Origin of the sequence: Virgibacillus siamensis (assembly GCF_039522605.1) — a bacterium.
GTDB lineage: Bacteria > Bacillota > Bacilli > Bacillales > Amphibacillaceae > Lentibacillus > Lentibacillus siamensis.
The window spans coordinates 449,404-507,074 of sequence record NZ_BAAADS010000001.1 but is presented as its reverse complement, the minus strand read 5'-3'; the positions used below and the strand labels follow the sequence as shown (position 1 = coordinate 507,074).

Genomic DNA, 57,671 nt, shown 5'->3' with positions numbered 1-57,671 from the left:
TGTCATGAGTAAAGATGGGTTTGGTTTTCGAATTCCATCCCTTCTCAGAGCAGTAACCCCCGATAAAAAAGACAAAGATGTGCTGCTTTCTTTTTCACATATCGGAAATGACAGTGCTGATTGGGGTAATCTTGATATAGCTATGAGACGCAGCTTGGACAATGGTGAAACATGGGGCAACGTCAACACAATTATGGGCATGCCGTCAAACAATGCACCACAAAGCTTTAATGACTGGGGTTCTGCATTTTTTATTGATATGGCAACAGTACAAGCTGAAAACGGTGATGTCGTAATGATGTTGGATATGTATCCGGAAAGTAAAGGATTGCACGCAAGTTCGTGGTTAGAGAATGGGGATGGCTATAAGACCGTTAGCGGAAAAGATTACATGGTATTGTACAGCGGCGACTCCAAGGTTGGCGACGGCGAAATTACCAATCAGGGTGAAACATATACAGTTCGTGAAAATGGTTGGATCTTTGACAGTAATGGTCGTAAAACAAATTATTATATTCCCCAGCATCATTCCGCTGAATACAATTATGAAACGATGGGAGATATGTATTATGCCACAGGGGAAGCTGACTATATTAATGAAACACCTCCTCAGATACCTGAAGAATCGAGCGGACAGCCTGAAGGTTCCAATGATATTTATGTGGGCAATATCTATTTAAGTTACCAGAAACCCGAATTTAACCCGGAAAATCCTGTGTTTGTACAGAAGAAAAAAGCTGGTCCAAACAAGGAAGGAAAACTGTATTCGAAATATCCGGATGTCATGACGGATCCGGCACCATTAAGGGCTGTCGTTACTTCTTACTTATGGGTAACAAGAAGCAGTGACTATGGAAAGACATGGTCACAGCCGGTCAATATTAACTCACAAGTAAAGCTCTCCTCTGATGGCTCATTTTTGGGTGTGGGTCCAGGTACCGGAATTGTTTTGAAGCATCAAGACGATCCAAGCAAAAATGGCAGAATTGTTATGCCTGTGTATACGTTGGGTAAAGGTTCAGCTGTATACAGTGATGATGGAGGTATTACCTGGAAAAGGGCAACTTCGAGCAGTGATGGCTATATAAACAATATTGATGAAATGCAGTTTATTGAACTTGCCGATGGAACGCTTATGTCATTTGGCAGGCAGCGAGGTAAAGGCCCAACCCCGGACATGGAGTGAACGATCGTATACGGATTTGACATCCGTTCGGTCCCAGAAGTCCATCATAACCTATCCGATTGATTCCAATACGGAAAAAGATGCAACAGCTGATGAAAGATTCGATTACGTTGAAGGGATGCAAAAAGGGAAACAATATGTCATTGCTTCTCATCCAACGGGGAATCCGGATGATGCTTCCCGAACTCATGGTGTGGTTGAGCTGGGTGTTGTACAGGAGGATAACTCTATTTTATGGATAGCAGAACGCTCCTTGGAATTAACCCCAAATCCGTATGCGAATACACAAGGGAGAGAGCACTTTTTTGCATATTCCAGTTTAACTGTATTGGAGAATGGAAATATCGGGATTTTGTTCGAACCGCAGCCTAACAACTATATTGCTTATGCGGAATTTAATTTGGAATGGATTTTGAATGGTAAACAAGATGGCAGCCTTTATCAGCCGAAAATCACAATGGAAGCAAAGGGTGATTTTAAAGCTGGTGTTACTACAAAAGTGACAGCGGAGTTTCGTAACAGTTTCGGCAAGTTGAAAGATGTTGACTTCGAGTTAAATACTCCAAATGGCTGGAGTGTGGAACCCGTTGATCAGACGGCTTTTGAAAAAGTAAAACCATTTAGCAGAGTTAAGGCATCGTGGGAAGTGACACCGCCGGATGGGGTTTCCGGTCAAAAGTATTTAAATGTATCTCTGACGGCTGATGGTACAACGGTAACTTCATCAAAAAAGCAAGTTATTGTTGGTGGAACATATCTCAGTGACATGGATTGGGAAAAAGCCGACAACGCCTGGGGCCCCGTTGAAAAGGATATGTCAAATGGGGAAAAAGGCGCTAATGATGGAAGTGCGTTAACAATAAATGGCCAAACCTTCGACAAGGGTCTTGGCGTCCATGCCCCATCAGAGATTGTGTATCAACTGGACGGCAAATACTCAAAGTTTTCATCATACGTAGGGGTTGATGATGAGGTAGCTGGCGGTGCTAGTATTGTTTTCCAGGTTTGGGGTGATGGTGAAAAGCTTTATGACAGTGGCTTGATGACGGATTCAGATGATGCCAAAAAGTTGGATATCTCGGTTGATGGCATCGAGGAGCTTAAGCTCGTTGTGACAACAAGTGGAAACGGAAATGGGCAGGACCATGGAGATTGGGGAAACGCTGTGTTATTTAAATCTGATAAGACCGAAACCAGTGCAGCTGCTATGAAACAGCTTGTGCAGCATTTTAAGGAAAATGGAGCTTTCGCTAATTCTGGGGCTGTCCGAGCTTTGCGTATTCATCTATCTTCCGTTCAGCATTATGCAGAAAAAGAAAAGGCTAATAAAGTTATCAAGCATATGAAAGGATTTAAAACACTGCTCAATCACCAAATGAATAATGAGTTGATTTCTGAAGATGCTTATCAGTCACTCAAAGCGGATGCGGATTCTGTACTGCAGAAATGGCGGAAGTAAGGTTATATGAGTGGCCTTAATCCTTTTGAAGGAGTTGCTTGGAAGGGGGTGAATTAAATTTGTGTTTAGGTAATGAAAGCTTGAAGAATTTTTTCACTGAGGGTCATTCTTAAACAAATGTCCAGGTTTCTAAAAATTAATCGAAGGAGATGAGTGTGGTGAGGATTGGAAAAGTCATAGGATTGTTTCTCTGTTTCACTTTGGTATTTTCAGGTTTTATTAATCTGAGCCATTTTAGTCCTGTACAAGCTGCTGATCATTTATTGCTGGACTATTCTGTGGATCGTTCATTTAACGGATCCGGTGATTATGTGGATAAAACAGCTGATTTAGATAAGGTTAAAGATTTAACACACGGATCTATTATGGTCAGATTCAAATCAAATAGTAATCGAGTTGCTAAAACTTTTTTCAGTGCATCGGATAAAAATGACCCATCAAGCAATCTATCGTTTACCATGAATAATGGCGCCGTATACTTTGAAAATCGTGAAAATGGCTCCTATGCGACAAGACTAGGCGCCCATGGTTCATTTAATGATGGGAAATGGCATACTGCTGTGCTTACAGTAGGGGATAATGGTACAAAGATTTATGTAGACGGTAACCAAAAGGCTTCCAGCGATTCAATGGCATTTTTCAGTAATGTGTCAGGACTGGATGGCATGTGGGTTGGAAAAAACGTTGATAACAATGGCGGGCAGTGGTATTACAAAGGTGATATTGACACTGTGCAGATTTATGATGCCGCACTTACGGCTGAACAAGTGAAAGCGTTAAGTGATGATTCAGAAGATCAAGTGACAAATGGTTTCTATAAAGAAAAGATTTTATTTAATGTAAACGATGACAAAGGATATGCTCAATATCGAATACCGAGCATCTCAGTAACTTCCAACGGTACGATTCTTGCTGTGGCAGAAGCACGGACAGGTGGTGATCAAACACCCACGGATCTTGTCCTGCGGCGAAGTACAGATGGTGGGGAAACTTTTAATGAACAAGAAATTTTAGCCCCTGGTGTAGCAAACGGGAATGCTGAAATGAATCCGATGCTGCTTGCGGAAGATACCGGAAGTACTGTTCATTTAATATGGAGCCGCTGGGAATGGGGGAATGGTCAATATTTCATTCGAACCAGTACGGACCATGGAAAAACATGGGGACCGAAGAGGAACATCACGTACGCTCTGGATGCTTATAAAAACCCGGAAAGTCCCAAATATTTTCCGAATTTAGCGGGCGCTGGTATGGGACCCGGACATGGCTTTCAAATGTCCAATGGAGCTCTTGTTGTTCCGATATATTTAACAACTAGTGGCTGGGGTAACAGTACAGTTGCTTATATTTATAGTAAGGATGGAGGTGAAACATGGAAGGCGGGGCCTAAAGTTCCAAATCCAGGTAAATTTTCAAAAATACATGAGAATATGATGGTCGAAACCAATGACGGTGGATTAATGACAAATATGCGGACACCGGGTACTGACTATAGGTCGGTATCGACGACTCCTGGTTTAAATCAGCCATGGACGAGACCTGTTTCCGATACAAATTTGATCGATCCAATCAATCAGGCGAGTTTAGCAAGATATGATAAAGATACGATTTTGTTTACGAATACTGCAAGCACATCTTCACGAACAAACCTGACCATTCGCATGAGTAATAACGACGGTAACTCCTGGTTTAAATCTAAAGAGATTTATGGAGGACTGGCAGGATATTCGGATCTTTTCGTTGGACCGGACAAAACGATTTATATGCTTTACGAAAAACCTCAAGGAAGCAGAATAGCACTGGCTCGCTTCAACAAAGATTGGGTTTTGGGATCATCCAATCTAAGATTGCAGGCTGAAAATAAAATAAAGTCCGGTCAGACGACGGAAGTCAGTGCAACATTTACGAATTACAGTCAAAAGGTTGAGAAGGATGTCAATATAAAGCTGAACGCTCCTTCGGGATGGACGATTGAACCGACCTCCGAAACAAATTTTTCACAAGTGAGTCCGAATGAAAAGGTGACGGTGACTTGGAATGTTACGCCGAAGAAAGGTGCTGATCCGGTAAAATACCAACTTAAAGCGAACGCATCTTACATGTTAAATGGTGGGGAAATGAATAAAACTGCCTCCACAAAGATCAAAATTCTTCCGGAGGTTCCTACTCTAACATCCTATTTGAGTGATCTTGGCTGGGTCAATGCAACGAATGGCTGGGGCCCTGTAGAACGGGATATGAGTGTTGGTGGGAGCGGTTCTGGAGACGGAAACACGCTGACCATCAACGGAAAAACATTTGAAAAAGGACTTGGTGCACACGCATATTCAAAGATTAACTATATATTGGATGGGAACTTTTCAAAATTCACGGCCCAGGTAGGAGTGGATGATGAAATGGCACCGAACAGTGCTGCAAGTGTCGTATTCCAAGTTTGGGGAGATGGTGAAAAACTTTATGACAGCGGTGAAATGACGGGGGCGGATGATGCAAAATCCGTTGAAGTGAACATTGCAGGTGTAAATAAACTTGAATTAGTGGTCACAGACGGAGGAAATGGGAATGGAAGTGACCATGCAGACTGGGGCGCTGCCAAAATCATCGCTGATGACGATGCAACAGATAATACTGCTCCTAAACTGATCACAAAGATGAATGGTCAGGCACTTGAAAATGAAGTAACTGTAGCTGATTCAGAAACGGTGGATTTCACGTGGGAGACAATTGATGAAGGAAGCGGCCTGGAAAGCGTATTCGCCAAATTTGATGGTGAAACATACAAAGAAGGTTCATCTATTAATCTGGCAGGTAAGCCTGGTACGCATGAACTGGTTGTGACTGCAGAGGACAACGCAGGAAACACACAGGAAAAAAACTATACCATTCACGTGACAACGAGTGCAGCTGATATGAAAACGCTTGTTAAACGCTTCAAGGAAGACGGGGCGTTTGCAAATGATCAAGCTGCCCGTGCTTTGCGTACCCATTTAATTTCCGTCAATCAATATGTGGAAGAAAAATCAACCGACAAAGTTATCAAGCATATGAAAGGTTTTAAAACACTGCTTCGCTATCAAAAGGAAAATGAATTACTCACTGAAGAGGCGTATCAGGTTTTTAAGGCGGATGCGGATTATGTGCTTAAGAAGTGGAAACAGTAGTTTTTTAGCAGTATAAATAATTCCCTTGTGGCAAGGGTAAGTAACTTGCCACAGGAGGAGAATTAGCTTAGTTACAGAGGGGGGGTTGAAAACAGGAACTACTGTCAAATAGGATGTGCTGCGATGCTTGACAGGCAAAATTTAAAGGGATTTATTTTTATCAGATTGGAGGATTGAATAATGAAAAAGGTTTCTGCGGTAATGTTAGCTTTCATTTTGTTGATCGCAACCGAAAGTAATTTTAACCCAAACAAAGTTTCTGCCGAAGAAGCTAGTTATGTACACATCACGAATGACAAAGTGAAAATTGGCAATGGCTCGATTCAGCGCGTAATCGATGTTTCCGATTCAAAATTGAATACAAAGTCTGTTTTAAATAAAAGAATTGATATGAAGCTTGTTCCCCAGGAAGGCTCAGAGGATTTTTCCATTCATTTAGTTCCCGAGCAGTCATCCAAAAAAAGGGGGAATACCATTAATGCAAGTGATTTAACGGTGAAAAAGGTTAAAGAGCTGGATTATGAATCAGGCTCAAAAGTCCAGTTTATCTTTGAGGATTTTGAAAAAAATAACTCGGTCTGGTCCATTAAATATAACGTTTTTGTGGAAGATAAAGACCCATATTTGCGCAGTAACTTAAACATTTCATCTTCCAATAAGAACGTGAAGGTTGACTATATTGATGCAGAAAGATTTGTTTTACCTGATGATGTGAAAGGCTTATTTCATCATCCGCCTTTAAGTGAAATATCTTCTATGTGGATTGGCAAACATGAATTGGTTCTGGGGCAGCCCATATATGCCAATGGAATGTTTTTTGGGTCTGAATTTCCCGCTTCAGCCACAAATGTAGTCGATGATACGATGAAAATCAGGTATTATTCGGGTAAAGACTTTGCGAAATTGGAGGAAGACAATCAGCTGAATAACGATGGCAGTTTTACAACATGGAACAGTGTCATTGGGGCTGCGAATGGAACAAAAGAAGACGTTGTGCAAACGGCATTGTTCGACTATATTGAAAATATTGCAACGAAAACGGAATTCAGAGTCCAGTATAATTCCTGGTATGACAATATGCTGAACATTACCGATGAAAGTATTAAAAAATCATTCTATGGCACCGAAAAGCACTTGAGCAAAAATGGTGTGGAGCCGTTGGATGCCTATGTGGTGGATGATGGATGGAATGCTTATGAGACGGCAGATGCTAATGGCAATGAATCAAATTCGCCGTATAACAACAAAACCGGTTTCTGGGAGTTTAACAGCAAGTTCCCGAATGAAATGTATCCGGCAAGCGCGATGGCTGAAAAGTTTGGTTCAACATTTGGTCTGTGGCTTGGTCCACAAGGCGGGTATAACTATTTTGCCGGATTTGCGGAGTTTCTTGAAAAACGCGGGACAGCACATGCAACAAATGATTATTGGAAAGCAATTGATGTTGGCTCCCGGACATATTTGAATAACCTGGAAAAGCTGTTCCTGGATTATCAGGAAAGATTTGATATCAGCTATTGGAAACTGGATGGGTTCGCTCTCCGCCCGTCAACTGATAAAAATAACAATCATATGGTCGGCGGAAATCACAATATGTACTATACCTCAGATTTATGGGAAGGCTGGATTGATGCATTTGAAGCTATGAGGCAGGAGCGGAAAGCAGAAGGAAAAGAGCTGTTTTTAAATTTGACAAGCTATGTGAATCCGAGCCCATGGCTGCTGCAGTGGGGAAACACTGTATGGCTGCAGGATTCCGGAGACATCGGCTTTCTTGATAAGTATGGTGGATCACAGGCAGATCAACTAATCTCTTACAGGGACAATGTTTATTTTAACATCTTTAAGAAAAACAACCTGCAGTTTCCGTTAAAAAATGTGTATAATCATGATCCTGTTTACGGCGTTTCGGCAAATGTGGATTTTACCGATAAAGATTTCAGAAACTATTTGATGATGAATGCAACAAGAGGCACTGCCTTTTGGGAACTGTACTTTTCACCAAGTATCATGAATGAAGAGAAATGGAAGATAACTTCTGATGTTCTGGATTGGGCTGAAAGCAACCATGATATATTGGAGAACGCAAAATTATTCGGAACACGACCTGATCAAGGAGGCGTATACGGCTATTCCAGCTGGAATAATGGTGAAGGGATTGTCTCCTTCAGAAATGCAGGAAATAAAAAGCAGACTTATCAATTAACATTAAATAATGTCGCAGGGGTTTCAGAAGACTTGAAAAACGCCAAAATGGTGCAGATCATGCCAAGAGTGAAAGAAACAGATCCTCAAATAGTCAGTTATGGTGATACAATCGAAGTAACCTTGGATCCGCACCAGGCGAAAATCTTTCAATTTACCACCAAGGATACGGAATCTCCAAAAGTAGATTCAGTAAAAAACATTGATAAGAAAACGATCAGGGTCAAGTTTTCTGAACGGATTTAAAATCCGGATTTCAAGGTGAATGGACAGGCTGCAGAAGGAGATATTCAGGCTGACTACCGGACAGTTTTAGTTACTTCTCCTGAGCCGTTACAAGAAGAAAACATGCTGGATATCCTTGTGGAAAACATTTGGGGTGATGCTGCTCAGATAACCAAGGATTTTCTGTATCATGAAGACCGCTATGCAGCCAAATTATTTAAGAAAAAGGATCTCGTGAATGGCGATGATCTGAACAGTGTGCATTTTGACGTGCCAGATCTGGACCTGTTCAACATTGAAAACAAAACGTACAAATTTGCTGATCAAGCGCCATTGACCGGTAAAACTGATTTTTCAATTTCTCTTAAACTGAGAACTGCTAAGGAAAATCAGACTATTTTAGAACAGGAATGCGCATATTCGCTGGCAATCGATGAAAATGGTTATCTGAATTTCACGGTTGGCGACGTTACGGTGAATTCTAAGTCAAGAGTAACGACTGTTGATGAGAAGGCTTCAGGAACTTTTGGCACGGAAGAGTATCAGCCGACAACCACCAATCAAACCGAAAAAGTAAAAGTTAATGACGGTAATTTGCACGATGTGAAAGCGGTAAGAGAAGCTAATGGCCTGCTGAAGATTTATGTTGATGGAAAACTGCTAGCATCTAAATATGTAAAGAATGAGTTTTCACTGCCAAAAGGAGAGATAACGCTTGGCGGGGAAGAAACGACTATGCAGGCAGCGGAAGTGGAAATAAAAAACAAATCTATTCCTTACGACGAAGCACAAAAATCTTTTGAAGAATTGAAGTTGATAGAGGGATATAGAAGTTTGGACAGGACTGGATATAAAGCATATGCAGATTCCGAAGAGCTGAATACCGGGAATTATGAAGGACCTGTCGAAAATGTGCTGGACGGAGATAAATCTACATGGTGGCACACGCAGTACATTGGAAGCCGGCCAACTGTACCCCATTGGATAACTATTGAAATGCCGGAAGTAAAGCCTGTTGATGCTTATAAATATGTGAGCAGAAACGGCAATGGCGATGTCAAATCGTATAAACTGCAGATATCTGATACAAACAAAGACGGTAGCTGGACAACGATTAAATCCGGCATCATGAAAGATAGTGGCAGCACACTGATAGAATTTGATGAGCCGGTGGAAGCGAAATATTATCGACTGTACATCACAGAGACATATGGAAACCCCCTGGATACATTTGCAGCGGCTGCTGAAATTAAACTTTATGAAAAAATCGAAGGGACATCTGATTTTTCGGAGCTGGCGCAGCCATATGAGGAAATAACAAGTATAAATGAGGCTATTTATACGGATGAAAGTCTGGAGAATTCCGGGTTCAATGCCTTAAAGGAACAAATCAAAAAGGTGTTTCGCAATCCGAATTCGACCCAGCAAAAGATCGATGAAGCTGTTTTATACTTCAATAAAAACTATGAAGCTATTTTGGATAAACTGGTGAAAAAGTCAGATGAAGACGACGATACACCACCTGCAATAAACGCAGTAATGAACGGTAAAAAGCTGGATGAAAAAATAAGTGTCCCTGATTCGGAAACGGTACAATTCTCCTGGAAGGCAAAAGATAAAGGAAGCGGTTTGGCGAATGTATCTGCAGAATTTGATGGTGAGACCTATAAGGAAGGTTCGTCTATTAATCTGGCAGGCAAACCCGGTGAACATAAACTGGTTGTGACCGCGGAAGACAAAGCGGGAAACACCCGGAAAGAAACCTATAAAATCCAGGTAACGACCAGTGCTTCGGACATGAAAAAACTGGTTGAGCAGTACGAAAAAAATGAGGAGATAAAAGGTGATGCTGCCCATAAACTGAGCCTTCAGCTGATTACAGTAAGGATTTTCGAGAAAGAAGATGCAGCCGACAAAGTCATTAAACACTTAAATGGCCTTAACGTGTTAATGGGAAGGTTGAAAAAGGATGATTCAATCACAGAGGAAGTATATAAAACGCTGCAGGCAGATGTTGATTATTTAATAAATAAATATCAATAATTGGGTTTTTGGCGATGGATTAGAAGACCAGGCATTACCGCAATGTACGTAAGGATATAACCAACTATTAAATGATAGAATATGGTACTAGAGGGGATAAGTTATACGATCAGATAAAGGAAGTTGCGAAGGCGCATAAAATGTTTACTGAGTATGAGTGACATGCGTTTGATATTGGATAAATCTGCACTTTGTTGTGCAGATTTATTTTGTTTGAAGACATTTTATTCGGTCATACAAATGTTTTGTCAATACAGATGAAAACCTTAAAGAATAATTAGATCCTGAAAAAATGCGCCACGCTTGCCCTGAATGTATGTAGTTGGGTCTCCCTATTATATATAGTTACATTGTTCTATTCGTAAATAAAATTTCAGGACTTTCGTATTAAAACTATTATCCTAATTTATTGAAAAATCAAATAATGAGCAATTTCTCTAAAAGAATTAGCAACATTTATATTGTGAAAACGCTTGAATTAACGATAATCTTGACGTGTAATAGCGTCAGGGAAGGGCAAAATCAGATGGAAATCTACGAGTTTTTCGAATGAAAGGAGGTGAATTTGTCGTACTGTGTTCTTTCCTTTCCATTAAACTATCAATCAAAAGGGAGGTAAAGGAAGCGTGAATAAAAAGCTTGTACAAAAAACATGCATTGTGTTTCTGGCATGTATGTTATTGATACCCTATTCATTCACTAATGTTATTCCTTCAGCTAATGCAACTGGCGCATCGGAAACGAATACAGCTGATGGAAACAAAAATCAGGGTGAAGTTGACACCATGGGCAGCTATCAAACTAAAGTTACGGATGAAAACCTTGAAGAAGGCGATTTTACAATTATTCAAGGTGATGGAACGCTCACATATAATGATGATGGTTCTGTAACGTTTGGTGTCACGTCAAACGGGAAAAATAAAATTGTCTACAATAACATGGAAAAAATGAAGAATGGCACCTTTGAGGCGGATATTACACCAGATACAGACTTGAATCGATTTGGTGTTATTTATCGTGTACAGGACTCATCCGCATATTCCTATGTTGGAACAGGCGATCAAAACAATCAGTATTTCCATGAAATTTTTGGGCCGAACAATAAATGGACGTCGATGACAAAGGGAATCCCATTGAAGGCTGGGCAGACATACCATTTGCGTATCCGGTTTATCGATAATTCGGCAACGTTGTATATTAATGATGAAAAAATGGGATCCTGGTCGCAATCAGGCGGTGTGGATAAAGCTGGTTTAATCGGGCTGGAGAAGAGCCGCGGCGCCGCGAATATTACCATCTCAAATGTAAGCATCACAGAATACACCCCTCCGGAGCCACCAAATACGGAGCCGGTAAAAACTACATTAAGCTCAGACTATATGGATGTCACGATTGATGAAGTATTTCCTCGTGTCATTAAATATAAAGTCGACGACCGGGTCATGAACGGACAAACGTCTCCTGTTTATGGTTTGAAGGTCAATAATATGCTTTACTACCCTGAAGTAAGTTTTGAAAAAGTCAGTGATAGCGAAGCGAAATATACGTTAAAAGTAAAAGATGAATTCGCCGGTCTTGACGCTGAATTTACCCTTTCATTAAAAGTTAAAGATAACAAAGTTGTTTACAGCTTTGATGACATCACGAACAATGGCGATGCAGCTATTGAAAAGATTAAGTTTGCTGATATGAATTTTATCTCGGTCAATGCATCCCAGTCTGGTGCAAAGGCTAAACTTGCGAATCTCAGTAGTGACGTGACCAAACCGGGAGATGTCAGTGTGAAGGTCGATTCCTCGATGGAGAAAATCGGGTCTTCCAAAGGGTACTATACAGCCTTTTTGTCAACGGACGAATTAAGTGCAGGTGTATGGTCAAGCTCGGAAGTGAATGGTTATTATAAGTTACTTGCCAACCGATATGAAAATGAAAATGGTGACAAAGCGATGGGAATCGGATCAAATTCTCTTTTCTATCACAGGGGGTTTATGCCAGAACCATCGTCCAATAAACCTGTTGTAAAGATTGCTCTTGCTAAAGATATTAACAATGACAATACAGTTGACTGGCAGGATGGTGCGATTGAATACCGAGATATTATGCAGGACATAAAAGGCTGGAAAAATGTGAACAATCTTGTTGGCTACCGGATTGCAATGAACTTTGGATCACAGGCACAGCAGCCATTTTTAAAAACACTGGATAATATTAAAAAGGTAGCCCTTTCGACCGATGGGTTAGGACAGGCTGTTCTTTTAAAAGGATATGCAAGTGAAGGACATGACAGTGCGCATCCGGATTATGGCGATGTCGGCGAGCGTATGGGTGGCAAAGAAGATTTAAATACCCTTATTCAAAAGGCGCACAACTTTAATAGTGAAATTGGCGTCCATATTAACGCTCAGGAAGCATATCCGGAAGCAGATGCTTTCAGTGAAAAATTAATAAACGGACCACAAGCAAAAGGCTGGGGCTGGCTGGATCAGGCATATACCATTGATAAAATATGGGATTTGGCTTCCGGTTCACGAGCCAAACGACTGGATAAATTAGATGCTGTTGCACCAGGTCTTGATTTTATTTACCTTGATGTTTGGTATCAAGATCAGTGGGAGTCCAATCGAGTAGCTGAACAGCTTATGGAAAGAGGCTGGAGAGTGTCAACAGAGTTCGGAACAGCAATACCGAACTATTCGACATGGCAGCATTGGGCTGTTGATAAGAATTATGGCGGTCCGGAAAGTAAAGGAATTAATTCAACGGTATTGCGGTTTATCAGTAATCACCAAAAAGATTCATGGGTATTGAACTGGCCAGAAGCGGGCGGTACCGCAGATCACCCACTGCTGGGCGGATTCCAACTGGCAGGTTTTGAAGGCTGGCAGTCGGACAAAAACTATGATCACTTTATCCGCAAGACTTTTAATGTCAATTTGCCAACCAAATTTTTGCAAAAATATTATATCACCGATTGGGAAAAGACAGAAGGAGATCCAACCAAAACGAATCTTTCGAAGCGGATTTCGTTAAAAGATCCAAGTAATGGAGACAAGGTAGTTGTTACAAGAAAAGATAATTCAAGGGAACGGATCATCACCTTGAATGGCAATGTTGTTCTGGATGGCCACAAGTATCTGATACCTTGGGTCGAACAGGATTTTGACACACCTACACCTGACTCCAATAAGCTTTACCATTGGAATGCAGAGGGCGGTGAATCAACTTGGACACTTCCAGATGAATATCAGGGAGTCTCCAGTTTGAAAGTGTATAAGCTTACCGATCAAGGCAGAGAAGACATGCAGGAAGTGGAAGTGGTTAACAACAAAATCACCTTAGATGCAGAAGCTGAAACGCCGTACGTTATTGTTAGAGAAGGCATTGAAGGTCCGGAAGTTGATGAATGGAGCACAGGCAACCATACTCACGATTCCGGGTTTAATACAGGAACAGTGGACGACAAATTCACAAAAATTGAAGGAGATAAAGAATCTGTCAGTGTGAAGCGCACCAGTAAAAATGGTGATGCCCGCAATTTGAGCAGTGGTGACTATTATTTGAATATTGATAGTCCTTCCAAGAAAACGAAGGTAAGCAGAACACTGACCGATTTGGAGCCAGGTAAAGATTACGTCGCTGAAGTATATGTTGAAAATAAAAGTGATGCAAAAGCTTCGATTTCTGTCACAGGCGGGGAAGAAGATGTGAGTAATTTTACCTTGCGCAGTCTGCAAAAGAATTATGTTAAAGCAGATTCACATGCGACAAACGACGGTTACAACAGTAAAATGCAACGGATGCAAGTAAGTTTTACAGCGAAAAATGATACGGCGAAGTTAACACTCAGCCGAGAAGCTGGCGAAGGGAATACTGAATTTGACGACATCCGGATTGTTCAAAAATCGTTGAATAATTATGTTTCAGACAACGTCTTTAAGCAGGATTTCGAAACGGTTGTTCAGGGAATTTATCCGTTTGTGATTGGAAATACAGAAGGTGTACAGGATAACCGGATCCATTTATCTGAACTCCATGCACCATACACCCAAAAAGGATGGGCAGGTAAGATAGTAGATGATGTGATTGATGGAAACTGGTCATTGAAGGTGAATACCGGAGCAAACGGGTTGGTGTACCGGACTATACCACAGCATTTTCACTTTGAACCGGGTGCAACTTACAAAGTGAGCTTTGATTACCAGACCACAGCTGATTCGTACCGGTTTATTTCCGGCAACCAGGCAATTGATGTCCATCAAATTAAGAATGCAAAAGGTTTAACAACGAATAAATTGTTGTCTTCGTCTACTGAAACAAAAACAGCGGAGTTTATGATTACTGGTTCTGAAAATGGACAAACCTATATTGGCATTTTTAATGATGGAACTACAGTTAATATGCACACGGGAGAAGGTACATTTATTCTGGATAATTTGCGGATTAAAAAATTTGCAGTGTCGAATGTATCTGATTTGAAAACGCTGGTTGACCAGTATGATGAGTCTGGAGCATTTGAAAGTGATGATGCAGTCCATGCGTTGAAACTTCACCTAACCGCAGTTGAACGGTATGAAAAGGTTGAAGATACAGGCAAAGTTGTTAAGCATTTAAAAGGATTTAAGAAGTTGCTTAATTATCAAAAAGAAGAAGGGCTTATAACGGATAAAGCCCACAGTTCGCTTATATCAGGTACAAACAAGTTAATTAAAGAATGGCAATAGGTGACGCTTTATGCGTCCCTGTGCCGGACAGAATTCTATTAATCTAAAGGAGGATATCAATGGGGATTAAAAAGAAATTAGGATTAGGTGTTATGTCAGCAGCTTTAGGTGTGTCATTGCTTACAGGAGGTACTTATGCATATTTCAGTGATAGCGAGCAAACAAACAATACGTTTGCTGCTGGTACATTGGATCTTGCCGTTGAACCTACCCAAATTATCGATGTGGGTAATTTGAAACCGGGTGATTACGTTGTTCGTGACTTTGAATTGAAAAATAGCGGCACATTGGATATTGAAAAAGTGCTTCTGAATACGGATTACCAGGTGATCGATGCAGAAGGTAACAACACGGGTGATTTCGGAAAGCATATTCAGGTAGAGTTTTTGTACAATGCCGATAAGCTGGATGAGGTTATTTATAAGACAACATTGGCAGATTTGAAAGGGATGTCTCCAGAGGCAGTCAGTAAGGAAGTTTTCAGTCCGGCTCTTGGTGAGGGAGGACTGCCTTCCGGTGAGCTCGATGATTTGGTGGTTAAATTCAAGTTTGTCGATAATGGCGAAGAACAAAATCAATTTCAGGGTGACTCACTGGAACTGCAGTGGACATTTAATGCCAAGCAGGAAGCTGGCGGCGAAAAGTAATTGAAGGTACAGGGAGAGAGAAATAATTTTCTCTCTCCTGATTTATAAACTGATTTATTAACATGATTCCCGAATCTATGAAGGGAGGCAAGACCTATAAATGAAAAATGGTAGTCAATATTTTCTGCTAAAAGTTATGTTCTTTTTATTTTTGTGTTTGGCTTTACTACAAGGTACTGCATTTGCTACAGGAGAAAAATCAACCGAAGCCACTATTAAACATACAATCAATCAGCTGAATTATTATCATAATTCATCAGACTTACAATCCCCCCTTTATACGCAGTTGAAAACTGATTTATATGAAGCCACTCAACATAAGAAAAATGGCGAATTAATGTTGTTGGATACATTACAATCGTCATTTGATACAGAAAGTGCAAAGAATGCATTGGAACGTCTCGTTGGCAAGGAGTGTGCAAAACAAATTGCACTTAAAGCTGTAGATAAAAACAATGGAAAAGATCACTTTATTATTAAAAAAGGACCAAATGAAAATGGCATGAAAAATAGAGTTTTGATAAAAGGATCAAGCTCATCTGCATTGTTAACAGGTTTTAACTGGTATTTAAAATATGTGGCACATGCCAATATTTCATCGAACGGTGAACAGCTGAATTTACCTGAAAAGCTCCCTGTTCCAACATCCGCTATTAAAAAAGAAGCAAATGTTTCTAATCGCTTTGCCCTTAATGATACAGATCAAGGTTATACACAACCATATGCGGACTGGGATTATTGGGAACGCAAGATTGATGTTTTAGCACTTCACGGAATTAATAAAGTGCTCGTCTATCCAGGCCAGGAAGCAGTTTATAAGAAAACCTTTACTGAGTTTGGTTATACGGATAAAGAAATGCTTGAATGGATACCACAACCCGCACATCAATCATGGTGGCTTTTGCAGAATATGAGCAGTTTTCCTGATCCTATTTCCCAGGATGTAATCGATAAGCGTGTCAGATTAGGAAAAAAGATTGTTAAACGATTGAAGGAACTTGGAATGACACCTGTTTTTCCAGGGTATTTTGGGACGGTTCCTGCAAATTTTGAAGAGAAAAAACCTAATGCCAACGTGATTTCTCAAGGAACCTGGAGTGGTTTTCAACGACCGGGATGGCTGGATCCAACAAATGAACTATTCTCAAAGGTTGCAGCATCTTTCTATAAAAACCAGGAAGAACTGTTTGGAGAAACTACGATGTACAAAATGGATTTGCTGCATGAAGGTGGAACGGCTGGAGATGTTAATGTTCAAAAAGCTTCAAAGGCAGTACAAGATGCTTTGGAAAGGGCGCACTCTGATGCAATATGGGTGATTCTTGGTTGGCAGTCCAATCCACTAAAAGAAACGCTTAAAGCGATAGATCGCAATAAAATGCTGATTGTAGACGGTCTATCCGATCGCTACACTGGACTCAATCGGGAACAAGAATGGCTTGGAACGCCATATGCATTTGGCTCCATCTGGAATTTTGGCGGACATACTACAATGGGAGCAAATATGTCGGTATGGAATTCGACCTATTGGGATTGGCTAAATAAAACGAACAGCAAGCTATCGGGAATTGCTATAATGCCTGAGGCCAGTGACAACAATCCGGTAGCATTTGAATTTCTTGCTGAACTGGCATGGCGGGATGAACCAGTAAATCTTGATACTTGGTTTAGAAAATGGGCAGTACGCAGATATGGCGAAATAGATCAACATGCCATTAACGCTTGGCAATCACTTGCAAATAGTGCATATAGCATGCCAGCGAATGGCTGGAGCGAAGCACATGAAGGGTTATTTGGCGCTGAACCCAGTCTTTCAGCAAAAAATGCAGCTTCCTGGTCACCTACATCTTTGCGCTATGATCCGGCACGTTTGGCGAAAGCCCTTCCAGAACTTCTGAAGGTGAATCCATCTTTACGTACTAGCAGTGCATATCAGTATGATTTGATGGACGTTACTCGCCAGGTTATATCTAATCAAAGTCGCTTGTTGCTGCCAAAGATTAAAACTGCTTATAACGCACAAGACAAAGAAACCTTTAAACAGCTCAGTGATAAATGGCTGCATTGGATTAAACTATTAGATAAAGTTGTTGGAACTAATAAACAAACAATGCTTGGTCCGTGGCTTAATCAAATCAATTCATATGCTTCCAATGGAGCGGAAGCAGCTAAGCTTGAATATGACGCACGTACTCTTCTAACTATATGGGGGACCAGGGAAAGTTATAATGCAGGATTGAAAGATTATGCTAATCGGGAATGGCAAGGGCTTGTTGGCGACTACTACTATTCTCGTTGGAAGACCTATTTTGATTCACTGGAGAAGTCACTGCGAACCGATGAGAAACCAGAACCAATTGATTGGTATGCATTCGGTAAGAACTGGGCGAATAAAACCAATAATTATCCGCTTGAACCTAGTGGAGATATTTATGACATTGCCAACGAGGTCTATGATGAACTTTCCAGCAAATCGATTGCATATATGCAGGTTGATAGTGATAGTCCGGTAGTTTCCCCCAAGAAATCAACGACGGTATCAATAACGTTTACAAATCACAATATGTTCCAAGCTGCCAAGAACGTTGCCTTAGCATTAGAAACGCCAAATGGTATTAATGCTAAGCCATTAAGCGACGTTTCATCAGATTCGGTAAGTCCTGGTGAAACATTTACAGCTAAATGGGAGATTACTGCTTCTAATGAAAACAGCAGTAAACTTTTAGTAGATTTGAACGCTATTGGTACGTACACGATTAACAAAACTAATCAAGAAACAACAAGTGAAATTAGTTTGCTCGTTAAGAACCATGTGCAACCCCCATTAATGACAACATCATTTAATGATGCAATCTTCAGCCAAACGAACGAGCAATTTGCCATTTATGGTGGAGGAAATGATATGTGGGGGTACGTCAATGAATACGGTGCAATTTATAAAGACGATGCACTAAGTAGCGGAAAGACATTTACTACTAAAGTAACTTCGCAGGATTACACCGGTCCATGGGCACGTGCAGGAATTGTTGCACGCAATGACTTAACGAAACAAAAAGGTTCAGCAGGGTATTTAAATCTTGCAACAACTCCGGAGAATGGGTGTGTTCTAAGCTGGGATCACAATGGTGATGGAGTCCTTGATTCCTATAAAAATGTTCAAGTATTCTCTGCACCTGTATACCTACGACTAACGCGCGAAGGAACTACCTTTACAGGAGAGTGCAGTACGGATGGTGAAAATTGGACAATTGTCGGTGTGGTTGAAGTTCCGAGTGTTGCCGAAAAAGTTGATGCCGGGTTGTTTATGACAGCTGCAAATGGATCAAATGATACCAAAGGGATCGTTCAGTTTGAAGGTTTCTCAATTGAACCAATGATAACAAACGTCACCAATATGCAGAAACGGGTAACCTACTTCCGGGATGAAGGACAAATTGCAAGTGATAAAGCTGCACGTGCGTTAACAATGCATTTAACTTCTGTAGAACAGTTTGTAAATAAAAAAGAGAACGTCAAGATTATCAAACATTTAAAAGGGTTTAAAGTGTTGCTTGATTATCAAAAAGAAAGAAAGCTTATAACCGATAAAGCTTACAGTTCTCTAATGACGGGCACTGACGATTTAATTGAAAAATGGCAAAGGTGATGTATAACACGTTTATGCCCGAACAATTTAAAAAAGAAGGGCGGATAGTATGAAAAAAAGTTATATCGTTCTGTTTGTGCTGCTGCTGATTCTCACCCCTTTATCGTTAGTCGGAGCAAGTGGTGACGAATCAGGAGCAAAAAAGGCAGATAGTAATGACCGTTACTATGAAATTTACCCACTGCCACAACATGAAAAAGATCTCGGCACAGATTTTACCATAACGGAGGAAGTTAATGTTGTTGTGGGTGATTCGATTGATAAGCCGACAACAGATTTTCTTAAAGAAATTCTTGAATCAAAATCACTGGAGATTAATATCTCGGATCAAGTTGTCTCAGGTAAGACAAATATCCTGGTCGGTACGGAACACTCAGGAGGTTACGTGACTAGCTATATTAAGGAAAACGTGACGTATGATGAAACCGTGTTCGAGAAGATTGATCCTTACGTATTAACCATGGACAAAAAACTGGAAGATAAAGGCACCATTGCTATTCTGGGAAAAGATTCAGACGCTGCCTATTACGGCCTGGCCAGTCTGAAAATGATTTTGGACAGGATTCCGAATAGAAATATTCATTCTATGCTGTATGAGGATTTCTCTGATACCAAACGGCGTGGGTTTATTGAAGGTTTCTATGGTTTCCCATGGTCTCACGAATCCAGAATCAGTTTAATGCAATATGGCGGACAATTGAAAATGAACACCTATATATTTGGGCCAAAGGATGACCCGTATCATAACCGGAAATGGCGTGAACTGTATCCGGAAGATAAACTGGCCAAAATTGCGGAACTTGCTCAAGTCGGCAGCGAATCAAAAGTAGACTTTGTTTGGGCAATACACCCGGGTTTTAACATGATTAACTGGGATAAGTATGACCAGGAATTAGATACGCTGCTGGCTAAATTGGACCAGCTCTATAGTGCCGGGGTCAGACAGTTTGGTTTGTTTATGGATGATATTAACACGACGAAGGCACTGCAAAATAGGGAAAAGCACGTTAAGTTGATTACCGATGTGTCCAATTGGGTTCAATCAAAAGGTGATGTGAAACCGCTTATATATACACCGCCTTTTTATAATCAGGCCTGGACCGGCAATACAGGAAAGCCATACTTAAAAGCTTTAAGCAATACCCCGGAAAATGTAGAAATTATGTGGACGGGAAGTGGTGTTTTTGGAACCGTAAATCCGGAAGACATGGCATGGCCAAAGCAATTTACCGAGCGTGAGCCATTTGTCTGGCTGAATTGGCCGGTTAATGATTACGTCAATTCAGGTCTTTTTCTAGGCAAAGGAGAAGTTTTAAAAGAGGGAACGCACAACATTGCCGGGCTTGTTACCAACCCGATGGAACATGCCGAGTTATCGAAAATTGCGTTGTTTGCGGTAGCTGATTATGCATGGAATGTGGATGATTTTCATGCGGAACAAAGCTGGAAGGATTCGTTTAAATATGTTGCGCCGAATGCGGATTCTGAATTGCAGATTATTGCAAGTCATTTGAGCAGTCCTTCAACGAATAGGGGATATGATCTGGAAGAATCTGAATACATCAAGGAAGAACTGAAACAGTTTAAGCAAAAATTTAAGGCTGATGAACCTGTTGATGAAATTGGAACAAGTTTAATTGATGAATTCAATCGTGTGCTGGATGCGATTGAAGGGTTTAAGGAAAAAAGTACGAACGAGCAGATGCTTAAGGAGATTAAACCATGGTTGAATAGCTTGCGGGAAATAGTGCAAGCGGACAAACATGCAGTTAAATCTGTATTGGCGCTGCAGAATGAAGACGTGAATCTGGCATGGAAAGAGCTCGGAAAGGCAACAGGTGCAATGAAAAAATCCCAGACTTACACTGTTCCAAGGTTAAATGCATCGGATATAACAGTCGAAGCTGGAGCGAAGCGGTTGATTCCATTTGCTGATAAGCTGATTAGTCAATTACAGGCACAGATTGTAACAGCAATTGATCCTGATGCAACTGCCAATATTCCGATAACCTCTTACGAACGGCAGGACATGGGAAAAATGGTCGACGGGGATGAAGAGACATATGCATATGTCAAAATCATCCAGGAAAATGGTGACTGGTACGGTATTGATTTAGGCAAGAAAGTCAACGTAGACAACATCCGTATTTTACAAGGAAGAAATAACGGGGACCATGATATTTTTCAACGAGGGGTGCTGGAATACTCTGTTGACGGCGAAAACTGGAAAGCAATTGGCGATGAACGATCTGGTTATTTGATTGAAGAAAAGGATTTGAATGTCGAAGCAAGGTACGTCCGGTATCGTTTAACACATGCGGGAGTTCCCGGCGGTAAACCTGATTTGTGGACAGCAGTCAGGGAATTTACAGTTAATACAAACAAATCTGCTGAAAGTGTTTATACAAATGTGGAAGCATTAAAGGATACAGAAATTGAAGCAACGGAAAGGTCTGCCAAAATCTCTGACCTTAGTGACATTACGTTAAAACCCGGACAATATATCGGGATTTCGCTGCAAACAATCAGGAATATTAAAGATATTGCGCTGAAAAGCACCAATTCCAAGTTATCATTGGAAGTTTCCAACAATGGCGTCGAATGGGAAGAAATTACAACGGATTCTTTCCCGAACTTTGCTTATGTACGGCTGATTAACAATACAGAAAATGGTATAACCTTTGATTTGAGCAAGTTGTTGGTGAAGAAGAATGCATTTGCTGAACCAGTTGTAACCCATAATTATCCGAATATATATGCAGGCGAAATCGGGAATGTTTATGATGGTGATTTGAACAGTAAGGTATGGTTTGGCGGCATGCAGAATAAAGGCCGGTATGTTCAAGTTGACATGGGCGGTACTGTTGATGTGCATAATGTTGCCGTGGTTATCGATGAAGAAGAAGGGGATTATTTCAGAAAAGGTGAATTACAGGTTTCGACGGATGGTGAAACATGGAAGACGATTCATACTTTTGATCATCCTGAAAGCAGAAGCGGGAATTTCCCTGATCATGAATCACCGTTTCGGTATAAACGGGTCAAGCTAAATGATGCGGTACAGGCTAGATACATCAGACTGATTTCCACGGAGGATGCCAACAAATGGCTTGCTTTAAATGAAATCATCGTAAATGAAGGGAGCCTGAAACCTGGCACAGATGATTTAACCATTGAGGCGGACCCACAAGGTGTGGACGGTCATGAAGCATGGCGTGTTAAGGATCAAAAACTATCAACCTACTATATGCCTGCAGGAAATCAGGGCACTGGTTCTCTGAATTATAAACTGACGAAGGGAAACACACTTGAAGATGTGATTCTTTTGCAAAATCCGGATCACGTGTCCAATGCGGATGTTCTCATTCGTGATAAAGAAGGCTGGCATCAGGCTGGACAATTATCGAAAGCAATGCAAACCATTGATGTGTCATCTTTTGAACATGTACTGGAGATCAAATTGGAATGGAAAGGTGCAACAATACCACAGATCCATGAGATTATCCCAGTTGAAAAACAAGTTCCGGATGTTGACAGCGTTCAGGATATTAAAGCATTGGTGAAGCAATTTGCAAACGATGGCGCATTTGAAGATGAGCAGGCGGTGCATGCATTAACGGTTCATTTGACAGCCGTTTATCGATACGAAAAGCAAGAAAACGCAACAAAAGTAGTGAAACATATGAAAGGGTTTAAAACACTGCTTGATTATCAAAAAGAAAATCAGCTAATTGGGGAAAAGGCGTATGAAACGCTTTCCATCGTATCGGATTCGTTTATTGAACAATGGCAGTAGGATGACTCGCCAGAAGCAGGGTTTCTATCTGCATCCGGTATCATCCGGAATCTGTCGTTCAAATATTAAGCTCAATAGAGCGGAAAGGGGAAAGCATATATGAAAAGATGGCTTTTATTGCCAGCGGTGTTGGTTGTTTTTGCCCTCGGCTACTTTGCCTCGCAGTCGCTGGCTGCTGCGCAAGGAAAGGAGGGGTACCCGGAATGGAATAATAATCCGGAAACTTTTCAAGTAAACCGTGAACCAGCACACGCGGCCATTATGCCGTACAAAGATGTCGAATCCGCATTGAAGGACAACCAGATTGAGTCGGAATTCTATCAATCACTAAACGGGAAGTGGAAGTTTCATTTTTCAGAAAACCCGGCACAACGGCCGAAGAACTTTTATAAGGAAGATTACGATGTTTCCGATTGGGATAAAATTAAAGTGCCTTCAAGCTGGCAGCTGGAAGGTTATGATTATCCAATCTACACGAATGTAACGTATCCATGGACGGGCTACGAAATGCCGGAACCTCCAAAAGCACCAACAATTTACAATCCTGTTGGCTCCTATAAAAAGGAATTTACCGTTCCTGATAATTGGGATAAACAACCTGTGTATGTGTCATTTCAAGGGGTTGAGTCAGCATTTTATGTATGGGTGAATGGTGAAAAAGTCGGTTATAGTGAAGACAGTTTTACTCCTGCCGAGTTTGATATATCGGAATATATCAAGCGTGGTGAAACAAATACGATCTCTGTTGAAGTTTATCGCTGGTCAGATGGCAGCTGGCTGGAGGATCAGGATATGGTTCGCTTGAGCGGCATATTCCGGGATGTTTATTTGTATTCCACTCCGAATGTTCATATGCGTGATCTGTTTGTAAAAACAAATTTAGATGAAGCTTATGAAGACTCGACATTGGCTGTAAGTGTTGACTTGACAAAGCATGATAAAAATAAAGCAGGCAGTAAAAAAGTTGAGATGCAGCTTTATAATGTCGATGATGAAAAAATGCTTGATCAGCCAATTGAAGCCGAAGTTGATTTTAATGATGAAACAAAATTAACAATCAATAAAGAACGGCTCATTGAGAATCCGAAAAAATGGTCTGCTGAACATCCTAACTTGTACACACTTGTGTTAGCACTGAAAGACCAAAATGGAAAAATCATTGAGACTACCAGCACAAATGTTGGCTTTCGGGAAATTAAGATGGTGGACAATCAAATGACAATAAACGGGAAGCCGATTACATTTAAAGGTGTTAATCGGCATGAAATGGATCCGGTTGATGGACGTACCGTTTCCCGCGAACGCATGATTCAGGATATTAAATTAATGAAAAAACACAATATTAATGCGGTTCGTACCTCACATTATCCAAATCAGACGGAATGGTATGATTTGGCGGATAAGTACGGGCTTTATATTATTGATGAAGCAAATTTGGAGTCACATGGGAGAAGGGGAGAATTGCCTAAGAGTGATCCACAGTGGCTGCCTGCATCACTTGACCGGATGAGAAGCATGGTGGAACGGGATAAAAATCATCCATCAATTGTTATCTGGTCGCTTGGAAACGAGGCTGGCACTGGCTCAACCTTTAAACATATGGCCGAACTAACGCGGAATTTGGACCCTACCAGAATCGTACACTATGCTGGGGATGATCGGTGGGGTGATGTGAGAGGCGTTATGTATCCGGATGTGTCATTTGTTGAATCCTACGGCAAATCAGGTAACCCACAGCCACTCCTGCTGATTGAGTATGCACACGCTATGGGCAATAGTGTCGGTAACCTTTATCAGTATTGGGATGTTATTGACAAGTATAAAAATCTGCAAGGCGGCTTTATTTGGGACTGGGTCAACCAGACTCTGCGCTGGCCAATTCCTGGTGAAGAAGAAGGTTTCTATCAGGCATATGGCGGTGATTGGGGTGATGTGCCAAATGACGACAACTTTATGGCGAATGGATTGGTTTCATCCGATCGAACACCACAGCCTGAAATAAAAGAAGTTAAAAAAGTGTATCAAAACGTGGAAATGCAAGCGGTTGATCTTAAGAATGGTGTAGTCGAATTAAAAAATGAGTTTCTTTTTACAAACCTGAACGCGTATGATGCTAAATGGGAATTAAAGAAGGATGATAAGGTTATTCAGGAAGGTAAAATAGAGGGGCTTAATGTTAAGCCGTTATCAACGAAAGAAATTACGCTGCCAATCGAAAAACCGGTTCTCGAAGCAGGGTCAGAATACTTTCTGGATGTAAGCTTTACATTGAAGGAAGATACGCGCTGGGCGTCTGAGGGACATGAAATCGCTTATGAACAATTCAATATGGAATATGACGTTCCTGCACAAGCACCGAAGAAAATAAGTGATATGCCTGAGATAGCTGTAGAAAACAACGATTCATCCATCGCTGTCGATGGAAAAGATTTTAAGTTGACTTTCAATAAAGCAAAAGGGACCATAGCCACTTTCGAATATAAGAATACAGATTTAATAAAAACAGGTCCTGAGCCGGATTATTGGCGGGCACCAAATGATAGTGACAAAGGAAACGGAATGCCCGCGCGAACGGAAACATGGAAAAATGCCGGTAAAAACAGAAATGTTGATGATGTTGAGGTTGTAAAATACGGCAGCAATGCGATCCGGATAAATGTAACCGGTACATTGCCAACCACGAACAAATCCGATTATAAGACTTCCTATATTGTTTATGGAACAGGCGAGGTAGTGGTTAACAGCACATTAGATCCTGGCAACGGACTGTCGGAAATTCCGGCGGTTGGAATGGAAATGACATTGCCGGGCGAGTTTGAACAAATGGACTGGTTTGGACGCGGACCTGAAAGCAATTATTGGGATCGTAAAACCGGTTATCCTGTAGGTGTCTACAGTAGTACAGTAACAGATAATTTCTATCCTTATGTGGAACCGCAGGAAACTGGCAACAAAACGGATGTGCGCTGGGTAACTTTCACAAATGAAGATGGAATCGGACTGATGGCAACCGGTCTGCCACTGCTTGAAGTGGGTGCCCTTCATTATACGGAAGAGGATTTAGGATCATCCGCACATCCATATCAGCTGGAGCAGCAAGAAGAGATTTTTGTGAATCTCAACTACCATCAAATGGGACTTGGCGGGGATAACAGCTGGGGAAAACGGCCACATCCTGAATTCACAATGCAGGCAGATCAGAAATACAGTTATAGTTTCCGTTTGCGACCAATATCAAAAGAGGATTCACCAATGAAATTAAGTAAACGGGTTGTAACCGATGAATTAGTGAAAGACATTACGATAAATGGCGAATCACTGGCTGCATTTAATGCCAATAGAACGGATTATACGCTTCGTTATTTGAAAGGAACAATGGAAGATGTGCCAGAGGTAAACGTCAAAACAATCAGCGATGATGTCAACGTGGAAATGGATGCAGCTGAAAAACTGCCGGGAAAAACGGTGATCACAGCGGCTTCCGATGATGGCTTGGTTACGGCTAAATATGTTATCCACTTCGAACTTGCCGATCAACTGTATTTAAGTGATTTGGATTGGGAGAGCGCCACTGCTGGCTGGGGAATGATACACCGTGACCGCAGTATCGAAGGAAACCCGATTACATTAATGGGGGATAACGGACCTGTCACCTATGATAAGGGGATTGGAACCCATGCAAATTCGGAAATTGTCTATGATATTGCCGGTAAAGGTTATGATACCTTCGAAGCAGTAATCGGTCTTGACAGAGAGGCTAATCAAACAGGGTCTGTGAAATTTCAAGTATGGGCAGATGGAGAAAAGTTGTTCGAAAGTGGTGTTATGCAAAGAGAAACACCAGCACAATCCATCAAAGTAGATATTCGAGGAAAAAGTCAATTGAAATTGGTAGTAACAGATGCGGGTAATGGAAATGGAAATGATCATGCTGACTGGGCTGGTGCCAAATTTACCGCTGACACCGACGGGCCGGTGGTCACAACGTTATTGAACGGTAACAATCTTAAAGACGAAACCACTGTTTCAGACTCCGATACACTTGCATTTACGTGGGAAGCAAAAGATGAAAATAGTGGGCTTAAAACAACATCTGCTACGTTCAATGGCAAGCGATACGAAGAAGGGACAAACCTGGATATGGCGGGTAAACCGGGCACGTATAAATTTGTTGTAACAGCTGAGGATAAAGCAGGGAATGTTACGGAAAAAACATTCATGATTCATGTTACTACAAGTGCTGCAGATATGATGAAACTGGTAAAGCGGTATGACGAAGAAGGGGAAATTCCTGATGATAAGACGGTACATGCTTTAAATCTGCAGTTAATTACTATTAATCGTTTCGAGGAAAAAGAAATGAGTGATAAGGTAGTCAAACATCTTAATGGATTTACCACATTACTGGAACAAGTAAAGGGATCTATTTCCGATGAAGTCTATCAAGCGCTAAAGGCAGATGCGGATTATCTGCTGGAGAAGTGGAAATAGTATCATGGATGAATGCACAGGCGGCAAGTCTTGGATTTGCCGCCGTGCCATAAAAAGGCTCAGGAGAAGGAGGTATAAACATCATTAAAACCAAGCGAGCGGGAAATTTTGTAGATAAATACTGGTTTTCCATATTTTTTATGCAACTAGGCATCATTCTTTTTATTACATTGATTAGTTTCATAAATTTAACATCTCCGACAAATGCTTACTTCACTGATTCGGAAAAAAAGTCTGGTTCCATTACGGCGGAGACGCGGGAAATGGATAATGATAAAGCGGAGGTGGACAAAAAGTTCAATCATAAGGCAAACGACAAAACGGATGAGTATAAGCAAACTGATAAAGAAGACAAGCAGAAAAAAACTGATAAAGGGAACAAGTCGAATCATAATGACCAGACAGGGAAAAAAGAAGTGAACAAGGCTAAAACAGGGGAAACAAAGGATCAATCAACTTCCACGGAAAAAAATACTGCAAAAAAGGAACATGACACGAAAGAACCTGTTCGTAATGAATCAAACAGTATTAATCAATCTGCAAAAAAGAAACAGGAAACAAAAGACCAGGATGAATTAAATGAAAATGGCAACGAAGGTAAGAAGAAATTGCATAAAAGTGAGGGGAAACAATGACATTTCGTACACTTAAAAAATGGTTAAGTGGTGCAATTACCACTCTGTTAATTATCACATTAATTTTTATGGTCTTTGTGGTTGTTTCATCAAAGATTTCTGGTGGGGAACCGAGCTTTTTTGGTTATCAATTTAAGACGGTTTTATCAGGTTCGATGGAGCCTACTTTTCAAACAGGGTCGCTCATTGCTGTTGAACCTGTTAAAGAACCAGCCAATTTAAAAAAAGGTGACGTGATTACTTATAGGATAGATAAAGCAACAACTGTCACGCACCGAATTGTCAAAGTTAATGGGACTGACAGCCAACCAAAGTATGTTACAAAGGGTGATAACAACGACAGTCATGATTCAAAACCTGTCCTCCCTTCAAAGGTTGAAGCCGTTTATACTGGTTTCACAGTTCCATTTGTTGGCTATTTTATGCACTATGCACAATCAAAACAAGGTACTGCATTACTGGTAGTTCTGCCGGGTATTCTATTAATCATTTATTCTATTATCACGATCTGGAAAGCTTTTAAAGAAATTGATGGGCGTAAGAAAAAGGAAGAAACATCGTCGACTGATGCCTGATATCCTTGAAAGGGATTCAATATAATACCTATTCTAAAGCGTAAGTAGACTTTTGCGGGACTGCCAATAACATCAAAAAGGGCAATCTGATTTTTTCAGTATTGCCCTTTTTGTTCTGTTAGAATAAGGATGATAGGATTCATTAAAATCGCTAGTAAACTAGTCGGATTAGGATTTCGTTTTAATTCGAGCTATCATCGGGTTTTGTATATCAGCTATTTTCTGGAAAGTGCTGCAGTGAAACATGTATAAGCGCACATCCTCATATGAAACCTTCATCGGGCGCAAAAATGAATAAGATTGGATGTAGCACATTTTTTAGGAAACTTTTTTAGAGGGGTAAGAAAAAAAGCAATATATATAAAAATCTGAACAAGATGTTTATTGTGAAAACGTTTTTATACCTTGTAAAATATTAATTAATCAAAACCTGAGGGGGGCTGTTGATGAGTATGAAGAAATGGTTTTTAGCATTATTTATAGTGACTTTGTGTATAAGTTTGGCTGCTTGCAGTGGTGATGAAAAGGAATCAAACGCTGAGGGCTCTAATGGTAAGGTTACATTGAATCTTGCTGCGCTGGAATCAGCGTATGGTGCTGATATGTGGAAGAAAATTGCCAAGAAATATGAAGCATCGCATGAAAATGTGGATGTGAAACTGACATTGGAAAAAAACATTGAAGAAGTCATCCGTCCGAAAATGCAGGCGGGAAATTATCCGGACGTCATGCTGCTGGCGACAGGAAGAGAACAGGCGCTTACGGAAACATTAATCAAGGAGAACGGCCTGGAGAATATTTCCGATGTGCTGGACATGCAAGTGCCTGGTGAGGATGTAAAGGTGAAGGAGAAAATACTGGAAGGCTTTACTGATACACTCGCAACAAACCCATACGGTGATGGTGAGATGTATATGGCTCCGATGTTCTATAGTCCGACAGGGTTATTTTATAATGCAGGACTGTTTAAAGAAAAAGGATGGGAGGTCCCAAGCAACTGGGATCAAATGTGGAAACTAGGTAATAAGCTTGGTGAAGGCAAGTCGCTGTTTACCTATCCAATTGCGGGCTATTTTGATACGTTGCTGGGCTCAATGCTTTATGCTTCCGGCGGTCCTGATTTTTACAATTCCGTTATGACGTATGAAGATGGTATCTGGATGTCTGATGAGGCAACAAAAGTACTGGAGACAGTCGGTAAACTGGCCGATTATGTGCATCCGAATACCGTAGCAAATGCGAATCCGAAAAATTTCACGAAGAATCAGCAACTGGTATTGGATAACAAGGCATTATTCATGCCGAATGGCACATGGGTTACCGGTGAGATGTCTGAAGCACCAAGGGCAGATGGGTTTAAATGGGGAATGACGTCGATTCCGGCATTTGAGCAAGGCGGTGATCGTTATGCTTTTACTTTCTTTGAGCAAATTTGGATTCCAAAAAAGGCTGAAGATAAAGAAGCTGCCAAAGAATTCATCGCTTATATGTATTCAGACGAAGCGGCATCCATCTTCCTGGAAGCGGGTGCAGTTCAGCCGATTAATGGAATAACCGATAAACTGGAAGGACAGAAAAAGGAATTTTACAGTATTTATGAAGAAGAAGGCGCATTGCCTGCAATGGGTACTTTTGCTTCCACAAAGCCTGTCCCTGGTGTAAGTATTCAGGAAACATTGTATGGACAGGTCGACAGTGTCGTCAGTGGCGATATCACTGTGGAAGAATGGCAAAAAAATCTTGAAGAAGCAAGTGACAAACTGAGATCCGCATTGAAATAAACTGTAACTGATCAGGTGAAAGCAAACGGCGGGTACTGGCCCGCCGTTTTGCTTGGCAGTTTCGAAAGTATAAAACCTTTGACTGCATAAGTGCAACTAAGACCGTCACTTAAAGGCTTGGTGACAACCAAGTTTTCTAAAGTAGGGAGGTGAAAGTGTTGAGCAAGAGATTATCCAGAAGTATATTCATCAGCGTATGTATTTTACCGGCATTACTTCTATTTATTGTTTTTATGGTGATTCCTACGATTGAAGTTTTCCGGATGTCCTTATATCGATGGGGTGGATTGTCCAATACGAAGTCGTTTGTAGGCTTTGAAAACTTCAAAATCCTATGGAATGACATGGACTTTATTCAATCCTTTCAAAACTCGATCTTTTTAATTGTTGTAGTAGCAATTGTCACCATATTTTTTGCATTGACGTTCGCAGCGATTTTAACAAGAGAGCGAATTGTCGGGGATAACTTTTTCCGGGTCGTCTTTTATATTCCAAATATACTATCAGTAGTTGTTATTGCCGGTATTTTTTCTGCAATTTTTGCTCCGGAAAGCGGATTGCTGAATAGTGTGTTTGATATTTTCAGCATGGAAAGTTTTGAGCAATTGTGGCTGGGAAATCAGGATATCGTCATCTACAGTCTGGCTGGTGCACTCGTCTGGCAGGCGATTGGGTACTATATGGTCATGTATATGTCCAGCATGGCGAGTATTCCTGCCAGTTATTATGAAGCTGCTTCGCTGGAAGGGGCAGGACGTTTTAAACAATTTACCAGCATTACCCTTCCCCTTATCTGGACGAATATCCGCACGACGCTGGCATTTTACATTATCAGCACGATCAATTTGAGCTTTTTGCTTGTTAAAGCTATGACCGGCGGTGGACCGGATGGATCAACGGAAGTGTTTCTGTCTTATATGTATGCACAGGCGTACGGAAATTCGACATATGGTTATGGAATGGCGATTGGTGTTGTTGTCTTCGTCTTTTCATTTGCTCTGGCAGCGGCGGTCAGTTTTGTTACCAAGCGAGAACCGCTGGAGTATTAGGGAGGTGTTCACTTGAAAAAAAACAAAGGCATCAGCACCGAAAAACTGGTTAAATTATTTATCTATGTTGTTCTGATTGGTCTGGCGATAGCGATTATTGTCCCAGTAGCCTGGATATTCACCGCCTCAATTAAGGAGAATTCAGAGTTTTATGGTACGCCATGGTCGATTCCTGATGGTTTTTATTTTCAGAACTTTGTGGAGGCGTTCATCCAGGCGAACATGGGAGAATACCTGCTGAATTCTGTGATTGTTACGGGAGTGGCGCTGATCGTGTTAATCGCTGTGGCATTACCGGCGGCATATGTTCTTTCGAGATTCCAATTCCCCGGGAGCGGGCTGTTGAACTCGTTTGTGAAAGCAGGCTTGTTTATTAATGTAAGTTATATTGTTGTTCCAATCTTTTTAATGCTGCTGGAGTGGGATAAGGTACTGGATCCTATTTTTGATGACGGGTTTTTTATCAATAATCTGATTGTACTTGCAGTAATCTATGCAGCAACCGCATTGCCATTTACCATTTTTCTGTTGTCCAGTTACTTTCAAACGCTTCCCACGGATTTTGAAGAAGCAGCAAATATCGATGGAGCGGGGTATTTCAGGACGATGATTTCGGTCATGTTTCCAATGGCAACTCCGAGCATTGTGATTGTCATTCTATTTAACTTTCTTTTGTTCTGGAATGAATACATTTTGGCGTTGACTCTGCTTCCGGGAGAAGACAAAACGCTGCCTGTGGGGCTGCTAAACCTGATGGCTGCGGAACGGGCTGCAGTCAATTATGGACCAATGTATGCCGGTATGGTGATTGTTATGCTGCCGACATTGATCTTATATATCATTGTGCAAAAACGTCTGACAGAAGGAATGACTGTCGGTGGAGTGAAAGGATAGGTGTTGTAAATGAAAAATAAAATAGGGCGAGTGACACTGCCGAGCGAGCAGAATTTTTTGGAGCCGACAAAAGAATTGATGAAACGGTGGGGGGCGGATGCTCTTCGTGACAGTGACGGAACAAAACTGGATGAAGAAATTAAACAACTTGATGCCAAAATATATACGACATATTTTGTTGCGCGCAGTCATAATGAATTTGCGGAAAAGCATCCGGAAGAAATGCAGCAATTGTATCTCATGTCCAAGTATAATACCGCAGTGGGAAACGACTTGGAAGTAGATATTTTGGACGGATATTTTACCGAGCAGATAGAAGCGGATTATGTTCACGATCCGAAAAAATGGTGGGAAGTTATTGACCGTACGACAGGGGAAGTCGTGAATCCTGCCGATTGGACAGTAATCCGGGAAACGAACCGGCTGTTGATTCACAATGCCTGTCCATGGCATGAATACACCATTTCATTTTTGGCGTACATGAAATGGGATCCGACACAAATGTATAACCATATAACGAATGATTGGGGCGACAAACCGCATGAAATTCCGTTTGATGTCCGGCAGCCACATTCCAATCAATTTGTGAAAGACTATTTGCAAAAATGGCTGGAGGAAAATCCCGATACGGACGTCGTACGCTTCACTACCTTTTTTTATCACTTCACATTGGTGTTTAATAATTTGGGGAAAGAAAAATTTGTAGATTGGTTCGGATATGGTGCAAGTGTATCTGTCGCAGCGCTGGAGGCGTTCGAACAGGAAAAAGGCTATCGTTTGCGGCCGGAAGATATTGTTGACCAAGGATATTACAATTCAACGTTTCGTGTTCCTTCCGAGGCATATTTGGACTACATGGAATTCATCCAAAAATTTGTTGCCAGGGAAGTGAAGGATTTAGTGGATATGGTCCATGAGAAAGACAAGGAAGCAATGATGTTTCTGGGTGATAATTGGATTGGCACGGAACCGTATGGCGATTATTTTCATGAAACAGGGGTTGATGCAGTCGTGGGGAGTGTCGGTGATGGCACAACATTGCGAATGATTGCAGATATTCCGCACGTTACGTATACAGAAGGAAGATTTTTGCCGTACTTCTTTCCGGATACCTTTTACGAAGGTAACAACCCGGTTGTTGAAGCGAATGAAAATTGGCTGACTGCACGCAGAGCGCTCATGCGCAATCCTCTTGACCGGATTGGCTATGGCGGGTATTTGAGTTTGGCATATAAATTCCCGGAATTTGTCAATTATGTGGAAAAAATCGCCAATGAATTTCGGGGAATCCATGAAACTATTAATGGAGTTAAACCTTATTCGGGAATCAAAGTCGCTGTCTTAAATGCGTGGGGTAAAATCAGAACATGGCAGACACATATGGTGGCACATGGTAAATGGTACAAACAGGCATATTCGTATCAGGGCGTTTTGGAAGCGCTCAGCGGATCAGCGGCAGACGTGTCGTTCATCAGTTTTGATGATGTAGTGGAAAACGATATTCCGGAAGATTTAGATGTCATCATCAATGCCGGTGATATCGGCACAGCGTTTTCTGGAGGCGAGAAGTGGCTTAATGAAGTGCTTACTTCAAAAATCCGCGAATGGGTCGGCAATGGTGGAGGTTTTATCGGGATTGGTGAACCGTCAGCGATCCACCATGGAGGACGTTTCTTTCAGCTGGCAAATGTTTTGGGTGTTGATAAAGAATTAGGATACAGTTTATCGATGAATAAGTATTTTAACAACCCCGTAAAATCCCATTTTATAAAGGAAGATATAACCGAATATAATTTCGGGGAAAGCATGAAAAACATATATGCTCTGAGTGAAGGCACGGAAGTTATCGAGTATTCTGATGGCGGGGTACACTTGGCAAGTTCTGAGTTTGGCCGCGGCCGCAGTGTATATATCGCGGGGCTGCCTTACAGCCACGAAAACACACGATTGTTAATGCGGGCGCTGTATTTTGCTGCACATAAAGAAGAAGATTTTGAGAAATGGCATGCATCAAATGTTTATTGTGAGGTTCATGCATATCCAGCCATCCAAAAATATGCGGTCGTGAATAATTCCGATGAAAAACAAGTCACCGATGTATACGATGGAAATGGAAAGAAGCAAGTTATGACACTGGGAGCAAGCGAAATTGTGTGGGAGGAAATGTAAATGAAAGATAACGTTAACCGTATCTTCAAAATAATTCTCTTTCTTTTTTGTTTGTTTTTGATCGTCTATGGCCAGCAGACGGTTGGAAAAATACAGTTGCTGATCCAGCTGATCGGCCTGGCAGGATTACTGGTTTTACTATGGAACTATAATCGAAAATTTACATGAAGCGGTTGGAGCTCTCTTCGGGCTCCATCCCCATCATGACTTTTGTAATATGATACGTGTGAATGTGAGGGGTTATGTGAGATATGCGATTGGAATTGATATAGGCGGAACGAAAACAGCAAGTGGGATTGTGAATGAAAATGGCGACCTGATTCAGAAAGAAGTTGTTCCAAGTGACACCAGTGATAAAGAAAGCATGTTTTCACAGGTTGCCACTTGTGTGGAGAAGCTTATGAATCATAGCAGTATCCCGGTCGAAGAGATTTTCGGAATTGGTGCAGGTGTTCCGGGAAAAGTGGATCGGGAGAATGGAATTGCCGTGTTCCAGAACAATTTGCCGTGGAAAAACTTCCCGTTTGTGGAACGGTTACAAGATATATTCGGATTTGAACGAATGGTTATCGATAATGATGTATATATGGCAGCCTTCGCTGAATGGAAGAAAGCTGATTTATCTGCCGAGGAATTTTTTGTGTACATAACCGTCAGCACGGGTATTTCGAGTTCCATCATTCAGGGCGGTGAGTTTCTTCGGGGCGCCGGGTTTGCAGGTGAAATTGGACTGATTCCGGTTCCGTTAGAGAAAACCGGATGGGAACGCCTCGAAAAAGTTGCAGCCGGTCCAGCACTGACAAAACGTGCCCAAAAATTGTATCAAAGTGATCGGGTAACGGCAAAGGATGTATTTACTGCGTTTTACCGCGGAGATGCAGTTGCTGAAAAACTAGTGGATGATGTGGCTGCATCCATTGCTCACGGTGTTTATACGATTAATAGTTTAATAGACCCGCATAAACTAGTATTTGGCGGAAGTGTGATAACGCACAATCCGGTTTTGCTGAAGATCATCAGGCAAAAATTAACGCCATATGCAATAGAAGAACAAATGCACATTTTAAACGCAATGGAAGTTAGTCAGCTTGGGAGTGATCAGGGAGTAATTGGCGCCGGATTAAGCGTGTTTAAACAATGGGATACGTTGGATAAACAAAAGCTTGTGACAGGAGAGGAGCAAAAATGAAACCGAACATCCTATTTATCAATGTGGACCAGATGCGCTATGACTGTTTGAGTCTCCTTAATCATCCGGTGGTTGAAACACCGAATATTGACCAGCTGGCGCTTGACGGGGTAACGTTCGAAAATGCTTATTCCGCGACACCGACCTGTGTACCGGCACGGGCGGCAATCCTAACCGGTATGCGCCAGCAATCACATGGCAGGGTTGGCTATGAAGACAAAATTCCATGGGATTATGAACATACTTTGCCCGGAGAGCTGGCTGATGGCGGGTATCATACGCAGTGTGTCGGTAAAATGCATGTATATCCAACACGGAAGCTTTGCGGGTATCATAATGTTGTGTTGCATGATGGATATATGCACTATAACCGTTTTAAGGATCAGACGACAACAAACGCGTCATTTGATTCCACCGATGATTATATCAATTGGCTGCGGGATAAGGCAGGCAGTCATCATGACCTAACGGATTTAGGTCTTGACTGCAATGCTTCAACAGTTGCTCGGCCATGGCATCTGGCCGAGGAGCTTCATCCAACCAATTGGGTCGTTACTCAATCGATAGATTTTCTGCGAAGAAGGGATCCGTCCAAACCATTTTTTCTGAAAATGTCGTTTGTGAGACCGCACCCGCCCCTTGACCCGCCACAAGTGTTTTTTGATCAATATATTCATTCGGATATTCCGGACCCTGTCGTTGGAAACTGGGCGGATTGTGAAGATGACGATCGAAACGGGCTGCGTCCGGATGCAAAAAAAGGAATCGTACCAAAAAACAGATTAAAACGTGCACAGGCTGCCTATTATGCCTTGATCACACAAATTGATTACCAGGTTGGACGATTTTTAGATAAATTGCAGGAATTCGGTCTGTTACATAATACGGTCATTCTGTTTGCGTCGGATCATGGAGAGTTGTTGGGGGACCATCATCTTTTTGCCAAAGCTCTGCCATATGAAGGAAGCGCGAAGGTACCATTTATCGTTTCCGATCCGGGCAATCATCTCAATCTGAAAAAAGGAACTGGAGTGTCTGAAGCCGTTGCATTACGGGATATTATGCCTACCTTGCTGGATACTGCCGGGGTTCAGCCGCCAGCAAGTGTTGAAGGAAAAAGTGTGCTGCCGCTTGCGCAGGGTAAGGCTGTTCCGTGGCGTTCGTATATTCATGGAGAACATGCGTATGGTTCTGATTCGTATCATTATATAACGAACGGCAAGGAAAAATATATCTGGTTTTCCCAGACAGGAAAAGAGCAATTTTTTGACCTGATGAAAGATCCAAAGGAATTAAACAGTCAGGAAAATAACCCTGAATACAGCGAACGCTTGGATTTTTGGCGTGAAAAACTTATCATGGAACTGGATGGCAGAGAAGAAGGGTATTCGGACGGTGAAAAATTGATTCCCGGCCGGCAACCGCGTACGTATTTACAAGAAGCTGTTCATTCCAATAGACAGATATAACGTTTTGCAGCTAAGATGCATACAGGGTGGAGTTTTGATGCGTGTATTATAAGTCCAAAGGTGGATGGCGTTGAGATGAAAATAGATACTTTATGTAAAAAGGGGAACCGGAACATAAATGAAGATGCATGCGTTGTTAATGAAAAAGCAGGTATCTTTGCGGTGATTGATGGTGCTACCGGACTTGACGGAGTCCCAGGCTACGTGGCATCCCAGGCTGTTCAAAAAGTGCTGGATGAAGCAACGGCAATGGAGCGGCTTGATACTGTAATGGAAGCTGCCAATCGTATGGTCGGAAATAAAACCATACACCATCTTGGCCTGGACGAAGATGGATGTATTGTTAGACTTCCAAAGCTGAAGCGGAGTACGTGTGCAGCAGCTGCTGTTTCATTGGATATGAATCGGTTATCCTGTGAGTATGTCCATGCAGCTGACTGCATGATATTTTTACAGTATGAGAATGGCGATATACGAACAGTTACCTATGATCTGCTTCACCATTTTGACGAAAAGGCAATCAACGAAATTGTGAAATTAAGAAAGATGAAGAAACTGAACGTAGATATTGCTGAAGCAAGGGAACTAGTAAAGCCAATTCTTTCAGAAAATCGTTCAAAGCTAAATACAACGGACGGTTACAGTGTAATTGATGGTAGTGATGATGCCATGGATCATGTGGAAAGCGGCAGATTATCGCTGAAAAAAGTCACCGGAATTCTGCTGCTGAGTGATGGACTATTACTCCCTACAGAATTAGGGGAAAATAATGCTTGGGAACAGTCCGCATTAATTGCTTTTAATGACGGTTTGGATGGATTAATGCATGAAGTGGAAAAACGGGAAAACAGTGATCCGCAATGTGTTCACTACCCTCGGTTAAAAATGAAAGATGATAAAACTGGTCTACGGATTATGCTGGATTCGTAGTTGGATTCCTTTACATTTTATTGTATTGCTTTTATACTTAGTTTAACTGGTTATAACCACGAAATGTTATCTGTTTGATATGATTATACAGGACAGGGAGGTGGGAGGAAGCGAATTGGATAAAAAAAGCAAGGTGCCATTATATTTACAGCTAATGGAAGACTTAATAAAGAAAATCGATGCAGGGGATTATCAAGTAGAAGATAAATTGCCTTCCGAGCGTGAATTGTGCGATGTCTATGAACTTAGTCGCATCACAGTAAGGCAAACGCTGCAGGAGCTGGAGCGAGAGGGTTATATTTATAAGCTCCATGGCAAGGGGACGTTCGTTTCGCCAAAAAGCTATAATCAAAATCTGGTCAAGCTGTACAGTTTTACTGAAGAGATGAAAGCGACAGGGAAAACTCCAGCAACACAAGTTCTTTCATTTCGTGAAATAGCGTTGGATGAGCGACTGGCAAATAAGATGGATATGGCACCATTTGAAGAGATTTTTCAAGTTGTAAGGCTTCGACTTGCAGATGACGAGCCGTTAATGTATGAAACGTCCTATCTGCCAAAGAAGACGTTTCCGAATTTGACCGAAAAAGATCTGATGGAACGACCGATGTACGATGTGTTTACCGAAGATTATCAGGTGGGCGTAACAAAAGCGGTTGAGCGGTTTTCTGCAACAAGTGTCCGTAATGAAGAAGCGGAGCAGTTCGGTATGACTGCAGGTCAGCCTGCCATGCTGATTAAGCGTTTTGCTTATCATAATGATGAATTGATTGAATATACTATTAGTGTAGCCCGTGGTGACAAGTTCGATTACACGGTGGAGCTAACCTGAAACTCTATTAAGTGAAAGGGCTTTAAGCGCTTTCCAACATATTGACACTTAATAGAGTTATTTTTCACAATCACTGGTAATGACAACATAACCACAAAATATAATGGCAAGATGGAGGAATAGACATGATAGGATTTACTGAAGAAGAAATGCGTTCCAAACAGGCAATTCATACGGCGACAGAAATTACCCAGCAGCCTGAAGTGTGGAAAGAACTGACAGCATCTCTTTCCGAACAAAAGCAATCTTTGAATCGTTTCATAGATTCGATTTACGCAAAACATAATCAGGTTCGTGTAATTTTGACCGGAGCGGGAACATCAGCGTTTATTGGTGATACGCTTGTGCCCGTACTGCGCAGGGAAAACAAAGGCAATGTTCAATTTGATGCTGCTCCTACAACAGAAATTGTTTCAAATCCTGAAGAATATTTGCAGGAAGATGTTCCGACCATCATGGTGTCGTTTGCACGGTCTGGAAACAGTCCTGAAAGTGTAGCAACCGTGGCACTTGGTGAACAGATTATCAACGATTTCTATCAAGTTGTCATCACATGCAATAAGGACGGGAAGCTGGCAGAGAATACAAAGCAGGATGAAAATGCCGTAACAATCCTGACTCCGGACAAGGCGCATGATAAAGGCTTTGCGATGACAAGCAGTTTTACTTGTATGTTGATAACAGCACACACACTGTTTACATCGAAAAGTTTTAACGAACATGTCATCACCGCCGCTGAAAAATTGATAGAATCACTGCCGGGCAGTGTTCGTGAAATTTTAAACGTTGATTTTGAACGGATCGTTTATTTGGGATCGGGCATGTTGGGGCAATTATCCCATGAGGCCGCATTAAAGATGCTGGAATTAAGTGCGGGTAAAGTGGTTGCACTTCATGAGTCTTCACTTGGATTTCGCCATGGCCCGAAATCGATTTTGAACGATAATTCAATTGTTGTCGTGTTTATGTCGCAGGACACATATACCCGTAAGTATGACATGGATATTTTACGGGAAGTTGCCGGTGATGATTCGAATATGAAGGTGATTGCACTTACGGACAAAGAGGATGCAGAGGTTTCCGCTCTGGCTGACTGGACAATCCCGGTCACAGACGGAAGCGAAAGTCTCTCCGAGGATTTCCATCTTGCGTTGCTTTATGTGATTTTTGCTCAAACACTTGCACTGCACAAGTCACTGCAGCTTGGTATAACACCGGATAACCCAAGTCCGGACGGCCGGGTGAACCGTGTTGTGCAGGGTGTAACAATCTATGATTATGCTGAATAAGGTGTGCTATTTTTTCTAAGCAGTTAAGAAAATATAAATACTTTCTTACTGCATAAGCGCAACTATGGCATTCGCAATAGATTTTGACGAATGCCAAGTTTTCTAATTAAAAACGGAGGGGATGAGCTGAATGTCTGGTCCAAATTTATTATTGACAAGGATTGATAACCGTCTGATTCATGGGCAGGTTGGCGTTACATGGGTGAATCATCTGGGAGCTAACCTTGTAGTGGTTGCAAATGACAAGGTGGCAGAGGATGAGGTGCAGCAAAACTTGATGGACATGGTTTTACCTGATGTCATTCAAACACGATATTTCACACTGCAAAAAACAATTGACATTATTCATAAAGCAGCACCACGTCAAAAAATTTTCATAGTTGTACGTGACGTGCATGATGCACTGGTCCTTAAAGAAGGAGGTGTACCAATTGATCATATCAATGTAGGGAACATGCATTTTGAAGAAGGGAAGAAACAGATTTCTTCTACAGTATCTGTGGATGATAAGGATATTGCGGCATTTAAACGTCTCGATGAATTAGGAGTTGAATTGGATTTACGACGGGTTCCTGAAGAACGGGGACAGAATATAATGAAGTTACTTTAGGAGAAAAATCATAAAATGGGAGGGGTTTGTCTATGCTGCTGGAAGCCTTATTAATAGCACTGTGGGCCGGTATTGCAGGTATCGACCTGTATGTTGGTCTTACCCATATGCATCGCCCTGTAGTAACAGGCTTGGTAGTTGGACTCATTCTTGGTGATTTAACAACCGGACTGATTATTGGAGGAACACTGGAACTCATTTGGATGGGGATGGTTCCCCTTGCTGGTGCACAGCCGCCTAACGTGGTGATTGGCGGTGTTGTTGGTACAGCGTTTGGCATTATTTCTGGTCTTGAGCCACAGGCGGCAGTTGGGGTCGCTATTCCATTTGCTGTTGCTGTTCAAGGGTTAATCACACTGTTCTTTACTTCATTTGCACCGATGATGCATAAAGCGGATAAATTTGCAGTTAATGCCAACTATCGTGGTATTGAAGGTATAAATTATTTGGGTATTGCGATACTTTTTGTTTTCAATGCATTGATTGCATTCCTGCCAATCTATTTTGGGGCAAATGAAGCAACTGCATTTGTGGAAACGGTACCACAGTGGATAATTGACGGTCTTGCTATTGGTGGTGGTATTATGCCGGCAATAGGATTTGCGATCTTATTGAGAATTATGCTGAAGACTGAATACGTGATGTTTTTCATAGTGGGGTTTGTATTGGCAGCTTATTTAGAATTGCCGATACTTGCAATTGCGCTGCTTGGTTTAGCAATCGCACTGTATGATTTTTATCAAAATAAAAATAGACCGAGCCCAGGAAATTCCGCTGGAGAGGAGGAAATTACTGATGGAATATAAGTATGAGAATCCATCAAGTGCTCCGGAATTAAAACCGAAACAATTACGGCATCTGGTCTGGCGGTCTCTGGTATTGCAGGCTTCATTCAACTACGAAAGAATGCAGGCAGGTGGATGGCTTTATTCGTTATTACCGGGGCTTCGCCAAATTCATAAAAACAAGAAAGATTTAAGTAATTCAATGAAAGAACACCTTGAGTTTTTTAACACGCATCCCTTCCTTGTAACGTTTATTATGGGAGTCATTCTTGCAATGGAAGGAAAGAAAGAAGACAGGGAAGCAATCCGCGGTATTAAGGTTGCAACGATGGGCCCTCTCGGAGGAATTGGTGACGCACTGTTTTACCTTACATTGCTGCCAATTACGGCAGGTATCGGTGCATCGCTTGCCTTGGAAGGGAATATACTTGGACCAATTGTCTTTTTGGTTATGTTTAACATTATCCATTTTGGTGCGCGTTTTGGGTTGATGACTTATGGATATAAAACAGGTGTTAAAGCAATCAGTAAACTGAAAGAAGGAACACAGCATGTATCCCGTGCGGCGTCTATTGTCGGGGTAACTGTTGTTGGAGGATTGATTGCAACGTATGTGGCATTAAAAGTTGACTATGTATGGAAAATGGGTGAGGGAAAGGAAGGAAAGTTGAATATCCAAACAGAGGTTTTGGATCAAATTATGCCGGCGATGCTTCCTTTAGCTTATACACTTTTGATGTATTGGTTATTAAAGAAAGGACTCTCCCCATTAATATTGATTGGTATAACAGTCGTGGTTGGATTGATTGGTTCCTTTTTTAATATATTGTAAGACTATGGAGACTGGGACATATCTATTAAAGCAGAAAATATATTTTCGGAGTGGAATATATGCACCACTATCGTTTCTGGTTTTCAGAACATTTTTGTCCCAGTCTGCTATAAAATGTACCGTTGAAAGGAAGGTTAATGTGATTGGAATAGTGTTAACTGGTCATGGTTCCTTTCCACAAGGGATGCTTGACGCAGTAGAGCTTATCACAGGAAGAGTAAAACAGGCAGATGTTATCAAGTTTGAAGAAGATAAAGACAAATTGGAAAAAGACATTGAAGCGGCAATCGAAAATGTGGATACAGGTAATGGTGTTGTCTGTTTTGCAGATTTAGCAGGCGGGACACCTTTTAATGTATGTGCAGGTATTGCAGCTGCCAAAGAGAATGTTAAGGTAATTGGTGGTACGAATTCACCGATGCTGTTAAGTGGTATGTTTCAGCGTGAGTCACCTATCGACGATTTTGTGGATTCGGTAATTCAAGAAGGAAAAGATAATATCAAACAGTTTGAAATGAAGCAAAAGCAAGCTGCTTCAGAAGAGGAAGGAATTTAATTTTAAAGAGGGTATAGCATGACTTATTTTATTAAAGCAGATCGTTTTTTACTTGAAAACGAAGAAAAAACTAACGGATATTTACAAGTTGAACATAATCGGTTCAGCTCATTTGTTGATGGTATTCCGGAAAATGCGGAAGTTGTCGACTGGAGCGGCTATACGATCGCTCCCGGTTTATTTGACACGCATATCCATGGCATTAACGGCCATGACATTATGGATGGTACTGTTGAGGCGGTTCATGGGATTTCAGATGCCATTTTACCGCTCGGTGTTACCCGGTTTTTGCCAACGACATTGACGTCTTCAAAGGAAGCGTTGAATGATGCGGTTACTGCGGTTACTAGAGCAGTGAAGCAGGGCTTAAAGGGTGCGCAGTCGGAGGGTATTTTTCTGGAAGGGCCTTATTTTACGGAGAAACATAAGGGTGCACAAAATCCGGTATATTTTCGTGACCCGGATTATGCAGAGTTTCAGAGGTGGCAAGAGCTTGCAGATGGTTCGATTGTAAAAATAGCCCTTGCTCCTGAACGGGAAGGCTCGCTGGAATTCATCCACGCTGTCCGTGGTGAGGGTGTTTTGCCGAGTTTGGCTCACTCTGACGCAGACTTTGAATGCTGTATGAGTGCTGTCGATTCCGGTGCCGGGAATTTTGTTCATTTATTTAATGGAATGTCAGGATTGCATCATCGTGAACCTGGAGTTGCCGGTGCAGCCTTGACGAATCAACGCGCATTTGCCGAATTAATTTGCGATGGGCATCATGTCCATCCAGATGTTGCCGTACTTGCTGAACGTTTGAAGGGTGATAAATTATCACTGATTACCGACTGCATGCGGGCTGGGTTAATGCCTGACGGTGATTACCACCTCGGGGAGTTCCCGGTTGTCATGAAGTATGGGATTGCGAGAACCGAGACAGGATCATTGGCAGGCAGTACCTTAAAGTTGATTGACGGCATTAAAAATTTGCATTTGTGGAGTGGAAAGGCTTTGTATGAAATCTGGCACCGTGGCTCGCTGTCACCTGCAGCTAGTCTGGGCAGGGATGATGAGCTTGGCAGTATTGCCAGTGGAAAAATTGCTGATTATGTTGTCATTGATGATGATATTTCTGTTCAGGCTGTTGCCGTAGCAGGTGATATTAAGTATCGTAAAAATAGGCAGGTGGATGTATGATTTTAACCGTTACTTTAAACCCTTCCGTAGATATAAGTTACAGGTCTGATACCTTTTCGTTGGATAAAGTTAATCGCATTGCAGACGTTTCAAAAACGGCCGGTGGAAAAGGGCTAAATGTTGCACGGGTTTTGCGGCAGCTTGGTGAAGACACTGCTGCGACAGGCTTTTTAGGCGGCAGCCTGGGTGCTTTTATCCGAACAGGAATTTCAAGTCAAGGTATCAAGGACTTTTTTGTAAAAATAGACGGGGAAACACGTAACTGTATTGCTGTCATTCATGAAGGGCGACAGACGGAGATTTTGGAGGCTGGTCCGTCCATCAGTAAAAATGAGTCATCTCAATTTATCGATGCTTTTTCCGAATACGTTCAAAATGTTGAAGTTGTGACTATTTCCGGAAGTTTGCCAAAGGGACTGGTAAAAGATTTTTACGCAAAACTTATTAAAACTGCTAATTCAAACGATACACCCGTTTTACTGGATACGAAAGGTGAGCTTCTTGCCCGCACACTGGAACACGCTGACAAGCCCTGGTTAATTAAACCGAACCTGGACGAGCTGGCCGATTTAGTTGGCGAAAAACCGACTGATGAGAAACAGATTTGTGATGCATTAAAGCAAATTAAAGGGGGGGTCCCCTGGGTAGTTGTTACAACGGGGGCACTCGGAGCTTTTGTGAAACACGAAGAAACGTTGTACCGGGTAGGGATCCCTGCTGTTGACGCAGTAAATCCTGTTGGTTCAGGGGATGCCGTGATGGCCGGTTTTGCCGCCGGTTTAGCACAGGGATTGAAAGGTGAGACATTTATTAAATATGGACTGGCAATGGGGGTCCTGAATGCTATGGAGGCGCAAACAGGTTTCGTTAATCCGGAGAAAGTAAGCTGGTGTATGGAACAGATACGTGTGGACAGCATTTGAACTAATTGTTAACGGTAGAAGGGATTAAAATTTTTATTGTTTAAGAACAATGTAGAAGTTTATGCCCTAAGCTCAGGAATCATTTTAGTGCAGAGTTGGCACGTTTGTCGGGAAGTTCGCACGATTTCGAGCAAGGTTCGCATGTTTGGCTGGAAGTTCGCACGATTTCGAGCAAGGTTCGCACGTTTTAAAGCTATCGGCATTAAGATAAGCTAAGTTTTCTAAGAATGGAGGACAATTATATGAAACTAACACCAGGTAAAAAACGCGGGTTAGAGCTGATTTCCGATGCCGACCATGTCGTTCTGGCAACCGCGATGGATCAGCGCGGTTCACTCGGGAAGATGATTACATCATTTAATGACAGCGTTACATATGCAGAAGGATTACGTCATTTTAAAGAAGGTGTCAGTGAGGTGCTGGGAAATCAGTCATCATCATTACTTCTTGATCCTGAGTACGGATGGGATGCGGCAAATAAACTGGACGAAGGTATCGGTTTAATTATGGCATACGAAAAAACCGGATATGATACATCTGAAAAAGGCAGACTTCCAAATTTGGTTGATGATTATGCTGTCCAGGATTTGGCGAACAAAGGTGTCAGTGCGCTTAAACTATTAATCTATTATGACCACAATGAAGATGAAAAGTATAATCGGATTAAAAAAGCGTTTATAAAACGCGTTGGTGATGAATGCAAGCAAAATGACCTGCTATTTATTTTAGAACCTGTTTCGTATAGTGCAGAAGGATTAGGGTCAAAAAATGCTGCGTTTGCCAGAAAAAAACCAGCAATTGTGGAGTATTTCATGGAGGAGTTTTCCAAAGAAGAATATGGGATTGATTTGCTGAAGGTGGAAGTCCCGGTCTCTATTTATCATATTGAAGGATACGAGGAATACGGTAATTATGATCCCGTGTTCAGTAAAGAAGAAGCGGTAAATTATTATCGCACATGTTCCGAAAAGAGCCGTCTGCCGTTTATTTATTTGAGTGGCGGAGTAACCAATGAACAGTTTATTGAAACACTGTATTTTGCCAAGGAATCCGGCAGTTCGTTCAGTGGCTGTCTATGCGGAAGGGCGATTTGGAAAGATGGTGTAAAACCATTTGCCAAGGAAGATGAGGAGGCGTATTACGGGTGGCTTGAAACAACGGGCTCTGAAAATTTGGCTAAAGTAAAACAGGCCATTAAGGATACAGCAGCACCATGGACTGAATTTGTGGAATAGATTGCTATTAAAAAACCAAGTCCGGATTTTCCGGGCTTGGTTTTTCTCATTTCATAGGAAACTATAAAATTTAATACTTGTGGATATTTTTTATATTAATGAAAAGCCACGTCCGGCTCCAGCGCCCAGCAATAGCAGAGGTTTTGATGGGACGAGCTTTAGCGCAGTCCCAAACTTCACACTTCCTCTCTACGATAAAGAAGACTTGCCGATTGGTGAAACCAGAGGCTTAGTCGCACTTATACCCTTGCGGTGAAAGTCAACATCGGTTCGTAGGTAAAGGAAGGCCGACTAAAACCGGCCTTTGCGGCCAACGTCGGTATACCCTTTTTGCAAGGGCATGTTTCCTTTATCTTATTTAAGGAAGATCGGCTAAAACGCCGCTTTGCGCGGCAACGCCGACCCACCCTGCATGGCAGGGCGCAGTTTGTACGTTGCTAAACGGGCGCTTACGCCTTTGTTCTTGCCGGGTGTGTACTTGATAGACAAATCAGTGAGGAAGTGGTACTATAAAAACTATAAGTAAAACTTTTATTAAAAATATTACTATTTTTGCGACGGTAATTTAATATGATATTGGAGTGGTAACTTTTGAAATATGGCCTGGGGGTTGATATCGGCGGTACCAAGGTTGCAGCAGTTATAATTAATCAGGCAGGAAAAATTATTCGACGGAGTGAATTGCCAAGCAAGCCGGATGATAAAGAGGGCATGTTTGAACAGGTCACCAAAACGATTGACCGACTTTTTTCGGAAGCAGAGTTTGATATTTCGATGGTAAGCGGCCTTGGTGTAGGAATACCAGGGAGGGTCGATCAGGGAAAAGGTGTGGCTGTTTTTCAAAATAACCTGCAATGGCGTAACTTCCCAATTGTAGCAAGACTGCAAAACTATTATGATATTGACAACGTTGTAATCGACAACGATGTTTATATGGCGGCATTTGCTGAGTGGAAATCAATAGGTGCAATGGATAGTGATACATTTGTATATGTTACAGTCAGCACAGGAATTTCTTGTTCTATTATTCAAAATGGATCGTTCCTTCGCGGTGCCGGGTTCGCTGGGGAAATCGGTTTGCTTCCGGTTGCAGGGCAAACGAAGGATAAATTTGTTCACAGGCTAGAAGATACATCATCCGGACCGGCAATCCAAAGAGCTGCCAGAGATCGATTTAAATGCCCCGAAATGACCACAGAAGCTATTTTAAAGAGATATGAATCAGAAAGTTCCGAAGCAACGTCTGTATTGGACGGAGTTATTGATGAATTAGTACGTGGTGTATATTGCATTATTTGTCTACTGGATCCACATCAGATGGTATTTGGCGGCGGTGTAATAAATCATCACCCATTTCTATTGGAATTAGTAGAAAAAGAAATAAACCATTATTTAATTGATGAGCAAAAAAGTGCCTTGTCAAGGATGCATTTGAGCTTCCTAAAAGGAGATTCAGGTGCTGTAGGAGCGGGTCTTAAAGCAATAATGAACAGAGAGGAGCGATCATATTGAAAAAAGTAAGAGCACTGTTAATCGGAGCAGGTGATCGAGGAGCAAATGCCTACGGACCCTATGCTGTTTCCTATCCACATGAATTGGAGTTTGTAGCCGTAGCTGAGTTGAATCCTGAAAAAAGGAAGGCTTTTGCCAAGCTGCATGGAATTTCCAGTGACCACTGTTTTGAAACATGGGAAGATATGCTTGAGGAGCAAATTAAAGCTGACGTTACGTTTGTATGCACATTGGATTCACATCATTATAAGCCGACTGTCAGAGCACTTGAGGCTGGCTATCATGTTCTGCTGGAAAAACCGATGTCGCCTGATCCCGATGAATGTATTAACATGCTTGATACTGCCAAAAAGCATAACAAACTTCTTACGGTTTGCCACGTATTACGATATACGCCTTTTTGGAATAATATTAAGAAAATCATTGATAATGGTGATATTGGCGATATTGTTTCCATTCAGTTGAATGAAAATGTCGAAATTATGCATATGTCACATAGTTTTGTCCGCGGAAACTGGAATAACAGCAATGATTCAAGTCCAATGATTTTGCAAAAATCGTGTCATGATATGGATATATTAATGTATCTGATGGGGCAGAAATGTAATCATGTCAGCTCATTCGGATCACTCATGCATTTTACGGAGGCCAACAAACCTGAAGGAGCTCCGCTTCGATGTCTTGATGGCTGCCCTGTGGAAAATGAATGCCAGTTTCATGCAGGGCGTTATTATTTAGGTGAAGGAAAAGGGTGGGCAAAAAAATTTACAACAGATCACTCAAGAGAAGGAATTATTAAAGCGTTAGAAACCACACCATATGGGAAATGTGTTTATCAGTCTGATAATAATGTCGTCGATCATCAGGTTGTCAATCTAGAATTTGAAAATGGTGCAACTGCAACGTTCAGTATGTGCGGATTTACACGGGAGCAAACACGAATTGTTCAGATTATGGGAACAAAAGGAGAAATCAGGGGAAAGATGGATGAAAACTCAATATCCGTGTTTGATTTTCTAACACAAAATGAAACAGTGATTCATTTGAATGAGCCATTAAGCGGCCATGGTGGAGGTGATGAAGCAATCGTAAGGGATTTTCTTCAGGAAGTAAAAAACCATCAGGAGTCGGATGTTCCATCAGCCGCTGTATCACTGGAAAGTCACCTGCTGGCATTTGCTGCAGAGGTTTCGAGACTTGAAAATGGAAAAGTTATTCATTTGGATGATCATTTCAAAAAAGCTGATGAGATTTCCTGATCTGTGTTCCGGCTAATCCTGTCGGCAGAACGTATAAAAATGCTATACTTAATACATTAACTGCCGAGTAGGAGGGGACATGAATACATGGCGACAATTAAAGATATCGCGAATAAGGCTGGAGTTTCATCTGCGACCGTGTCACGGGTGCTTAATTATGATGCCAGTCTATCTGTTTCTGATGAAACGAAGAAAAAAGTGTTTGAAGCAGCAGAAGAGCTTTCGTATAAAAAAAGGAATGGAAAACGATATGCAGGGCAAAAAATTGGCGTTGTTCATTGGTATACGGAAAAAGAAGAACTGAGTGACCTGTATTATTTATCCATTCGGCTAGGTATTGAACAACGATGCAAACAGCATGAACTGTATCCGGATATATATTTCTTCAATGATATTGAATCAATAAATGCCGCAGAAATTGATGGGATTATCGCTGTCGGGAAATTTAGTGAACAGCAGGTTGATGAATTGACCGCTATTAATGAAACCATCGTTTTTGTCGATTACAGCCCTAATGAAGAAAAGTATGATGCAATTGTTATCGATTTTGAAAAGGCAACGAAAAAAATAATTGATTACTTTATTTCCACTAATCACAGGGAAATCGGCTTTATTGGAGGAAGCGAGTTACTGAAAGGTGAAGCTAATGCATTGGAAGATTTGCGGGAAAAAACGTTTAAACGTTATATGCGTGAAAAGAATTTGTATAATGAGCGTTTTGTTTATAATGGATTGTTTTCCGTAGAGGATGGTTATAATCTGATGGCTAAGGCTATTGAAGATCTGCAGGAAGCGTTACCAACAGCTTTTTTTGCAAGCAGCGATGTGATGGCAGTCGGTTGTTTGCGTGCATTACATGAGTACGATATCCCGGTACCGGAACGGGTCAGTCTGATAGGGATTAATGATATGTCCATTTCAAAATACGTCTATCCATCACTCAGCACCATAAAAGTGTACACCGAACTCATGGGAGAAACGGCCGTTGACACATTAATTGAGCGTTTTGAAGGCAGGAGCATTCCCAAAAAAATATTCATATCAACAAAATTGGTAATTCGAAAAAGTGTGAAACAGTAAGTGGAAGACACTATGAGCAGTCTGTCAACATAGGCTCTGCCCAATTTCAATGTAAACGAAAATGTAATATAAGCAAATTACAAAAACGGAACGGGATAAAACCAGTTTCGTTTTTTGGTTTTCCAAAGAAATAAACCGGATTTTATGGACAGTATGACCCCCTTGTGTTATTATTAAAAAAATTAGTAAACAATTTACTAATTTGATTATTGGGTTTTCTGAAAACTACAGGGAGGTTATTTTATGGAGGGGAGATTACACAAGTTATTTACGGTTTTCCTACTTATTCTGGTAGGGTTGTTTGTTGCCGGCTGCAGTAATAACTCTGATGAAAGCGGTGACAATTCAACTGATGGAACAAAACAAAGCGGTCAAAAAAACACCGAACTTGCTGATGAGCAAGTATTGCATTTTGTTCGCAATGCTGATTTGCCGACTGTTGATTTGTCCAAAGCGACGGACACAACTTCAGCTGAAGTGATTCAACGTACACATCCGGGATTAATTACATTTAAAAACCAGGAAATCGTTCCGGAAATGGCTGCTGAAATGCCTGAAAAGAATGAAGACGGTACAGTATATACATTTAAACTCCGGAAAGATGTTAAATGGTCGAATGGCGATCCGTTGACAGCACAGGATTTTGTGTTTGCCTGGCGACGATTGATTAAGCCCGAAACAAAATCGCAATATGCTTATATTATGGGGATTGCAAATGTTAAAAATGCCAATAAGATAATGAATAAAGACAGTGATATTTATGGTCAAGTCGAAAAATTAGGTGTTAAAGCAATTGATGAACATACATTGCAAGTTACGTTGGAATCTCCAATTCCGTACTTCACCAGTTTAATGGCGTTTAATAAGTTCGCTCCATTAAATGAAAGTTTTGTAAAGGAACAAGGAGATAAATATGCAAAAGAACCGAAGAATCTTCTAACAATTGGCCCTTATAAGTTAACAAAATGGGAACATGGTGTCAGCTGGACTCTCGAAAAGAACCCTGATTATTATGCAGCAAATGAAGTAAACATTACCAAAGCGACATTTAAAGTGGTGAAAGAAGAAAACACGCAATTAAGTCTTTATAAGTCAGATGAAATTCAGGTTGATTCACTTACATCGGAGCAGGTTGATGCATACAAAGATACACCTGATTTCCAGCGGATAGCCGGTAATTGTATTTTCTGGTGGCAGCTCAATGCAAAAAAAGTACCTGAGTTCAAGTATGACAATGTCCGAAAAGCAATGTCCATGATTATCGATCGTGAAGGCCTTGTGAACGTGCTGCTCAACAATGGTTCGATTGCAGCGCAATATGTAGTGCCAAAAAACTTTGCTAAAGGTCCTGATGGCGAGGACTTCCGGAAAGGTAGCGAAGATTATCTTCCTGGTGGTGTGGAAGAGGCAAAAAAGCTATGGAAAAAAGCAAAAGAGAAAAATGGCTTTGATACGCTTAAAGTAGAATATGTTACAACTGATGGTGATTCGGCAGCACAGATGGGTGAGTACATGGCCAATCAGCTTGAACAATTGGAAGGGCTGAAAATCAACATTAAAAAGTTACCTTGGAATGCCTACCTTGATTATGTTCAGGGTGGAGAGTATGAGCTGGATGCTGGATCCGGTTGGTGCCCTGATTATAAAGACCCTATGACTTTCCTGGGGTACTGGCATTCCGATGGACCAAATGAGAACGTTGGTTTGAATACTGAAGATTATGATAAATTAATTGATCAAGCTAGGAAATATGCCAAGGAACAGAAGCCAAAAAAACGTTGGAAAACGTTAAAAGAAGCCGAAAAAGTATTAATTGAAAATGCATATACCATCCCGACATATCAAAATGGGGAATCCATGATTGTAAAACCATATGTGGAAGGAATTGTTTTCCAAAGTTTTGGTATTGAGACATATTTCAGAGAGGCGGAAGTGTATAAACATTAGAATTGTTTACCTGCCTGCTGCTTTATTGGGCAAGGGCCATCGAAATACTTCAAAGAACTAAGCTGCTTTAATTACAGCTTGGTTCTTTTTTAGCAGAAAAATAAAACTTTCTTACTGCATAAGTACAACTAAAACTAAAACTGTCACCTAAAGGCTTGGAGGTGTTTAAAGGGAGGTATGGGAATTCATACTCGTTCAGGATGTTTTTGCAACAAAGGTAGATGAAGAAAGGAAAGTGCAATTATATTTAGCGATATTGTATATGTATGATTTTAGTTGACAGGGCGAATAACTGTTCTATAATAAAAAATAAACGCTTAAATTGATTTGTGTTGTAGGTTAAGTGTTAATGAATATAAATATACTAATAGTGGGAGAATCTGTTTTTGATTTTTATAACTTGGTAAAGGAAAAATATTACGGTGAAATTATAAAGCATCATCAAGCGGTTGAGAATCTGTCAAATGAGAAAATCAAGGGTATAGTTAATAATGTTCCTTCTACTGTCATGTCTGATATTCATAAAGAATTAGTAACTAAAATTTTAATTACCCGAAGAGATTACCTATTAAGTAAGGAGCATTTAAATGGATAAAATGAATCGGTTAAAAAAGCTGCTAGTCTCATGGAAAGGAACCCAAACCGGCAAAAATTATTTTGTGGGAGTGTTGGAAAAAAACTTCGATGAGTACATCTTTAAGTATAACAAAAGTATTGTGAAAGAGGCTAAAAGTGAAGGGTTTACGCCATTTGTTGGTTTAAACGACTTAAGCAAGGAGTATAAAAGTAACAAACTTTTTTCAGTATTCGAGAGAAGATTACCAAATAAAAATAGAAATATCTTTAAAATGGTTGTAAATGAACATAATTTAAATGAGTCTGATGACCTTGACTGGGAATATTTAAGAATTACAAAAGGACAACTCGCTACAGATTCGATTAGTTTTCTGGAACCCGTGGTTGTTGATAGTGGAAATATAAGCTATAAAGGTGAAATAGCTGGATGGTCACATACACGGGATTATAATAGAGGGTTCAGCATAAATGATTTCTTAAACTTAAAAACTAATTTAGTCGATAACACAAGTGAAGAAAAAGCTGTTGAATTGATTGATCCTCAAAATAATGATGCGAGAGTTGGTTATATTTCTAAGCCTTATAATGACTTTTTTTTTCAATTGATATTAAAAGGTTACCAGATAAACGCGAACGTTGTATCCGTAGACCAAAATAGTGGAAGGCCAACAGTAGAAGTTACTTCGAAAGTTAATCCGGAAGATGTTAAAGAATGTGGATGTGATTATATTATTACTTATGAATAAGGACTCAAGAGTACTATTGCCGTTAAAAGAGTGAAAAGCAGGTTCAGCTACGTTTGCTGTTGAGAATAACGACTTGTGAATGGGAACGCAGGTGAAAAGATTTATAACTTTTATTATGTAATGAAAAACGGCCGTCAATTGTCAATTGGCGGCTGTTTAATATGATTATCGCGGCTTCAATTCTTATATTTCTATTCACTATCCAATTCCAACCTTATTCATATTCAAGATCACGACACCCGACAGAATCAGCAGAACACCAAGCACACTTGCTAAGGACATTGCCTCTTTCCAAACCACTACTCCAATGATGATTGTCAGAGCAGTTCCGATGCCTGACCATAAAGCATATCCGATACCCAAAGGAATTGTTTTTAAGGACATGCCTAATAAGAAAAACGATAAAACATAACTTACAACGACGATAATGGATGGGAACAAATTGCTAAAACCATTGCTTGATTTCAGTGCCGTCGTTCCAACCACCTCAGCGATTACTGCAATAAGAAGGTACATCATGCCTGCCATCACTTCATTCCTCCTTTGTAAGCTGAATCAGCCTTTCCAGCACCAGCTTCCGTTGACTTTTTTCCAACGGAGCCAACCCAAAAATTTCAGAAAACCAAAGACCATCCACAGCCAATCGCAAAACTGTTGCGTTAATCGGGTCAAATCCATCTTGCTCGATGTTTTGCTGCCACTCTTCATATGCATCCTGGACAGGCTTCAAGAGATCAGGATTAATAGCCGCTGCTGCCATTAATCCGGCATCCATGTTTTTATCAGGCGTACTTTGCTGATAGGTTTCCTTAATAAAAGCACGTGTCCAACGGCCTTTTTGTACAGGATCCTGATCTGCTTCTTTTTTGATGTTTACAGCGTAATTTTCGAACAGATGCTGAACCATGCCTTCAATTAACGCATCTTTAGACGGGAAGTGGTATAGTAGTCCACCTTTACTAACGCCAGCCTGTTCTGCTGCCGCCTCCAATGTTAAATCCAATATTCCATCTTGCTGTACAATGTTTGAAGCTGCCTTGAGAATTTTATGTCGTGTATCATTGTTAGCCATTGTCAATTACCTTTCTGTGATGATTTTCTAAAATTAGTATACCGTCTGGACGGTTTTGTTGTCAAGGAAATAATTATCCAATCCAGAATCATTGTTGAATATTTATCGGGGAGGTGTAGGGCTAGAATTTTTTAATACAGGTGAATTTAAACCCTCCATTCGACACTATTTCCCGGGAAATAACAATTTTAGACGGCAGACTTTTTAACTGACCGGTATTCCTTTCTACCAATCCAAGAAAACGGTATAATGTCAATAAATTCAGTCTGAAAGGAGATGGTCATATGTTCGAGGATACACAACAATCATTGACAATCGGAAAAGATTTACCAATAGAAGAAAGGCGAGCGGCATTGGAGCAACGCTTTCCGGAGTGGCCGCGACATACGGTTGCGGAGCATTTTTCGGTAATGTGCCAGCAATACGCGGACAGACCGTTCATATACATAGAGGATGAGAAAGTGACATATAAAGAGGTGTGGGCAGAGGCGTGTCGTTATGCCAAATCATTTTTGAATCTTGGTGTGAAACGACGGGAACATATCGCGGTTTTGATGGAAAATGATAAGGTTTATCCATCACTGATGATTGCTGCTTCAATGGTTGGGGCTGTTTTTATTCCAATTAATACGATGCTCAGTCGGGATGAATTGGGGTATATTTTGCGTCAGTCCGATTCCCGCTATCTTTTTATTCATGATCGGATTAAAGGAAACGATACTGTCGGAATTGTGAAGGATTTACTGGATGATTCGGCGTTTCGGGATGCTAGTGTATTGGAGCATGTTGTATGTATGCCGACTAGTAAAAATTCTGGGGACTCACGTTTTATGGAGTGGAGGGAATATTACGCTGGCGGTGAAGGTATTTTAGATGCAGAACTGGAGGCAAGATATAATGCATCATTGTATCCGGATGAGGTAGCGCAAATCATGTATACATCGGGGTCGACCGGTAAGCCAAAAGGCGTCATGCTGACCCATGATCACTTGCTGCGTTGTTCCTATAGTACATGCTTGAGCAGGGCAATTGAGGATGGTCGTGTAACATTTGCTCCGCTGCCATTTTACCATTGTTTTGCTATCGTTGAAGGTATTTTGGCAATGTCGTTTGTCGGTGGGTCGCTTATTTCGGCATCACGTTTTTCCCCGCTTTCGGCTTTGGAAAAAATGGAAGCATACCAGGCAAATGACTTTCTGTGCGTTCCGTCAATGCTTGTTCCACTGCTGAATGAGCCACGGCGGTCAGCATTCGATTTGTCCCATTTATTTGCGATTTGGTGCGGGGCGGCACCTGCTCCCGTTCATGTGTGGGAAAATGCTGTGAAGACGCTTGGCTTAACAGAAATTCTAACCGGATATGGCCAGACAGAGGTGACATCATCCGGTGTGACGACTGAGGTGTCTGATCCGATCGAACGGATCGCGACACGTGTCGGGCGGCCAAAACTCGCTGGTGCTGCAGGTCTTCCTGAATTTAATGGCAGCACAGTACAATATAAAACAAGGGATCCGGAAACAGGTGAGGATTTACAGCCGGGTTCGGTTGGTGCGCTTGTAATCAGAGGTTGTACGGTGACAAAAGGTTACTATCATAAACCTGATGAAACGGCCAAGGCAATTGATAAAGATGGTTGGCTGCATACTGGCGATGTCGGTCGAATCGATGAAAATGGTTATATTGAATTGCTTGGCCGGACAAGTGATTTGTATAAAGTGTCAGGTGAACTTGTCGCGCCACGGGAGGTCGAAGAAGTAATTGCTGAACATCCGGCGGTTAATCAGGTTTTTATCGTAGGCGTCGCGGACAGAGTAACAACCGAAGCTGGTGCTGCTTTTGTGGAGTTGAAGTCAGGTGAATCATGTATGCGACGGGATATTATTGACTGGTGTTCATCGCGGGTGGCACGGTTCAAAGTTCCGCGCTATGTCTGGTTTATCCCAGCATCTGACTGGCCGTTGACAAGTACGAGCAAGGTACAGAAATTCCGGTTGAAAGAAATGGCGGAGGAGCGGCTTGAACGGAGAAGCTGAGAGCAACAGTGGATTTTTAGGATGGACAGGAGTGATGATAATGGGTGAGACATGGCATGAACATGTATTGCGGGTTTATTACAAAGATACGGATCAAATGGGTGTCGTGCATCACGGCAACTATGTAAACTGGTTTGAGATGGGCCGGACCGAGATGATGCAGGAAGCAGGTATAGCTTATCAAGATATCGAGAATCTTGGATTGCTTTTACCGGTCTTGAATCTGGATATCGATTACCATAAATCGGCTGCCTATAATGAATGTGCAGCAGTTTACACAAAAATTGGGCTTTATACACCAATTAAACTGCGATTTGACTATGAAGTACGGCGAATTGCTGAAGAAAAGTTTTTGGAGCAAAAATCGGCAGGCAAAGGGTTGGTTCAGGAACAGGAAGGTGAGCTGCTTGTAAGCGGAAGTACGCTGCATATGTGGCTCAACAAAAAGTGGAAACCTGCCCGTATTGATAAAACTGCTCCAGATATTTTTGAACGAATCAAGCGTGAGGTGCCAAATCAGTAATTGAGGACTGTTATCATGCAAAAAAAGGGGTTTTGAATTTGATTAACCTTGAACAGATTTATCAGGCAAGAGAAAATATTTCTGACATCGCAAAAACGACGCCAATTATGACTTCAAACAGAATTTCTGCTAATGCCGGAAATCAACTTTTTTTAAAGTGTGAACACTTGCAGAAGACGGGGTCATTTAAAATTAGAGGTGCTTCAAATAAAGTGAAAGATGCAGCAGCGCGATTGAACCCGGACGCCATTATTACGGCATCATCCGGCAATCATGGCCAGGCAGTAGCATATATCGCTAATCAACTGGGGGTTCCCTCGACAATTGTTGTTCCGGAAGATGCTTCGGTTAATAAGCTTAAGGCAATCGAATTGTACCATGGAAATGTGGAGTTTTGCGGAACCACGT

At 41.3% G+C, this 57,671-nt stretch carries 40 protein-coding genes and 1 pseudogene (2 of these 41 only partly in view); 39 read left to right on the top strand and 2 right to left on the bottom strand.

Annotated features, from left to right (window positions below; genetic code table 11):
• The 36 genes and pseudogenes from ABD010_RS02385 to ABD010_RS02215 form a co-directional block, all read left to right on the top strand.
• A protein-coding gene (locus ABD010_RS02385) for a sialidase family protein (protein ID WP_343809927.1) crosses the window boundary here: on the top strand, positions 1–1,186 show its 3' portion. The gene continues 248 nt to the left of window position 1, outside the view; 1,186 of the gene's 1,434 nt are visible here — the last part of the coding sequence; its start codon lies off the left edge, out of view; it ends in the stop codon at positions 1,184–1,186.
• Entirely contained in the window at positions 1,125–2,645 is a 1,521-nt protein-coding gene (locus ABD010_RS02380) for an NPCBM/NEW2 domain-containing protein (RefSeq protein ID WP_343809925.1), read from the top strand. The genes ABD010_RS02385 and ABD010_RS02380 overlap by 62 nt, the downstream gene beginning before the upstream one ends.
• Positions 2,646–2,803: 158 nt before the next feature.
• Positions 2,804–5,806, top strand: a complete 3,003-nt coding sequence (locus tag ABD010_RS02375; protein ID WP_343809923.1) for an NPCBM/NEW2 domain-containing protein — start codon at positions 2,804–2,806, stop codon at positions 5,804–5,806.
• A 180-nt stretch (positions 5,807–5,986) separates the two neighbouring features.
• A complete protein-coding gene (locus ABD010_RS02370; protein ID WP_343809921.1) occupies positions 5,987–8,257 on the top strand; it encodes an alpha-galactosidase in 2,271 nt (756 codons plus the stop codon).
• A gap of 15 nt (positions 8,258–8,272) precedes the next feature.
• A complete protein-coding gene (locus tag ABD010_RS02365) occupies positions 8,273–10,279 on the top strand; it encodes a discoidin domain-containing protein (RefSeq protein ID WP_343809919.1) in 2,007 nt (668 codons plus the stop codon).
• Positions 10,280–10,905: 626 nt separating this feature from the next.
• The gene (locus ABD010_RS02360; RefSeq protein WP_343809916.1) at positions 10,906–15,000 is read left to right on the top strand and encodes an endo-alpha-N-acetylgalactosaminidase family protein; all 4,095 of its coding nucleotides are present in this window, start codon (positions 10,906–10,908) and stop codon (positions 14,998–15,000) included.
• Positions 15,001–15,059: 59 nt separating this feature from the next.
• The gene (locus tag ABD010_RS02355; protein ID WP_343809914.1) at positions 15,060–15,647 is read left to right on the top strand and encodes a TasA family protein; all 588 of its coding nucleotides are present in this window, start codon (positions 15,060–15,062) and stop codon (positions 15,645–15,647) included.
• 100 nt (positions 15,648–15,747) lie between these two features.
• A complete protein-coding gene (locus ABD010_RS02350; protein WP_343809912.1) occupies positions 15,748–19,293 on the top strand; it encodes an alpha-N-acetylglucosaminidase in 3,546 nt (1,181 codons plus the stop codon).
• A 49-nt stretch (positions 19,294–19,342) separates the two neighbouring features.
• Positions 19,343–23,089, top strand: a complete 3,747-nt coding sequence (locus ABD010_RS02345; RefSeq protein ID WP_343809910.1) for a glycoside hydrolase family 84 protein — start codon at positions 19,343–19,345, stop codon at positions 23,087–23,089.
• Positions 23,090–23,188: 99 nt separating this feature from the next.
• Positions 23,189–27,580 carry a beta-galactosidase, LacZ type gene (gene lacZ / locus ABD010_RS02340; RefSeq protein ID WP_343809908.1) on the top strand — a complete coding sequence of 1,464 codons (4,392 nt, stop codon included), beginning with the start codon at positions 23,189–23,191 and terminating at the stop codon, positions 27,578–27,580.
• Positions 27,581–27,720: 140 nt separating this feature from the next.
• Positions 27,721–27,831: pseudogene (locus ABD010_RS18290) on the top strand (SipW-dependent-type signal peptide-containing protein); the annotation flags it as partial.
• A gap of 12 nt (positions 27,832–27,843) precedes the next feature.
• Entirely contained in the window at positions 27,844–28,215 is a 372-nt protein-coding gene (locus ABD010_RS02335) for a hypothetical protein (protein WP_343809906.1), read from the top strand.
• Complete coding sequence (gene sipW / locus ABD010_RS02330; RefSeq protein WP_343809904.1) at positions 28,212–28,790, top strand: signal peptidase I SipW; 579 nt, start codon at positions 28,212–28,214, stop codon at positions 28,788–28,790. The genes ABD010_RS02335 and sipW overlap by 4 nt, the downstream gene beginning before the upstream one ends.
• Positions 28,791–29,236: 446 nt before the next feature.
• Positions 29,237–30,571: a carbohydrate ABC transporter substrate-binding protein gene (locus ABD010_RS02325; protein ID WP_343809902.1), complete on the top strand. Its 1,335-nt coding sequence runs from the start codon at positions 29,237–29,239 to the stop codon at positions 30,569–30,571.
• A 158-nt stretch (positions 30,572–30,729) separates the two neighbouring features.
• The gene (locus tag ABD010_RS02320) at positions 30,730–31,620 is read left to right on the top strand and encodes a carbohydrate ABC transporter permease (RefSeq protein WP_343809900.1); all 891 of its coding nucleotides are present in this window, start codon (positions 30,730–30,732) and stop codon (positions 31,618–31,620) included.
• A gap of 12 nt (positions 31,621–31,632) precedes the next feature.
• Positions 31,633–32,514, top strand: coding sequence for a carbohydrate ABC transporter permease (locus ABD010_RS02315; protein ID WP_343809898.1), 882 nt, complete (start codon positions 31,633–31,635; stop codon positions 32,512–32,514).
• A gap of 9 nt (positions 32,515–32,523) precedes the next feature.
• Complete coding sequence (gnpA, locus tag ABD010_RS02310; RefSeq protein WP_343809896.1) at positions 32,524–34,683, top strand: 1,3-beta-galactosyl-N-acetylhexosamine phosphorylase; 2,160 nt, start codon at positions 32,524–32,526, stop codon at positions 34,681–34,683.
• The gene (locus ABD010_RS02305; protein ID WP_343809895.1) at positions 34,684–34,851 is read left to right on the top strand and encodes a DUF6903 family protein; all 168 of its coding nucleotides are present in this window, start codon (positions 34,684–34,686) and stop codon (positions 34,849–34,851) included.
• A gap of 76 nt (positions 34,852–34,927) precedes the next feature.
• Positions 34,928–35,872 carry an ROK family protein gene (locus ABD010_RS02300; protein WP_343809893.1) on the top strand — a complete coding sequence of 315 codons (945 nt, stop codon included), beginning with the start codon at positions 34,928–34,930 and terminating at the stop codon, positions 35,870–35,872.
• Positions 35,869–37,341: an arylsulfatase gene (locus ABD010_RS02295; protein WP_343809889.1), complete on the top strand. Its 1,473-nt coding sequence runs from the start codon at positions 35,869–35,871 to the stop codon at positions 37,339–37,341. Before ABD010_RS02300 ends, ABD010_RS02295 begins: the two co-directional genes overlap by 4 nt.
• 75 nt (positions 37,342–37,416) lie before the next feature.
• Complete coding sequence (locus ABD010_RS02290) at positions 37,417–38,271, top strand: hypothetical protein (RefSeq protein ID WP_343809887.1); 855 nt, start codon at positions 37,417–37,419, stop codon at positions 38,269–38,271.
• Between the two features lie 115 nt (positions 38,272–38,386).
• On the top strand, positions 38,387–39,103 hold the full coding sequence (locus tag ABD010_RS02285; RefSeq protein ID WP_343809885.1) for a GntR family transcriptional regulator: 717 nt from the start codon (positions 38,387–38,389) through the stop codon (positions 39,101–39,103).
• A gap of 125 nt (positions 39,104–39,228) precedes the next feature.
• Positions 39,229–40,392 carry an SIS domain-containing protein gene (locus ABD010_RS02280; RefSeq protein WP_343809883.1) on the top strand — a complete coding sequence of 388 codons (1,164 nt, stop codon included), beginning with the start codon at positions 39,229–39,231 and terminating at the stop codon, positions 40,390–40,392.
• A 130-nt stretch (positions 40,393–40,522) separates the two neighbouring features.
• Positions 40,523–41,002 carry a PTS N-acetylgalactosamine transporter subunit IIB gene (agaV, locus tag ABD010_RS02275; RefSeq protein ID WP_343809881.1) on the top strand — a complete coding sequence of 160 codons (480 nt, stop codon included), beginning with the start codon at positions 40,523–40,525 and terminating at the stop codon, positions 41,000–41,002.
• A gap of 32 nt (positions 41,003–41,034) precedes the next feature.
• Positions 41,035–41,808 (top strand): PTS N-acetylgalactosamine transporter subunit IIC, encoded by a 774-nt coding sequence (agaW, locus tag ABD010_RS02270; protein ID WP_343809879.1) that lies wholly within the window; start codon positions 41,035–41,037, stop codon positions 41,806–41,808.
• Positions 41,798–42,619 carry a PTS system mannose/fructose/sorbose family transporter subunit IID gene (locus ABD010_RS02265; protein WP_343809877.1) on the top strand — a complete coding sequence of 274 codons (822 nt, stop codon included), beginning with the start codon at positions 41,798–41,800 and terminating at the stop codon, positions 42,617–42,619. Before agaW ends, ABD010_RS02265 begins: the two co-directional genes overlap by 11 nt.
• A 139-nt stretch (positions 42,620–42,758) precedes the next feature.
• A complete protein-coding gene (locus ABD010_RS02260) occupies positions 42,759–43,175 on the top strand; it encodes a PTS sugar transporter subunit IIA (protein ID WP_343809875.1) in 417 nt (138 codons plus the stop codon).
• 18 nt (positions 43,176–43,193) lie between these two features.
• Entirely contained in the window at positions 43,194–44,357 is a 1,164-nt protein-coding gene (gene nagA / locus ABD010_RS02255) for an N-acetylglucosamine-6-phosphate deacetylase (RefSeq protein WP_343809873.1), read from the top strand.
• Positions 44,354–45,280, top strand: a complete 927-nt coding sequence (locus ABD010_RS02250) for a hexose kinase (RefSeq protein WP_343809871.1) — start codon at positions 44,354–44,356, stop codon at positions 45,278–45,280. The genes nagA and ABD010_RS02250 overlap by 4 nt, the downstream gene beginning before the upstream one ends.
• A gap of 242 nt (positions 45,281–45,522) precedes the next feature.
• The gene (locus tag ABD010_RS02245; protein ID WP_343809869.1) at positions 45,523–46,515 is read left to right on the top strand and encodes a tagatose 1,6-diphosphate aldolase; all 993 of its coding nucleotides are present in this window, start codon (positions 45,523–45,525) and stop codon (positions 46,513–46,515) included.
• A gap of 591 nt (positions 46,516–47,106) precedes the next feature.
• Positions 47,107–48,027 (top strand): ROK family protein, encoded by a 921-nt coding sequence (locus ABD010_RS02240; protein WP_343809867.1) that lies wholly within the window; start codon positions 47,107–47,109, stop codon positions 48,025–48,027.
• Positions 48,024–49,286 (top strand): Gfo/Idh/MocA family protein, encoded by a 1,263-nt coding sequence (locus ABD010_RS02235; RefSeq protein ID WP_343809865.1) that lies wholly within the window; start codon positions 48,024–48,026, stop codon positions 49,284–49,286. Before ABD010_RS02240 ends, ABD010_RS02235 begins: the two co-directional genes overlap by 4 nt.
• An 87-nt stretch (positions 49,287–49,373) precedes the next feature.
• Positions 49,374–50,366 (top strand): LacI family DNA-binding transcriptional regulator, encoded by a 993-nt coding sequence (locus ABD010_RS02230; RefSeq protein ID WP_343809864.1) that lies wholly within the window; start codon positions 49,374–49,376, stop codon positions 50,364–50,366.
• A gap of 243 nt (positions 50,367–50,609) precedes the next feature.
• Positions 50,610–52,313, top strand: a complete 1,704-nt coding sequence (locus tag ABD010_RS02225; protein ID WP_343809863.1) for a peptide ABC transporter substrate-binding protein — start codon at positions 50,610–50,612, stop codon at positions 52,311–52,313.
• A 349-nt stretch (positions 52,314–52,662) separates the two neighbouring features.
• A complete protein-coding gene (locus ABD010_RS02220; protein ID WP_343809862.1) occupies positions 52,663–52,908 on the top strand; it encodes a hypothetical protein in 246 nt (81 codons plus the stop codon).
• Positions 52,901–53,635, top strand: coding sequence for an HIRAN domain-containing protein (locus tag ABD010_RS02215; RefSeq protein ID WP_343809861.1), 735 nt, complete (start codon positions 52,901–52,903; stop codon positions 53,633–53,635). The genes ABD010_RS02220 and ABD010_RS02215 overlap by 8 nt, the downstream gene beginning before the upstream one ends.
• A 198-nt stretch (positions 53,636–53,833) precedes the next feature.
• Here the strand turns inward: ABD010_RS02215 and ABD010_RS02210 are convergent, their stop codons facing one another.
• On the bottom strand, positions 53,834–54,163 hold the full coding sequence (locus tag ABD010_RS02210; protein WP_343809860.1) for a DMT family transporter: 330 nt from the start codon (positions 54,161–54,163) through the stop codon (positions 53,834–53,836).
• A 4-nt stretch (positions 54,164–54,167) separates the two neighbouring features.
• Positions 54,168–54,707 (bottom strand): TetR/AcrR family transcriptional regulator, encoded by a 540-nt coding sequence (locus ABD010_RS02205; RefSeq protein ID WP_343809859.1) that lies wholly within the window; start codon positions 54,705–54,707, stop codon positions 54,168–54,170.
• 284 nt (positions 54,708–54,991) lie between these two features.
• Between ABD010_RS02205 and ABD010_RS02200 the strand changes: the two genes are divergently transcribed.
• The 3 genes in view from ABD010_RS02200 to ABD010_RS02190 are tightly spaced (at most 40 nt apart) and all read left to right on the top strand, a layout consistent with a single transcriptional unit that may run on beyond the window.
• Positions 54,992–56,740, top strand: a complete 1,749-nt coding sequence (locus ABD010_RS02200) for a class I adenylate-forming enzyme family protein (protein WP_343809858.1) — start codon at positions 54,992–54,994, stop codon at positions 56,738–56,740.
• A 40-nt stretch (positions 56,741–56,780) separates the two neighbouring features.
• Positions 56,781–57,263, top strand: coding sequence for an acyl-CoA thioesterase (locus tag ABD010_RS02195; RefSeq protein ID WP_343809857.1), 483 nt, complete (start codon positions 56,781–56,783; stop codon positions 57,261–57,263).
• Positions 57,264–57,301: 38 nt separating this feature from the next.
• Positions 57,302–57,671, top strand: partial view of a threonine ammonia-lyase gene (locus tag ABD010_RS02190; RefSeq protein ID WP_343809856.1) — the start only. Its footprint extends 575 nt past the window's final position; the window shows 370 of its 945 coding nt (coding positions 1–370); it begins with the start codon at positions 57,302–57,304; the stop codon falls past the right edge of the window.

Coding starts and splice junctions, on each gene's coding strand:
- ABD010_RS02380 (WP_343809925.1), top strand. CDS start 1,125: ATGGAACGCTTATGTCATTTGGCAGGCAGCGAGGTAAAGGCCCAACCC.
- ABD010_RS02370 (WP_343809921.1), top strand. CDS start 5,987: ATGAAAAAGGTTTCTGCGGTAATGTTAGCTTTCATTTTGTTGATCGCA.
- ABD010_RS02355 (WP_343809914.1), top strand. CDS start 15,060: ATGGGGATTAAAAAGAAATTAGGATTAGGTGTTATGTCAGCAGCTTTA.
- ABD010_RS02350 (WP_343809912.1), top strand. CDS start 15,748: ATGAAAAATGGTAGTCAATATTTTCTGCTAAAAGTTATGTTCTTTTTA.
- ABD010_RS02345 (WP_343809910.1), top strand. CDS start 19,343: ATGAAAAAAAGTTATATCGTTCTGTTTGTGCTGCTGCTGATTCTCACC.
- lacZ (WP_343809908.1), top strand. CDS start 23,189: ATGAAAAGATGGCTTTTATTGCCAGCGGTGTTGGTTGTTTTTGCCCTC.
- ABD010_RS02335 (WP_343809906.1), top strand. CDS start 27,844: ATGGATAATGATAAAGCGGAGGTGGACAAAAAGTTCAATCATAAGGCA.
- sipW (WP_343809904.1), top strand. CDS start 28,212: ATGACATTTCGTACACTTAAAAAATGGTTAAGTGGTGCAATTACCACT.
- ABD010_RS02325 (WP_343809902.1), top strand. CDS start 29,237: ATGAGTATGAAGAAATGGTTTTTAGCATTATTTATAGTGACTTTGTGT.
- gnpA (WP_343809896.1), top strand. CDS start 32,524: ATGAAAAATAAAATAGGGCGAGTGACACTGCCGAGCGAGCAGAATTTT.
- ABD010_RS02305 (WP_343809895.1), top strand. CDS start 34,684: ATGAAAGATAACGTTAACCGTATCTTCAAAATAATTCTCTTTCTTTTT.
- ABD010_RS02295 (WP_343809889.1), top strand. CDS start 35,869: ATGAAACCGAACATCCTATTTATCAATGTGGACCAGATGCGCTATGAC.
- ABD010_RS02290 (WP_343809887.1), top strand. CDS start 37,417: ATGAAAATAGATACTTTATGTAAAAAGGGGAACCGGAACATAAATGAA.
- ABD010_RS02280 (WP_343809883.1), top strand. CDS start 39,229: ATGATAGGATTTACTGAAGAAGAAATGCGTTCCAAACAGGCAATTCAT.
- agaV (WP_343809881.1), top strand. CDS start 40,523: ATGTCTGGTCCAAATTTATTATTGACAAGGATTGATAACCGTCTGATT.
- agaW (WP_343809879.1), top strand. CDS start 41,035: ATGCTGCTGGAAGCCTTATTAATAGCACTGTGGGCCGGTATTGCAGGT.
- ABD010_RS02265 (WP_343809877.1), top strand. CDS start 41,798: ATGGAATATAAGTATGAGAATCCATCAAGTGCTCCGGAATTAAAACCG.
- nagA (WP_343809873.1), top strand. CDS start 43,194: ATGACTTATTTTATTAAAGCAGATCGTTTTTTACTTGAAAACGAAGAA.
- ABD010_RS02250 (WP_343809871.1), top strand. CDS start 44,354: ATGATTTTAACCGTTACTTTAAACCCTTCCGTAGATATAAGTTACAGG.
- ABD010_RS02245 (WP_343809869.1), top strand. CDS start 45,523: ATGAAACTAACACCAGGTAAAAAACGCGGGTTAGAGCTGATTTCCGAT.
- ABD010_RS02230 (WP_343809864.1), top strand. CDS start 49,374: ATGGCGACAATTAAAGATATCGCGAATAAGGCTGGAGTTTCATCTGCG.
- ABD010_RS02225 (WP_343809863.1), top strand. CDS start 50,610: ATGGAGGGGAGATTACACAAGTTATTTACGGTTTTCCTACTTATTCTG.
- ABD010_RS02220 (WP_343809862.1), top strand. CDS start 52,663: ATGAATATAAATATACTAATAGTGGGAGAATCTGTTTTTGATTTTTAT.
- ABD010_RS02215 (WP_343809861.1), top strand. CDS start 52,901: ATGGATAAAATGAATCGGTTAAAAAAGCTGCTAGTCTCATGGAAAGGA.
- ABD010_RS02210 (WP_343809860.1), bottom strand. CDS start 54,163: ATGGCAGGCATGATGTACCTTCTTATTGCAGTAATCGCTGAGGTGGTT.
- ABD010_RS02205 (WP_343809859.1), bottom strand. CDS start 54,707: ATGGCTAACAATGATACACGACATAAAATTCTCAAGGCAGCTTCAAAC.
- ABD010_RS02200 (WP_343809858.1), top strand. CDS start 54,992: ATGTTCGAGGATACACAACAATCATTGACAATCGGAAAAGATTTACCA.
- ABD010_RS02195 (WP_343809857.1), top strand. CDS start 56,781: ATGGGTGAGACATGGCATGAACATGTATTGCGGGTTTATTACAAAGAT.